Here is a 53,237-nt window from a genome sequence, read left to right on the forward strand (position 1 = left end):
GAGCCGGCGGCGGCCGAGGGCGGCGAATCCGTGCCCGGAGGAGGTGTGCCGGTCGCCGCGGTGCACGATGTCGATGTCCTCCCAGCGGACGAACTCCTCGCGCAGTGCCTCGTGGACGACGGGGTCGGCGTGCTCGATGCCGCCGAGGGTCTCGTCGGAGAGGACGACGCCGAAGCCGAAGGTGTCGTCGGGGGCGTTGCGCTCCCAGAGGGTCACGTGGCGGGTGGGGTCGAGGCGTTTGAGCAGGGCGGCGGCGTAGAGGCCGCCGGGGCCGCCGCCGGCGATCGCGATGTGCTGGGTGGAGGGCATCGCTACCTCCCCTGCCACTTCGGGGGCCGCTTCTCGGTGAAGGCTGCGTGGAACTCGGCGTAGTCCTCACCGTTCATCAGCAGGGCCTGGGTGGAGGCGTCGAGTTCGACGGAGGCCGCCAGGGGCATGTCCAGCTCCGCGGTGAGCAGCGCCTTGGTCTGGGCGTGGGCCAGGGCGGGGCCGTCGGCCAGGCGGCGGGCCAGTGCCCGGGCGGCCGGGTCGGCGCCGCCGTCCTCCGCCATCTCGCTGATCAGGCCGATGCGTTCGGCCTCGGGGGCGCGGACCGGTTCGCCGAGCATCAGCAGGCGGGTGGCGTGGCCGAGGCCGACCACGCGGGGCAGCAGATAGGCCGCTCCCATGTCGCCGCCGGACAGGCCGACGCGGGTGAAGAGGAAGGCGAACCGGGCGGTCGGGTCGGCCACCCGGAAGTCGCTGGCCAGGGCGAGGACCGCGCCGGCGCCGGCCGCCACCCCGTGGACGGCGGCGATCACCGGGAAGGGGCATTCCCGGATGGCGCGGACCACCTGGCCGGTCATCCGGTTGAAGTCGAGCAGCTGAGCGGTGTCCATGGCGAGGGTGGCGCCGATGATCTCGTCGACGTCGCCGCCGGAGCAGAAGCCCCGCCCCTCGCCGGCCAGCACCAGGGCGCGTACGGCGCGCTCCCGGGACAGTTCGGCGAGCAGGTCGCGCAGGTCGGCGTAGGCGCCGAAGGTGAGCGCGTTGAGCTTGTCGGGGCGGGCGAGGGTGACGGTGGCGACGCCGTCGTCGATGCCGACACGCACATGCTCCCAGCGGGCGGTGCGGGCAGCGGAGCCGGTGAAGGGACTCATCAGGGCGGCCTCCTCGAAGCGGGCGCGGCACGGCTCGCTGAGCTCTACCACCCGAAGCTATCACTCATTCGTGACTGTCGTCAGGTAGGCGCAATACGACATGCGAGACGACCGCCGCGTTCGTCACGGCTCGCCCACAGGGAGGTAACGGAGCCGGCCGGGAGGGGAGGCCGCGGAGCGCGCTGGGTAGGCCGTCCGGTGCCGGGATCACCCGGCCGTACCATTGAGTAATTGAAAGCAGGACGGCCTGCTGCCATGAACGGACCCGCCTTGTACGAACGCTCCTCCGCCCCCGCCTCCTGGCGCGTGGCGCTGCCGCACAGCACCGCCGCGGTGCCCGTGGCCCGTGCGCTGGTCCGTACGGCCCTGACCGAGCAGGACCACTCCGCCGACCGCGACACGGCGGAGCTGCTGACCGCCGAACTGGTGGCCAACGCCGTCGAGCACACCTGCGCGGGCACGCCGATAGAGCTGGTGGTGCGGCTGCTGCCCAGCGGCTGCCGGGTCGAGGTGCACGACGGCGACCCGGAGCCGCCCGGCAATCTGACCCGGCCGTCCTCCGGCGAGCCCGACCCCTGGCAGGAGCACGGGCGCGGTCTGCTGCTGCTGCGCGCCCTGAGCTCGTCCTGCGGGCACCGCCCGACCGAGTCCGGCAAGGCGGTGTGGTTCCACCTCTCCCCGGTCCCCCGGCAGCGCCGGGGGACCGCGTAGCGCCTCGCGGGTCAGCCCAGGGTCGCGACCAGCAGCGCCTTGATGGTGTGCATCCGGTTCTCCGCCTCGTCGAAGACCACCGAGTGGGCCGACTCGAAGACCTCGTCGGTCACCTCCAGCGAGTCCAGGCCGTGAGCCTCGTGCACCTCACGGGCGACCGCGGTGCCGAGGTCGTGGAAGGCGGGCAGGCAGTGCAGGAACTTCACCTCGGGGTTCCCGGTGGCGCGCAGCACGTCCATGGTCACCGCGTAGGGGGCGAGGGCCGCGATCCGCTCGGCCCAGACCTCCTTGGGCTCGCCCATGGACACCCAGACGTCGGTGGCCACGAAGTCCACGCCGGCCACGCCCTCGGCGACCTCCTCGGTGAGCGTGATCCGGGCCCCGCTGGCGGCGGCCAGCTCGCGGGCGCGGTCCACGATCTCCTCGGCCGGCCAGTACGCCTTCGGCGCGACGATCCGCACGTCCATGCCCAGCAGGGCCGCGGTGACCAGGTAGGAGTTGCCCATGTTGAAGCGGGCGTCGCCCAGGTAGGCGAAGGCGATACCGGTGAGCGGCTTGGCGCAGTGCTCGGTCATGGTGAGCACGTCGGCGAGCATCTGGGTGGGGTGCCAGTCGTCGGTGAGCCCGTTGTAGACGGGCACCCCGGCGTACCGGGCCAGCTCCTCCACCTTGGCCTGGCTGTCCCCGCGGTACTCGATGGCGTCGTACATCCGGCCCAGCACCCGGGCGGTGTCCCTCACCGACTCCTTGTGCCCGATCTGTGAGCCGGTCGGGTCCAGGTAGGTGGTGTGGGCGCCCTGGTCGGCGGCGGCGACCTCGAAGGCGCAGCGGGTGCGGGTCGAGGTCTTCTCGAAGATCAGCGCGATGTTGCGGCCGCGCAGCCGCTGGGTCTCGGTGCCCGCCTTCTTGGCGGCCTTGAGCTCCGCGGCGAGGGCGAGGAGATGCCGGAGCTCCTCGCCGGTGAAGTCGAGCTCCTTCAGGAAGTGGCGGCCGCCGAGGTCTGTCGCCATGCGAGCTCCCGGATCCTTGATGACTATACGAACGAATGCATCACTATACAGACTCGCCTCTCAGTCCAGTGCCCGGGTCAGCAGCTCCTGCAGCCGCAGGCCGCGGGCCGCGTCCAGCCCGCCGGACCTGCCGGCGCGCACGGCCGCCGCGAACTCCCGGCGCAGCACCGGCCAGCACTCCTCATGGTCGATCCCCGCGGTGTCGTACACCAGCTCGTTCCCGGTCCCGAACAGCTCGACGCGGGTGCGCACCCCCGGCAGCCGCACCGCGCCCGACAGAGAGGCCTGGCTGACCGCCCCGTCGGCATGCTCGCAGGTCAGCTCGATCCAGCGGCGCGGGTCGCCGGTGCCGCGGATCGAGACGACCGGGCCCACGGCCTCGTCCAGCAGGTCGATCAGATGCGGGCCGAGGTCCAGCAGCGCCCCGTGCTCCAGGCGCCAGGCGGTGGCCGGCTCACCGCCGAGGAACCCGCCGTGCAGATAGCAGGAGCGGGCGCCGCGCACCTCGCCCAGGGCGGCGGCGCGGCGCAGGAAGTCACGGGTGGCCGGGTGATAGCGCTTGGTCAGCACCAGCTGGGAGACCACTCCGCACTCGGCGACCGCCTCGGCCACCGCGCGTGCGCCGGCCAGGTCCGGGCCGAGCGGCTTCTCGAGGAGCAGCGCCTTGCCCGCCCTGGCCGCGCGCACGGCGAGATCCGCCTGCACGGCGGGGGGCACGGCGAAGTCCACCGCCTCACAGGTGTCGAGGAGTTCCTCGAAGGACGCGGCGACCGGGGCACCGTAGGGGGCGGCCACCTCGGCGGCGGCCTCCGGGCGGCGGGCCCAGACACCGGCGAGGCTGGTCTCGGGACCGGCCGCGAGCATCCGGGCGTGCATGGTGCGGGCCCAGGGCCCGGCACCGACCAGACCGACGCGGACGGGGGTGACTGTCATCGAGGGGCTCCGGTTCGTGATCTGCTCTGGTCCGTCGGCGTCGTTCGCTCGCCGCGACGTGGATCCCGGCTCGGCCCTACGCCGCGATGTCCGCGAGCCGGGCGGTGGCCACATCGGGGGCGTAGAGGTGCTCCACCACCATCGCCGCGGCGCCCGCGAGGCCCGCCTGCTCGCCGAGGCGTGAGGTGACCACCTCGAGGTGGGCGGTGGTGCGCGGCATGGCCCGCTGGTACAGCACCTCCCGCACCCCGGTGACGAACGGCGTCCCGGCGAGATCGCCGGCGATCATCAGCACCCCGGGGTTGAGCAGGGTGACGACGGTGGCCAGCACCTCGCCGACCCGCATGCCCGCCTGCCGGGCGAGCCGCACCGCGTCGGGCTGCCCGGCGGCCAGCAGGGCCCGCACGTCGGAGCCGGAGGCGGCGGGCACGCCCAGTTCGGTGAGCCGGCGGGCCATGGCGCCGCCGCTGGCCACCGCCGCCAGGCAGCCGTAGGAGCCGCAGGCGCACAGCGCCTCGGCGCTGTCGTGCAGCCGGACGTGGCCGATGTCGCCCGCGCCGCCGTCGATGCCCCGGTAGATCCGCCCGCCGACCACCACGCCCGCGCCGATGCCGGTGGAGGCCTTGACCAGGACGAAGGCCCCGCAGTCGGGGTGGCCGGCCCGCTGCTCGGCGTAGGCCATCAGGTTGGCGTCGTTGTCGACCAGCACGGGGATGTCGCCGGCGGCGCCCGGCTCGCGGGAGCGGAACGCCTCGCGCAGCCGTTCGCGGACCGGGAAGCGGTCCCAGCCGGGCATGATCGGCGGCTGCACGATCCGCCCGGACTCCCATTCCACGGGGCCGGGGACGGACAGGCCGATGCCGCACACCTCCGCGGCGTCCCGGCCCGACTCCGCGACCAGGCCGGCGAACCAGCCGCCCAGCTCGTCCAGCACCGGTTCGGGCCCGTCGGTGATGCGCAGCGGTCCGGTCCGTTCGGCCAGCACCTGCCCGGCGAGGTCGAGCACGGCCGCGCGGGCGTGCCGGGTGCCGAGGTCGGCGGCCAGCACCACGGCGTGACCGGCGTCGAACTCGAGGTGCACCGAGGGACGGCCGCCGGTGGACGGTCCGGTGCTGGTCTCGCGGATCCACCCGGCGGCGAACAGCTGGTCGAGGCGGTGCCCGACCGTGGACCGGGACAGGCCGGTCGCCTGCTGCAGCTCGCCGCGGGTGACCGCGGCCCCGGTCCTGATGAGCGCGAGCAGATGACCCGCGCTCGACTGTGCTCCCGACACCACCACGGTTCCCCTCCCCTGGGCTCAGCCCTTGTCCGCGCCGCTGGTCAGCCCCTCGGTCAGGAGCTTCTCGGCGGCGAAGAACAGGAGTACCACGGGGACGGTGAGGATGACCGAGCCCGCCATCAGCACGGTCTTGGACACCTCGACGCCGTCCGCCAGCTGGGCCAGGCCCAGCGACACCGTCCACGTGTCCGGGTCGGCGGCCAGGAACAGCAGCGCGAACAGGAACTCGTTCCAGGCGATCATGAAGACGTACAGGCCGGTCGCCATCAGCGAGGGCAGGGCCAGCGGCAGCACCACCTTGCGCACGGTCTGCAGCCGCGAGCAGCCGTCGAGCGCCGCCGCCTCCTCCACCGAGGCGGGGATGGTGACCAGGTAGTTCTTCAGCATATAGATGGAGACGGGCACGGTCTGCGCCACATAGACGATGGCCAGGCCCGGGAGATTCCCGGCCAGTCCCATCTTGGCGAACATCACGAACAGCGGCACCGCCAGCAGCGTCGCCGGGAACAGGTACACGGCGAGGAACAGCGCGCTGACCTGCCGGCCGCCGAAGAACCTCAGCCGGCTGATGGCGTAGGCACCGGGGACGGCCGCCGCGAGGGTCAGGGCCACGGTGCCGAGGGAGACCAGCGCCGAGTTCAGCATCAGCCGCAGGAAGCCCTGACCGCCGTCGTCGGTGGACTTCAGCACGTCCCGGTAGGTGGTGAGGGTGAACTCCTCGGCGGACACCCACAGCGAGCCGGGGTCGACGAGCAGCGCGTCGATCGGCTTCAGGGACAGCATCACCATGTAGGAGAAGGGCACCAGGGTGATCGCCGCGAGGAAGGCGATGACCACCCAGCGCGCGATCCGGAAGAACCGGTCCTCGAACTGTGCGCGGGTCATCAGGCCTCCTCCTGCACCTTCCGGGCGAAGAACTTGAAGTAGATGCCGAGCAGCACCATCAGGACGACGGCGAGCACCAGGGCCTGCGCCGCCGCGGCACCGACGTCGTAGCGGGAGGTGAGGAAGTCGTACACGCGCACCGCCGCGACATCCGTGCCGGAGCCGCCGCCGGTGAGCAGGTAGACGTCGTCGAACTTGTTGAACGTCATGATGAAGCGCAGCACGCACAGCAGCGCGATCACCGGCATCAGCTGCGGCAGCAGGATGTGCCGGAAGCGCTGGGTGACGGTCGCACCGTCCACCGTCGCGGCCTCCTCGAGACCGTCGGGCACTGCCTGGAGGCGGGCGAGCAGGAAGAGGAAGGCGAAGGGGAAGTAGCGCCAGATCTCGAAGGCGATCACCGTCAGCAGGGCCAGCGGGATGTCGAACTCCAGGCCCAGCAGGCTCACTCGGTACTCGCGGGTGGAGAGGAAGGCGATGGGGTCGTCCCAGCCGAGCAGCGCGGCGCCCCAGTCGTTGACGATGCCGTACTGCGGGCTGAGCGCCACCTCCCAGACGAAGGCGACGGCGACGACGGGGGCGACGTACGGCAGCAGCATCGAGCCGCGCAGCAGGCCCCGGCCGCGGAAGGGTTTGCGCAGGGCGAGCGCGGCGATCAGGCCGAGCACGATGGACCCGGCGGTGGCGCCGACGGTGTAGATCAGCGTGGTGGCGAGGCTGGACCAGAAGCCGGCCGAGCCGAGGACGTCGCGGAAGTTGTCCAGGGTCCAGTTGCCGAAGACGCCCATGCCCTGGATGTCCACCAGGCCCGCGTGCTGGAAGGCCAGCAGCACCGTCCACAGGATCGGGATGAGCACGACGACCAGCACCACCAGGAAGGTGGGGGTGACGAAGGCCAGGCCGGCCCGGTTCTCCCGGCGGCTCGCGGTCAGCGGCGGACGGCCGCGGGTCTTCCGCCCGCCGCCTGCGGGGGCGGAGCCGGGTGACGCGGTCCGGCTGTGGGTTGTGGTCATGGGTTGCGTACCTCGGTGAGGGGGACGGGCCGGGGATCGGTGGCGGTCACTCGAGCGACTGCCGCAGCGCCTCGACCTCTTCCTGGGCTTGCCGGGCGGCCTCGGCGGGCCCGGTCTGTCCGCTGGTCATGGCCCCGATGGACTTGGCCACCGGGAGCTCTCCGTTGGTGGCGCCGACCAGGGGGCCCGCGCCCTGCTCGATGCCCCAGCGCTTCATGTGGCCGATGCCGTCGGCCAGCTGGTCGAGCAGCTCGGGCGGGAAGATCTCGTCCATCGGCTTGCGGGTGTCGACGCCCATCTCGCTGGAGCGCCAGGCGTCCAGGTAGCGCCGGGGCTCCTGGGCGGTGCCGGCGCGGACCGGGATCTTGCCCTCGGGGGCCATGCCGAACCAGTCCTCGTAGCCGGCGCCCATCATGTACTCGATGAACTTGCGGGAGGCCTCGGTCTCGGCGGTCCTGGTGGTGAGCCAGGAGGTGATCTCGCCGTACTGGGCAGGCTCGGCGCCGTCGGGGCCCTTGAGCGAGGTGACGATGCCGCTGCTCCTGGCCAGGTGCTCCGGGTCGCCCGTGCACTGCGCGCAGCTGGGCAGGGCGTCCTTGCGCAGTCCGGCCAGCTCGTCCAGCAGGAACGAGGACCAGATGATCATGGAGGAGCGGCCGGCGAAGTAGGTGGCGCGGGTGGAGTCCACGGTCTGGGTGCCCGGGGCGCCGTGCTCGCGGGCCAGCCGGTCGTAGGCGGCGAAGGCCCGCTCGCAGGCCGGTGAGTCGAGGTCGGCCCCGCCGTCGGCGCCGACCAGTTCGCAGCCGTTGGCCAGGGCCAGGTTCTCGAAGCTCTGCTGGGTGAAGACGTCGCCCGGGTCGGTGGCCGCCGAGATGCCGTAGCGGCCCCTGGTGTCCAGCGTGTCCGCGGCCTCGAGCACCTTCTCGTAGGTGTCGGGGGCGGGCAGTCCCGCCCGGTCGAAGAGGTCCTTGCGGTAGACGAGCAACTGGAGCCAGGCGTCGGAGGGCACGCCGAGCCGGGTGCCGCCGTCCCGGGTGAGCTTCAGCGCGTTGGCGTCGAAGGTGTCCTCGCCGAGCCCGTCGACCACCTGTTCGGGGATCTCGGTGTTGAGCAGCCCGTTGCTGTACATCTGCCAGGCCTGGCCCAGGGGGACGGCGCCGATCACGTCGGGGAGGTTGCCGGAGGCGGCGGCGGACATGATCAGCTGCGGGAGCTGGTTCTCGGCCACGCCGACCAGCTCGACCTCGATGCCGGTCTCCTTCTCGAACCGGGCGATCACCTTCTCGGTCGCCGCGATCCGGGGCGTGAGGTTCTCCTCGGACCACACCGTGATCTTGTTGTCGGGCTTGTCCGGGCCGCTGGCGGACGAGCACCCGGCCAGCACGCCCGCGGCGAGGGACGCCGCGAGAAGGGCCACGGTCGTCCTCGACCGCCGGAACCGCTTGAGCATGTGGTGATCCTTACCGCGCTTCGACGGGGGCGGGACCGCCCGGAGAGGGCCGGCCGTCACGCACCTTAAGCCTTGCCGCGATGCATCACACCATCACTTTTGCTGGTTGACAAGACATAAGTCTGACGTATCTTCGACACAAGCCGTTAACGCCCGCGGACACCAGCCCGCCCCAGCCGCCCCTCCCCCGGAGCATCACGTGGAACGCGTCGTCCAGTTCACCGGCCCCCGCCAGGTCGAGGTCGCCGAGCACCGGAGCCAGCCGCTGCCCGACGGGCACCTGCGGGTGCGCACCCGCTTCTCGGGCATCTCCGCCGGCACCGAGCTCACCGCCTACCGCGGCACCAACCCGTACCTGACCCGCACCTGGGACCCCGGGGCACGGCTGTTCCGCGAGGGTGCGGCGGGCATGGAGTACCCGGTCGCGGGCTGGGGCTACTCCGAGGTCGGCGAGGTCACCGAGGTCGCCCCCGACGTCGACGGCAGCCCCGGCGTGCCGTCCGCGGGCGATCTGGTGTGGGGCATCTGGGGCCACCGCAGCGAGGGCGTCGTCCCGGCCGAGCGGCTGACCGGTCACACCCTCCCCGACGGCCTGGAGGCCCTGGCCGGGTCCTTCGCCCGGGTCGGCGCCATCGCATACAACGCGGTCCTCGCCGCCGGCATCCACCTCGGCGAGGAGGTCGCCGTCTTCGGGCAGGGCGTCATCGGGCTGCTCACCACCCGCCTCGCCCAGCTCAGCGGCGCCACCGTCACCGCCGTCGACGCGCTCGACGGCCGCCTCGAGTGGGCCCGCAAGTACGGCGCCGACCGCACCCTCAACGCCCGCACCGACGCGGTCGCCGAGACCATCCGCGCGGCCACCGGCGGGCGCGGCGCCGACACCGCCATCGAGATCAGCGGCGTCCACCCGGCCCTGCACACCGCGCTGCGGTCCGTGACCGTGGACGGCACGGTGGTCGCCTCCGGCTTCTACCAGGGCGACGGCATCGGGCTCAGGCTCGGCGACGAGTTCCACCACAACCGGGTGCGGCTGATCTGCTCGCAGATCGGGGGAGTGCCGCCGCACCTCGCCGGGCGCTGGACCGTGGAGCGGCTGCAGCAGACCTTCCTCTCCCTGGTCGCGGCCGGCCGTGTCGACGTCACCTCGCTGGTCAGCCATGTCGTACCGGTCGAGAACGCCGCCGAGGCGTACGCGCTGCTCGACGAGCGGCCGGGCGACGCGCTCCAGGTCGTGCTCTCGTTCTGAGCCCGCCCCGCAGTCCCGGCCCCCGCGGCCCCCGGGAAGAGTCGCGGTCTGCCCGCCGTGTCGCCGTTCCCCCCACCAGCTAGGCGCCCCGGACCTGACACCGGGGCGCCGGTCAGGCCCTCTGAAGCACATGAAGCCCGTGCGGAAGCACCCGGCGCCCACCCCAGGAAGGCACCCCGAGACACCATGAAGCCCCTGAAGACCGCGGCCCAGGAGCAGTTGCTCCCCGGCGAGACCCTCCAGGAGAAGTGGGAGTTCGCGCAGGCCGCCGGCTACGACGGCATCGAGCTGCGCGCCCAGGGCGACTTCCGCTTCCGCGAGCGGCTGCCCGAGCTGAAGCAGGCGCTCGCCGACGGCGTGGTGATGCCGACCGTCTGCGTGGACATGCTGCACTTCTTCGGCGCCTTCGACGCCGGGCTGCGCCGCGACGCCGTCGAGCAGATGAAGTCGCAGCTGTCGGTGATCGCCGAGATCGGCGGCCTCGGCGCGCAGACCCCCGCCTCGTACGGGATGTTCTCGCGCCGGCTGCCGCCCTTCGAGCCGCCGCGCAGCGAGGAGGAGGACCGCGAGGTGCTGCTCGCCGGGCTCACCGAACTGGGCGAGCACGCCCGCCGGGAGGGCGTGACCCTCTTCCTCGAGCCGCTCAACCGCTACGAGGACCACATGGTCAACCGTCTCGAGCAGGCCGCCGGGCTGATCCGCGAGACCGGACTGGACTCGGTGCGGATCGGCATCGACAGCTACCACATGAACATCGAGGAGGCCGACCCGGCCGCCGCGATCCTGGCCCACGCGGAGTGGATCGGACACGCGCAGGTCTCCGACTCCAACCGCTTCCAGCCCGGCGCGGGGCACCTCGACTGGCAGTCGTGGATCGGAGCGCTGCGGGCCGCCGGATACGACGGCTGGCTGGCAGCCGAGTGCCGGCTGACCGGCGACCCGGTCGAGGCGGTCCGGTCCGTTCCGGCGACGCTGCGGAGGTACGGGGCGTGACCGTGCTCCTGGACACCGCTCCCCCGTCCGTGTACGCCTCCGCGGCGGCGGTGCTGGTGCGCAACTGGACCGGCTCCTCCACCGTGCCCTCCCGCACCCTGTATCCGCACCAGTGGAGCTGGGACTCGGCGTTCATCGCGATCGGCCTGCGCCATCTGTCGGTGCGCCGGGCGCAGCGCGAACTGGAGTCGCTGCTCGGCGCCCAGTGGGGCGACGGGCGCGTCCCGCACATCGTGTTCAACCCCTCGGTGCCGCACACCGCGTACTTCCCGAGCCCCGACTTCTGGCGCAGCAGCGCCGCGGGCGCCGCGAGCGGGGCGCCGGCCGGCACCGAGACCTCCGGTCTGGTGCAGCCGCCGGTGCACGCGCTCGCCGCATGGCTGGTGCACCGGGCCGACCCGGCCGCCTCCGAGCGGCGCGGCTTCCTGCAGCGGGTGTATCCGCGGCTGGTGGCCTGGCACTCCTACCTCACCGGCCGCCGCGACCTCGGCGGCGCCGGCCTGACGGCGAACGTGCACCCGTGGGAGCCGGGCATGGACAACAGCCCGGTGTGGGACGGCCCGCTGTCCCGGATCGAGCCGGTGCCGGCCGGCTCGTACCGGCGCGCCGACCTCGACCACGGCGACCCGGCGGACCGGCCCACCGACCTGGACTACGGCCGCTATGTGCGGCTCGCCGCCGACTACCGAGACCGGGGCTACGCCGACGACGCCCACGCCTTCGCCGTGGAGGACCCGGGCGCCAACGCGCTGCTGATCGCCTCCGAGCACGCCCTCGCCGGGATCGCCGCCGAGGTGGGCGCGGACCCCGCGCCGCACCGGGAGCGGGCGGCTCGCCTGACCGGCGCGCTGCTGGAGCGGCTGTGGGACGCCAGGGACGGGATCTTCCGCTGCCGGGACGTGATCTCCGGCGAACCGATCGACGAGCGCGGAGTCGCGGGGCTGATGCCGCTGCTGGTGCCCGGTCTGCCCGCCGAGGTCGTCGGGGCCCTGCACGCCACCCTCACCGGCCCGCACTTCCGGCTCGGCGAGCTGCCGTTGGTGCCCTCGTACGACCTGAAGGGACCGGCGTTCGACCCCTCGCGGTACTGGCGCGGGCCGGCCTGGTTCAACACCGCGTGGGTGATCGAGCGCGGGCTGCGGCAGTACGGGCTGCTCGGCGACGCGGACGCGCTGCGCTCCGCGGTGGTCTCGGGCGCGGTGGAGTCCCGGTTCGCCGAGTACGTCGACCCGTTCACCGGTGAGGGGCACGGCACGCGCGGCTTCGCGTGGACGGCGGCGCTGGCGCTGGACCTGGCGATGACGACGGTGACGGCGGTGACGACATGAGGAGAGACCAGGTGCTTCTGGTGAGGGACGGCACGTTCGCGGCGCTGAGCCCGTCCGGCGGGATCACCGGGCGCCGGGGCACGGCCCCCGACGGCCTGTTCCGCTGCGACGCGCGGCATCTGAGCCGCTGGCGGCTCACCGTGGACGGCGCGGAGCCGTCGGTGCTGTCGCCGGCGGCGGACGGCGCGGTGCCCGCGGTGTCGGTGCTGATGCCGCGGGGCGTGCGGGACGAGCCCGCCGCGTACACCGTCTTCCGTGAGCAGGCGGTCGCCTCCGGAGTGCTGCTGGAGCGGCTGCGCCTGGTCGGCAACCGGCCGGTGGGGACGACGGTCCGTCTGGAGCTGGTGGCCGACGCCGACTTCGCGGACCAGTTCGAGCTGCGGTCGGACGGGCGGGAGTACGACAAGGGCGACGGCCGGCGGTCGGTCGAGGTGCTGCCCGACGGCGCCGAGTTCGGCTACCGCCGGGGCGAGGACTGGTCGGCGTCCACCACGGTGCGCGGCACCCCGGCCCCGGACTCGGTCCGGGACACCGGGGAGGGTGTGCTGCTCGGCTGGACACTGACGCTGCCGCCGCACGGCGAGGCGGAGCTGACGGTGCGGGCCGAGGCCCGCACGCCCGGCGGGCGGGCGGTGTCCGAGGTGGCGTCCCCAGCCCGGGCGGCGGCCGAACTGGCGGCGGACATCGAGGAGTTCGCCCTGCCCTGGGTGGTGGAGGGCACGGACCGGCTGGCCCGCGCCTGCGCCCAGGGGCTCGCCGACCTCGCCCTGCTGCGGGTGCCGGCCACCGGACCCGACGGCGAGGAGCTGCGCGTGCCCGGCGCCGGAATCCCCTGGTTCCTCACCCTGTTCGGGCGGGACTCGCTGCTCACCTCGCTGTTCGCGCTGCCCTACCGTCCCGCGCTGGCCGAGCACACCCTGCTGGCGCTCGCCGCGACCCAGGGCACCGGGTACGACGTTCTCCGCAACGAGCAGCCGGGGCGCATCGTGCACGAGGTGCGCAGCGGGGAGCTGGCGCACTTCCGGCAGGTCCCGTTCGGGCGCTACTACGGGGCGGTCGACTCCACACCGCTGTTCCTGGTGCTGCTGCACGCCCACCGGGAGCTGGCCGCCCGGCTGGAGCGCCACGCGCGGGCCGCCGTCGACTGGATGCTCGGCGACGGCGGGCTGACCGAGCACGGCTGGCTGGTCTACACGCCCGACCCGAACGGTCTGGTCACCCAGAACTGGAAGGACTCCGCGGGCGCGATCTGCTTCGCCGACGGCACCGAGGCGACCGGCCCGGTCGCGGTCGCCGAGGTCCAGGGCTACGCCTACGACGCGCTGGTGCGGACCGCCGAGCTGGCCCGCGAGGTGTGGGACGACCCGGACTACGCCCACCGTCTCGAGTCGGTGGCGGCGGATCTGCGGGCCCGCTTCCACCGCGACTTCTGGCTGCCGGAGCAGGACTTCCCGGCCCTCGCCCTGGACGGCGAGGGGCGCCGGGCGGACGCGCTCGCCTCCGACGCCGGGCATCTGCTGTGGTCGGGCATCCTGGACGCGGAGCGGGCGGCGCGGGTCGGACGGCGGCTGCTGGAGCCGGACTTCTTCTCCGGCTGGGCGGTGCGCACCCTCGCCTCCGGGCAGGCCCCGTACCACCCGCTCTCCTACCACCGGGGCAGCTGCTGGCCGCACGACAACGCGGTGATCGCCCTCGGCCTGGCCCGTCACGGCCTGACCGAGGAGCTGCGCACCCTGGCCGACGGGCTCCTGGCAGCGGCGGAGCAGCACGGCTGGCGCCTCCCCGAGGTGATGGCCGGCTACTCCACCACCGACCACCCGGCCCCGGTCCCCTACCCGCACTCCTGCTCCCCGCAGGCCTGGGCGGCGGCGACTCCGCTGGCCCTGCTCACGGCCCTGCGGGGCGGCCACTGAGACGGAGGGCGTCGGCGGCCGTTCGGCGTGGCCTCCCGGCGGGCCGTGGGTGCGGCTCCGGGACGCCCGCCGGGCGGTCCGGCTCACGCCGCGCCGGGACTCAGCCGACCGGGTCGCGCTCCACCGGGCAGCTCATGCAGCGGGGGCCGCCGCGGCCGCGGCCCAGTTCGCTGCCGGGGATCTCGATGACCTCGATGCCCTGCTTGCGCAGATGCGTGTTGGTGGTGGAGTTCCGTTCGTAGGCGACGACCACGCCCGGCTCCACCGCCAGGACGTTGCAGCCGTCGTCCCACTGCTCGCGCTCCGCCGAGTGCACGTCCTGGGTGGCGGTCAGCACCCGGATCTCACTGAGCCCCAGGGCGGCGGCGATGGCGCGGTGCATGTGCTCCGGCGGATGGTCGGTGACCTTCAGCTCCTTCTCGCCGGCGCCCGGTTCGATGGTGTACGAGCGCAGCATGCCCAGACCCGCGTACTGGGTGAAGGTGTCACCGTCGATCATCGTCATCACGGTGTCGAGGTGCATGAAGGCGCGTCTCTTCGGCATGTCCAGGGCCACGATGGTCTGCGCCGAACCGGCCGCGAACAGCTTGTGCGCCAGCATCTCCACCGCCTGCGGGGTGGTCCGCTCGCTCATCCCGATCAGCACCGCGCCGTTGCCGATGACCAGCACGTCGCCGCCCTCGATGGTGGACGGGTAGTCGGCCTGCCCCTCGGACCAGACGTTGAAGCGCTCCCGGGTGAACAGCGGATGGTGCCGGTAGATCGCCTCGAAGTGCACCGTCTCGCGCTGCCGCGCCGGCCAGCGCATGGCGTTGATGGCGACCCCGTCGTAGATCCAGGCGGAGGTGTCCCGGGTGAAGAGGTGGTTGGGCAGCGGGTCGAGCAGGAAGTCGTCCAGCTCCATGGCGTGGAAGCGCACCGAGACCGGCTCGGCGTGGGCGTCCAGGAACTCCCGCTTGGTCATGCCGCCGACCAGCGCCGAGGCCAGTTCCGCCGCGGGAAGGGTCTCGAAGGCGGCCCGCAGATGGTCGGTGGCCAGCGGTCCGTACTCCTTCTCGTCGAAGACCCGGTCCAGGACGAGTGCCCGCGCGGCCGGGATCTCCAGCGTCTCGGTGAGCAGATCGCCGAAGAGGTGCACGGTGACGCCCCGGTCCCGCAGCACGTCCGCGAAGCCGTCGTGCTCGGCACGTGCCCGGCGCACCCAGAGCACGTCGTCGAAGAGCAGCGCGTCCTTGTTGCTCGGCGTCAGCCGTTTCAGCTCGAGGTCGGGCCGGTGCAGGATGACGCGGCGCAGTCGCCCGGCCTCGGAGTCGACGTGGTAGGTCATGCCTCCATCCTGACCACTCGAGCGCCTGTTCACCCCCCTGTTGCGCAGACTCGTCGGTGCCCCGGCAGCCGCGGGCCCGTCAGCCGCCCGGGCCTCCCCGCGGACCCACTGCCTGGCGTGTCGTGTCCTCAACCGGCTCAGGGGCCGTCGTGCCGCCGGGGCGGTGTGGGTGTCCCTCCCGGGCGGAGCCGAGCGTGGGGAGGTGGGCGACGCCGACGGCCCGGATGGCCGACCTGGTGCGGCGGGACTCCCTGTCCGCCGGCCTCCGGCGTTCCCGGCCGGCGGCGCCCGGCGGGGGCGGTGAGGTGGGCGCAGCGGCACCCTGCCGGGCGCGGGCCGGCGGGTCACCCCGCGAGCCGGGCCGGCAGCAGTTCGGGGCGGGCCAGCATGCGCCGGGCGGCGGAGCCCGGCTCCAGCGCGGCCCGGGCGACGATCCAGCCGGCGAGCAGATGCGGGTCGCCGGGCTCGCGGGCCAGTTCCTTGGCGTAGCCCTCGAGGGCGGCGGCCGGGTCGCCGGCGGCGAGGTGTTCGTCGGGGGTGCGCGGCTGCTCGGGCGCGGTGGCGAAGGCGTGCGTGCGGTGGTCGGGCCAGGGAGCGCGGTCGGGGCGCAGCGGCGGGGTGCCGGGCGGTGCGTCACCGGCGAGCGGGGCGCCCTGCGTCCCGGCCGGGCGGGCCACGTTGCGCAGGCGCCACTCGGTGCGGTGCAGGGCGGCGGCGGTGCGGGCCCGGGTGAGGGCGGCCGGGTCGACGGGCTCGCGCAGCCAGCCGTCGAGGGTGCGGGCGAGGGCCGTGACGAGGGCGTGCCCGGCGGGGGTGAGCCGGCCGCTGGTGAGCAGGGTGCGCACCACGAGCCGGCTCTGGGTGCGGCGCAGCGCGAAGTGGTAGGCGGCGGTCCCGGCGTGCTCGGGCTCGGCCAGACGGTCGCGCCAGAATCCGGCGACGCCGGTGAAGGCGTAGGCGCCGTGCAGCAGGCCGGTGAGGTGGCGCGGGTCGTGGCGCCAGGGGGCGTAGTAGTGCTCGGCCCGGTCGTCGTCGAGCAGTGGGAAGAGGTGGATGAGGGCGGCGAGCTTGCTGTGCTGGAACTCGTGGACCAGCGCCTCGGCGAGCGCGGTCGCCGAGGCGGGCCGGGCGATGACCATGGCGCCGTAGGAGTCGCCGCTGGAGGCGGACACCCGGACGTCGGGCGGCGGCTCGGGCAGCAGGCTGGTCCGCTCCCAGGGCACGATGGTCCGGATCACGGCGGGGTCGAGCCGTCCGGGCGGGCCCGCGTCGCCCGCCGCGGCGAGGATGCCGGCGGCCTCGTCGAACAGCCGCTGCCAGGCCCGGGCCTCGTCGGCGTCCAGGCGGGCGGGCGGCACGGGGCCGTCGAGGTCGCGGTAGGGGTCCAGGTCCTCCAGCTGGACGGCGGCGTCGCCGGCGGGCGTGGTGAGCGTGCGCAGCGGCAGCCAGTGCAGCGTCTCGGTGCGGGCGGCGTCGCCGACGGGCACCGGTCGCGGACGGCATCTCAGGGAGGCGGGACGCCCGGCCCGGTCGGGCCCGGTGAGCGTGAGTTCTCCCGCGCGGGTCCTGGCCCGGCCGGCCGTCAGCCCTCCGGCGCCCTCCGGAAGGCACGCGGTGCCAAGCCCCGGCAGGGACAGGGCTCCGTCGACCAGCGGCACCAGCAGGTCGGTGTCGGTGCCGGCGTGCAGGGCCGCGGCGACGGTGAGCGCGTTGAGCCGCCCCGCTTCGGCCCACAGCGGCGGTCCGGTCGCGGTGCCGTGCACCCGGCGCAGCAGGTGGGCGATCCAGCCGCCCGTGGTCGGTGCGAGCAGCAGCCGGTCCACCGGCTCGGGCGCGCGCTCGGCCGCCTCCTTCAGCAGCCGCCAGGCCTCGGCGGCCGGGGTGAGCGGTGTGGGCAGGTCCTGAAGGTGGTCCAGGACGGTGCGCAGCAGCAGCAACCGGCGGGCGCGCTCGGCCCGTTCGAGGAAGGCCAGGGCCTCGGCGGAGCCTCCGCCGGCGGCCAGTTCCGCGAACAGGTGCTCGGGCATGCGGAACGGGGTGGGGCGCTGCTCGGCGGTCGTCACCGGTGACCTCCGGTCGGTGGGCGGGCATGCGAAAGCGCTGCGGGGCGCTTTCCCGCAGCGGCGAGGTGTTACTCGGCGCGGCCCGTCTCGCCCCCGCCCTTCATGCCGCCCCGGGATCGCAGGACTTCGGTGAGAAGGCGGGTGCCGGGCCGGAGCGGAGCGAGCCGGTCCACGGCGGTGAGGGGCAGAGCCGCGAGGTCCGCCAGGTCCGACTCCACGACGGCAGCCCCGGCCGCGATGCCGGGCTCTCGGGCGGCGGCAACGGCGTTGCGCTGAGCGGGCGGCTGATGCAAGGTGCGTCCCCCTTCTCGCACGGTGGCACGCGATGCCCCGTGTCCCTATCCATCATGGCCACTGATGCCCGCATCGAAAACCATACGATCACGCCACCCGATCATCATGCATCGTGCGTAGGTACGGATGAGGCGCCCAACTCCCTTGACAGGGCACCTGTTTCGCGTCTCGCGCGGCAACTGGGCCGCGGCGGCGGCCGGTTCCGCGTACACCTCCGCGCATCGCGCGCTGTCCGCCGGACGTTGCCGGTGGGCCCGCAGTGACCCACGGGCCGGGCACGCCGTGACAGGGCGGGCCAGTGGTGCCGCGGGGACGGGGTGCGGGACGGCCCGGCGCGGCCCGGCACGCGGCGCCATCAGCGGCGATGCAGCGGGTACGGCGGGCATCCGGGCGGGCGGCGGGCGGGTGCGGCCCGGACGGCCGGGCCCGGCGGAGGCCGGTCTTCCGGCGCCCCGGCGCCGGACCGGCCCGAGACCGGGGTACGGCAGAGCACGACCCGCTCCTGTGAGGGGCGCGAGGCGTGCCCATACGGCCGGAAACCATCCCTCCGCATCGGGAGGCCCGCCCCGCGCCGGATGCGTACGCAAACCGGCGGGGCGTCCGGAGCCCGTGCCCAACGGGCGCATGAGGAGCGCATGACGGCACGCGCGGTCGCCCGGACCGCCGGACGAGGCACGAGGGGCGCACACCCCGCCCGTCCGTGTCGCCACCGCGTCCGCCCCCGGCGGCCGGACGGCGGACGCCCGCCCCGCGAACGGCGCAGCGCTCCCGCGCGCCGTCGGCGATCACCGGCGCCTGCTTCCGGTGATCCACCACTGGGCGTGTACGACCGCCGATGCGCCGTCAGCAGGCCGGTACGGTGCGACGGCTGTGGATCACACACCCCGGCCTGCGGCGACCGGCCGAGGGACCGGACCTGCTGGAAGAGAGAGGGGGACACATGAGCGGACCCATGAGCCCCGACGCGCTGATCACCCACCTCGTGGGGGCCTCGGCGCTGATCCTGGTGGCCGCGCACGCCGGGGGCTGGGCCGCCCGGCGCCTGGGCCAGCCGTACATCACAGGCCAGCTGGTGGCGGGCATGGCGCTCGGTCCCTCGCTGCTCGGCGGCGTGGCCCCCGGCGTGTACGCGCGGCTGTTCCCCAAGGAGATCGACCCTGCGCTGACCGGGTTCGCCCAGTTCGCCCTGGTGGTCTTCCTGTTCGCGGTGGGCTACGAGCTGGATCTGAAGGTGCTGGGCGACAGGGCGCGGACGACGGTGACGGTGGCGCTCGCCTCGTTCGCGGTGCCCATGGCGGCGGGCACCGGCGGGGCGCTGCTCTTCCGTGAGCAGCTCAGCGGGCTCGGCATGCCGCGTGACCCGTCCCCCGCCGTGCTGGTGTTCGCGGGGCTCGCGCTGTCGATAACGGCGGTGCCGGTGCTGACCGCGATCGTGCGGGAGAACGGCCTCGCACCGACGGTGCCCGGCGTGGTCGCCGTCTCGGCGGCCGGACTGCTCGACGTGGTGTGCTGGGCGGTCCTGGCCGTGACCCTGCTGGACAGCGGCGACGGCCACGCGCTCACCTGGCCCTGGCGCCTGCTGCTCGCCGCCGGATTCGTGGTCCTGATGCTGCTCGCGGCGAGGCCGGTGCTGCGCCGGCTGCTGTGGCGCCCGGGGACCTCCCCGGCGCTGCGGTCGGCGCTGCTCATCGGCTTCGCCCTCGCCTCGGCCGGGGTGTCGCACGCCGTGGGCCTGCATGTGATCTTCGGTGCGCTGCTGGCGGGAGTGGTCACCCCACGCGAGCCGGACGGCACCCTGGACCCGGATCTGCTGCGTCCGCTGAACGACGTCGGCTCGCTGCTGCTGCCGTTCTTCTTCGTGCTCTCCGGCCGGGCCGTCACGCTGAACACCATGGGCACCGCGGGCTGGATCGCCCTGCTCGCGGTGACGGTCCTGGCGGTGCTCACCAAGGTGGGCAGCGGGGCGGCGGCCGCCCGGCTCGGCGGTCTCGGCCGTCAGGACGCCCGCACCGTGGGCGTCCTGCTGAGCGCCCGTGGCCTGACCGAGCTGATCGCCCTCGACGCGGGGCTGCGCGCCGGCCTGCTCGGCCCCGGCCTGTACACCGTCCTGGTCTTCATGGCCCTGGCCACCACGCTGCTGACCCAGCCGCTGCTGCGCCTGACCCGCCTCCCGGCCGGACGGGAGCGCAGCAGACCGCCGTACGACGCCGGCCCGCCCCGGCACCTGACGCCCGGGCAGGACGGCACCCGCACGGCCCCGGTCGCCGACCTGAGCTGACAGGGACACCCCGAGCACCTGTCCACACTCGAAGAACCCGCCGAGGATCGCCGGAGCCTCCCGGAGACACCCAAAGATCCCCGGAGTCCCCCGAGGCTCCCGGGAGAGACCCCCGGGGGGGCACCCGGCGGCATCGGGCACGACGACGGGCGGGGCGGCACAGAGGTGCCGCCCCGCCCGTCGCTGCTCGTCGCCCCTACAGCGGCATCGGCGCCAGGTCGACGTCGATCCGGCGGCGGTGACGGGCCGCCACCAGCCACGGGTGGTCCGGCCGCACCATCCGGGTGAAGCCCTCCACCGCCGTGCGCTGCTCCTCGTCCGCCTCGTCGCCGCGGCCGAGCCCGCGCAGATCCATCGAGAGGTTCGCCCGGCAGGCGAAGGTCAGCGGGTGCTCCTCCCCTGCGACCTCCTCGAGCCTCGGCAGGTTCGCCTTGTCGAGCGCGTGCGCCCGGTCGAAGTCCAGCTGGGCGTACGCCGTGCTGGCCTGGCCGAGAGCCACCGTGAGCGTGGTCACATGCTCGGCGCCCAGGGTGTCGCTGAGCCGGCCGGCCGCCGCCTCCTCCATCTCGTGGGCCTGGTCGAGGCGGCCCAGCGCCCGCAGCGTGGCCGCCACGTTCGCCTGCGCCATCAGCGTGTACGCGTGGTCGTCGCCGAAGAGGGTGGCGTAGCGCCGGGCCGTGTCCTCGCCCTGTTCCAGCGACCGCTCCAGATCACCGGCGAGCCGGCGGTCCACGGAGAGGTTCAGCGCCGAGGCCAGCGAGTCGGCGTGCAGCGGGCCGTAGCGGGACAGGAAACGCCGCAGGGTCTCCTCGGAGAGCTTCACCGCCTCGTCCAGCGCCCCGTCGCGGCGCAGGCAGACGGCGAGGTTGCGGGCCACCCGCAGGGTGAGCGGGTGTTCCTCGCCCATGGCGCTGCGGGCGCGCCGGTGGACGTCCTCCTGGAACTCGCGGGCTCCCGGGAAGTCACCGCTCTCCCGCATGTCGATGGAGAGGCCGTTGAGCGTGTTGAGGGTGAAGAAGCTGGCCGGGCCGTACATCAGCTCCCGCAGCCGGGCGTTCTCCTGGTCCAGCTCCAGTGCCTCCCGGAACTGCCCGCACAGGCGCAGGTCGACGGCCCAGCTGTGGGTGGCGCGCAGCGTCATCGGGTCGTCCGGGCCCATCAGTGAGCGGGCCAGCTCCGTGGCCTCCTTGCCCAGGTCCCGCGCCTCGGCGAATCGGCCCTGGTAGCGGCGGGCGTCGGCCATCTCGCACAGCGAGTCGATGAGGTCCTCGGCGTCGACGTCGTCGCTGCGCCGGGAGACCTCGAGGGCCTTCTCGGTGAGCGGGATCGCCTCGGCGATCTGCCCGACCTGGCGCAGGGTGAAGGCCAGGCTCTTGGCGATGCGGATGACGTGGATGTCCTCCTCGCCGGAGGCGGCGAGCCAGGCGTTGTACGCCTGCCGGGCGAGGTCCACCGCGCCCTCGTGGTCGCCCCAGTAGTACAGGAACAGCGCGGTGTCGTAGACCAGCTCGCGCACATAGGTGTCGGTGCTGGTCACCGCCTGGGAGGCCAGGATGTGCGGCAGCAGCAGCTGGTAGGAGCGCCATTCCAGCGACGAGGCGTAGTTGCCGGGCTTGGCCGCCGACAGCAGCTGGTGGGCGGCGTCGCGCATGCGCTCGTGCTGCTCGCGGTCGAGTTTGGCGAGGAGCACCGTCTGCAGCAGACGGTGCATCTGCAGCGTGTCGGACCTGGGGTCGACCTTCACCAGGGAGAACTGGCTCAGGTCGCGCACCGCGCGGTTCAGCTTGATGGACTCGCGCAGCAGGGGGTCGACCTCGGGCGTGATGTTGACGCCCCGGCTGCCGCGCAGCATGGACCGCGGGATGGGCTCGGGCGCCATGGCGGCGCAGATGTCCAGCAGCTGCCGGGCACCGGGGTTGCGCTCCTTGATGCGCTCCAGGGAGATGTCCCAGGCGGCGGCGACCGAGACCGGGTAGTCGGGGGCGGGATCGAGCTCCAGGATCTCCGGGCTGCGCTGGGCGAGCAGATCGAGGTACTCGTCGACCAGCATGCCGGTGACGGCGCGCCAGGCGCCCGCCTGCTCGATGGCCAGCGGCAGGTCGCCGAGGGCCTCGGCCAGCCGGTCGGCGTCCTCGGTGCTCAGGTCGGGCGAGCGCTTCTGCAGCAGCTCGATCGACTCCTCGCGGTCGAAGACGTTCACCGGAAGCGGGGTGGCGACACGCTCCCAGGCGCGGTTCCGGGAGGTCACGATGACCTTGCCGGGCCCGTTGGCCGGGAAGTAGCGGCGCACCGTGTCGATCTCCTCGGCGTTGTCGAAGACCAGCAGCCAGTTGCGGTACGGGCTGCCGGAGCGCAGCGCCTCCAGGACGGCCGGCACGGCGGCGTTGGCGGCGGGGGCGCCGCCCGCGGAGTCGTGGCCGGCGGGGGCGACACCGAGCGCGTCGGCGAGGTGGGCCAGAGCGGCCAGGATGAGGCTCTCCCGCTCGGCGGGGATCCAGCAGATGACGCTGTACTCGTGCTGGTGGGTGTAGATGTACTCGAGGGCGAGCTGGGACTTGCCGACGCCGCCGAGCCCGTGCAGGGCGTGCGGCAGGACGGCCGCCGTGTCCTGGGCGCCGAGCTGCTCCTCCACGGCCCGCAGCAGTGCCTGCCGGCCGACGAACGAGGTGTTCCGCAGCGGAACGTTCACCAGAAGGGCCGGCGTTGCGGTCGTGGTGCTCTGCATGAGCTGCTCAGCCTCCGGGGCTTCGGGGTGGGTCTCGGTCACCGGGGTCGGCAAGGGATCTCCAGAGGAGTCGGGGTGGTCGGATGCTGGATGACTCCCTGCCTGATCATCTCGGGAGTCGACACCTTCTGGATTATTCATCCCTTGGGGGGTACTTGCGGGCAAATCGGGCGACCGTTCAGTCCCGCCTCCGGGCGTGCGCCTCAGGGGGTCGGGGTGGATGCGGTTCGCTCGATCGGAGTAGGGCCCGGACAGGGCGCGCATCACGGCGAGTTCACTGCGCACCCAGCCGGCCTCGGCGGGGTCGGGCAGCGTGGTGCCGACCGGGTCGCGCAGGGCGGCGCGCAGCGCCATGCCCCGTTCGCCGGCGGCCGGCAGGTCGCCCACCACGCTGACGGTGCGGGCGAGCTGGGTGCGGGTGGTGGCGGCGAGCAGCGCCTCGCGCACTCCGTCCGCGAACTCGGGGCGCCCTTCGCCCGCGCCGTTCCAGTCGATGAGCCCGCCCATGAGGATCTCGGCGACGTGGTCCGGCCCGGTGTCGGGCATGAGCTTGCGCCGCAGCTGCTCGACCAGTTCGAACTCGAAGGGAACGGCGGCCAGTTGGGTGGCCAGCCGACGGGCCTTCGGGGTGGCGAGGGTGAAGAAGCGGCGCACGGCAGCGGCGGCGGCGCGCGGGAAGCGGGGGGCGCGCAGTCCGGGGGCGGGTGCGCCCTTGGTGAGGTTGCCGGCGAGGACGACGGGAAGCGATCGGCGCACTCCGCGGTCGCCGGTGACGAGGTCGGCCCAGGCGGCGATCGAGGCGGGCTTCAGGGAGAGCACCGGGACGGGCAGCGAGTCGTCGCCGGCCTCGGGCAGGGGGCGCATGGGGTCGGGGCCGCCGGGCGGAGCCCAGTGCCCCAAGGCGTCGTTGGCCGCGCCGAATCCGCCCGCCTCCAGGACCGCCGGGTGGGGGTAGAGGGAGCTGCGGTGGCGCAGATGGGGCGGGAGCAGATGGACCAGGGCGGTGGGTCCCGCGTGGGCGAGGCGGCCGAGCAGGGTGTCGGCGGCGGGGGCGGCCCAGCCGTGGCCGAGCCCGTCGGTGACGACGAGGAAGACCCGTCCGCCGCGGCCGTCGATCAGCTCGGCCGGGTCGGCGACGGCGCCGCCGCTGGTCCAGTGCAGCGTGGGCGATCCGGTGCGCGGGACGACGACCCGGACGGTGCGCACGCTGCGGAAGGCGCCGCTGTGCTCGGCGGCCTCGGCGAGCCGGGCCACCGTCTCCTCCCAGATGCGCATGGTGGGCGCGTCGTCGGCGAGCAGCACCAGGTCGAAGGCGGTGGTGCGGGCGGGCCGCAGGAACGGCAGCCACAGCCCGTCGGCGATGCCCTGTTCGGCGGTGGCCTCCTCGTCGAGCTCGTGGGCGTCGCGGGAGGACACGCGGCGCTGCAGCTGGTGCAGGGCGCGGGCCAGCTGGGCGGTGCGTCGTCCCGGACCGTGCTGCGGCTCGTTGGCGTCCTCGGCGAGCAGCGGTGGGGCGAGATGCAGGGTGACGGAACCCTCGGGGTCCGGTAACAGGCCTCCGCCGGGGGGCTCGGGGGCGTGGTCCGGCAGCACGTCCAGGGGATCGGGCACGTACGGGCCGTCGGCCAGGTCGCCGGACGGCCGCCCGTCTCGCTCACCGGCCGGGACGGGAGCCCTCGGGCCGGCGGAGGAAGGAGCGCCGTCCGCCTCCTGGTCCGTCGACGCGGCGTCCCGCGGTTCGCGTGTGCACTCGGCTTCCCCGGTGTCCGTCCGCCCGGCCTCCCCGGTGTCCGTGGGCCCGGACTCCCCGGTGGCGGCACTCTCGGCTTCCGCGGTGCTCCTGGTCCCGGCCTTCCCTGCGCTTCCGGGGCGCCCGGCGGCGGAGCCCCCGTCATCGCGCTGCCCGGCTCCCTGGACGCCGACGGCGGGGCCGCCGTGGCGGTCCCAGTAGGCGGCGAGCCACACCGCGTCCGCGACCTCCTGCCAGCGCGGCACCTCGTCCTGGGCGGCGGCCGTGTGCGGGGCAGGGAGAAGGAGGCTCTGGGAGTCGCTCGCGTACCCGTCGGATTCGGGGAACGCCGAAGGAGGCGACGACCCCGACACTGGTCCGCCACCGGATCCGGATGCGCGCTCCCTGGGAAAGCCGTTGTCCATTCAGCGGCCCTTCGCGAGGTCGCGGAGGAGCATTTCCACGAGCTTACGCCCGTTTCCGCCGACCTGGAAACCACCCAGGGTAGTGATCTGGACAGCGTTGAGTAGCTGATCCAGGGAGTGCGTACCGCCGGCCTGGACCCGCTGCAGGAACAGGTCCACCAGCTCCTCGGTGCCCTCGGGGTGCTCACCCAGATGCCGCTTCACCATGGCGAGCAGCCGCTCGCGGGTGGGCGTGCGCAGTTCGAGCGGCAGACAACGCCTGCGGAAGGCGGCCGGAAACTCCCGTTCGCCGTTGCTGGTGATCACCACGACCGGGAACTCCCGGCACTCGACCCGCCCTTGGCGCACCTCGGCGCGGACCCCGGGGTCGCTGGTGTGGACGCTCGCGGTCTCGGCGGCGTCGCGGACCAGCTCCGGGACGTCATAGCTTCCGTTCTCCAGCACGTGCAACAGGTCGTTCGGCAGGTCGATGTCGCTCTTGTCGAGCTCGTCGACAAGAAGCACCCGCGGACGATCGTAGGGCAGAAGCGCGGTGCCGAGTGGCCCGAGGGTGATGAAATCCCCGAGGAGTGGCGGAAGTTGACGTTCATTCAATACGACGCCGGGCTCGGGCTGCTCGGACAGGTCTGCGAAGGCGGCACCTCCCGGGCCGCCGCGCAGCCCCGCCTGCCAGGCGGCGATGGCCTGGGCGCGCCCCATGGCATCGTGGTTGTAGAGGCCGTCCTTCAGCGTCGTACGGCTGACGATGTTCCACTCCAGAACCCGGCCGAGCCCCAGTTCCCGGGCGATCACATGGGCCAGGGTGGACTTGCCGACGCCTGGCGGTCCGGTGATCAGCAGCGGGCGGCGCAGCAGCAGTGCGGCGTTGACGACGTCGATCTCGTCGGAGCCGAGCTGCGGGGTGAGCTCGTCGGGGCCGATGCGGCGCAGCGCGGCCTCGGGGTCGTCGGGCGGCGGGGGCAGGGCCGGGCCGCCCCGGAAGCGGCGCCAGGGCGGGGCCGGCGGCAGGACCGGCGGGGTCCGCGGGGCCATGCCGGTGGCGTGGAAGACCCGCCAGCCGTCGGGGGCCGGGGCGGGGGACACGGTCGCCTGCTCCTCCTGCGCGGTCATGCCGGTGTCTCCTCGCTGGCGAGATCGCCGTCGTCGGTGTGGATGTCGACCAGTCGTGTGGGATCGTCCCAGAAGAAGGCGATATGACGGCCGAGCAGCTCCGGGCTCTGCTCCTCGCCGACCGCCTTCCGGCGCAGCCGGTGGATGGCCATGGGGATCTGCGCGGCGAACGGGACGGAGGCGAACACCGCGGTGACCACCTCGCGCCGCTCCTCCTTGAAGACTCCCCGGCGGTCCCAGACGGCGAGCGCTATGCCCTCGGCGATCGCGGCCTTCAGCGCCTCGAGCGCGGGCGTGTCGTCGGGCGCGTCGAGCACCACGGCGGTGTGCCCGGTGTCCTCCGCGAGGGCGGTCTGCCAGGCGTCCAGCCGGTGGGCGTCGGCGGCGGTCCAGCGGTGCACCGCCACCCCGTGCCGGCGCAGCCGCTGCCACCGTTCCTGCCACTGGCGGCGGACCAGCACGTCGTCGGTGCGCATCCGTTCCAGGCTGCGCAGATGGACCGCGTAGCGCAGGCCGAGCGGCAGCGCGCGTCCGTGGCCTACCTGGAAGGTCAGGCTCGCCACGTCGTGGTTGAGCAGGTCGTAGGGGAGCACGAACTCCACGAAGGTGGGCTGGTCGCCGCCGGGCTGACGGGGACCTGCCGGGGCGGTCCACAGGCGGGAGCCCTGCCGCAGCGCGCGTTCCACCGCCTGGCCGAGGCCGGGCAGGGTGGTGACGGTGGGCTCACCCGGCTGCGGGTCCCAGTAGCCGGGGACGGTGTTGAGCCAGGTGCGCACCACGTACTCGCCGGAGCCGTCGCGGGCGGGCTCCACGGCGACGATCAGGCAGCAGGGGATGTCCGGGTCGGCGGTGGTTCTCGCCCGCTCGGTGCGCCGCTCGGCCACGGCGGCCGTCAGCCCGGCGCGCTGGGCCCAGCCGTCGACCCATTTGACCAGCGGGGCGCCCTGTCCGGGCGTGGACATCAGCTGGGCGGTGACGTCGAGCAGGATCACCGCGGGCGGCAGTCCGTCCGGCTGGGCGTTCCACTCCAGAACGTGCGCGAACAGCTGCTCGGGGGTGAGGCCGCCGGGCAGCTGAAGGCCGCCGAGCTCCGCGGCGAGCCGCTCCCGTAACCGGGCCGGGCGCACCTCCCGTTCGGCGTCGACGAGCAGGGCGCGGGCCGAGCGGACGTCGTGACCGTTGAGAGGCCCGGGCAGAGTGGCCGCCGGGGGCGGCGCGGCGGGGGCGATCAGCCGGCCCAGCTCCTCGGCCGGCGCGGTCCCCTCGTAGAGCTCGACCACTCTCACCAGTACGCGTTCGCCGCCCGGGACGTTCAGCGCGGCGCGCACCATGGCCACCGCATCCTCACGGAGTCTCAGGCCCCGCACGTCGATGGTGCGACCCAGCTGTTCGCCGAGCACGGCGGCGAACTGGGCGCGGCTCTGCGCGTCAGCCATGCAGACGAGCTCGCACAGGGCGTTGGTGAGATGTAACGCCAGTTCCAGACCTCGCCCGCGCGACGCCCCGCCCCCGGGTCCGCCGAGCCCCTCGCCGTTCTCCACCGACTGTCCCCCATGAGTCGGTTCGCCTGCCTGACCGACCTGCGAAGTTAGCACGGCAACTGACGGTTAACCAGGGACGGGTGAGGCCCCGGGGCGGATGTCCGGCCGAAGTCCCCCGCCCGGGCGACTCGGCCGGAATCATGCGCCCGTTGTGCTACAGGCGCGGGTCGACGGGCTCGGACTCCAGTGCGAGCACACCGAACACCGCTTCGTGCACGCGCCACAGCGGCTCGCCCTCGGCGAGGCGGTCCAGCGCCTCCAGGCCGAGCGCGTACTCGCGGACGGCAAGGGACCGCTTGTGGTTCAGGAAGCGGCCGCGCAGCCGGGCGAGGTTCTCCGGGCGGGTGTACTCGGGGCCGTAGATGATCCGCAGGTACTCGCGGCCCCGGCACTTGATGCCGGGCTGCACCAGCCGGCCCTCGGCGCTGCGCACCAGCGCGCCGACCGGCTTGACGACCATGCCCTCGCCGCCGCGCCCGGTGATCTCCAGCCACCAGTCGGTGCCGGCCCGCACCGACTCCGGGTCACCGGTGTCCACATACAGCCGCCGGGTGGTCTGCAGCAGCCCGGAGTTGTCGTGCTCGACCAGCCGGTCGAGCAGCGCCAGCTGCTCGTCGTGCGGCAGCGCGGCCAGACTGCGGCCCTGGACGGCGAGCAGCTGGAACGGGGCGAGCCGCACCCCGTCCAGACCGTCGGTGGTCCAGCAGTAGCGGCGGTAGGTCTCGGTGAACGCGGAGGCGGCCGAGGCCCGCTCCCGCTGGCGGGTGAGCAGCTCCCCGACGTCCACGCCCCGCGCCGCTGCCGCCTCCAGGGCGGCCAGCGCGGGCGGGAGGGCGGCGCCGGACGCGGCGCCCACCGCCGCGTACTGGGAGCGCAGCAGACCGCTCGCCTTCAGCGACCACGGCATCAGCTCGGCGTCCAGCAGCAGCCACCCGGTGCCGAGTTCCTCCCACAGGCCCGCCTCGGTGACGGCGGTGCGCAGCCGGCCGAGGATCTCCTCGGTGACGGCCGGGGTGTCGAAGAACGGGCGGCCGGTGCGCGTGTACAGCGAACCGGTCACGCCGTCCGCCCCGAACCGCTCCCTGGCGGTCTCCGCGTCCCGGCACACCAGGGCCACCGCGCGCGAGCCCATGTGCTTCTCCTCGCACACCACCCGTGCCACGCCGTCCGCCGCGTACTGGGCGAACGCCTCGGCCGGGTGCTCCAGGTAGCCCTCCAGCTGCGAGGTGGCCACGGGCGCCATGGTGGGCGGCAGGTACGGCAGCAGACGCGGGTCGACGGCGAAGCGGCTCATCACCTCGAGCGCGGCGGCCGCGTTCTCCTCGCGGATCGTGATGCGGCCCTGGTGCCGGGTCTCGACGACCCGGCGACCGTGCACGTCGGCGAGGTCCAGCGGGCGTCCCTCGCGGCCGCCGGGCGCCTCGGTGCGCAGCGGCTTCGCCGGCTCGTACCAGACGCGCTCGGCCGGCACGTCGACGAGCTCCCGCTCCGGCCAGCGCAGCGCGGTGAGCTTGCCGCCGAAGACGGCGCCGGTGTCCAGGCAGATGGTGTTGTTCAGCCAGGTCGCCTCCGGCACCGGGGTGTGCCCGTAGACGACGGCGGCACGGCCGCGGTAGTCCTCCGCCCACGGGTAGCGCACCGGCAGGCCGAACTCGTCGGTCTCGCCGGTGGTGTCGCCGTACAGGGCGTGGCTGCGCACCCGGCCCGAGGTGCGCCCGTGGTACTTCTCCGGCAGACCGGCGTGGCAGACCACGAGGCGCCCGCCGTCGAGGACGTAGTGGCTGACCAGGCCGTCGATGAACTCCCGTACCTCCTGCTTGAACTCCTCGCTCTCGCCCTCCATCTGCTCGACGGTCTCGGCGAGGCCATGGGTCAGCTGGACGTTGCGGCCCCGCAGATAGCGGCCGAACTTGTTCTCGTGGTTGCCCGGCACGCACAGCGCGTTGCCGGACTTGACCATGCCCATCACCCGGCGCAGCACACCGGGGCTGTCCGGGCCGCGGTCGACCAGGTCGCCCACGAAGACCGCGGTGCGGCCCTCGGGGTGCACTCCGTCGGCATAGCCCAGCTTGCCGAGCAGCGCCTCCAGTTCGCCGGAGCAGCCGTGGATGTCGCCGATGATGTCGAACGGCCCGGTGAGGTGGGTGAGGTCGTTGTACCGCTTCTCGGTGACGACGGTGGCGTTCTCGATCTCCTCCACGCCGCGCAGCACATGCACCTTGCGGAAGCCCTCCCGCTCCAGGTGCCGCAGCGAGCGCCGCAGTTCGCGGGTGTGGCGGCGGATCACCCGGCGGGGCATGTCGGCCCGGTCGGTGCGGGCGGCGTTGCGCTCGGCGCACACCTCCTCGGGCACGTCGAGCACGATGGCTATCGGCAGTACGTCGTGCTCCCGCGCCAGCTCGATCAGCTTGCCGCGCGCCTCGGACTGGACGCTGGTGGCGTCGACGACGGTGCGGCGTCCTGCGGCCAGGCGCTTGCCCGCGATGTAGTGCAGGACGTCGAAGGCGTCCCGGGAGGCGCTCTGATCGTTCTCGTCGTCGGCGACCAGGCCCCGGCAGAAGTCGGAGGAGATGACCTCGGTGGGCTTGAAGTGGCGCCGGGCGAACGTGGACTTGCCGGAGCCGGAGGCGCCGACCAGCACCACCAGCGACAGATCGGTGACGGACAGGGTGCGGCCCTGCGCCCGGGTCCCGGTGGTCATGCGGCCTTCGCCTCCTTCTCGTTCGTCCCGGAGTTCTTCTCGGTGTCCGTGCCGGAGTCGTTCTCGGTGGTCGTGCCCGAGTTGTTCCCGGTGGTCTTGCCGGAGCCGTTCTCGGTGGTCCTGCCGTCCGGCACGGTCCCGGCGGTGAACACGGCCATCTGGGTGGGCGGCCCGACCTCCGGGTCGTCCGGCCCCACGGGCCGGAACTCCACGCCGTAGCCGTGCCGTTCCGCCACCTCCCCCGCCCAGGCGCGGAACTGCGCACGGTCCCACTCGAAGCGGTGGTCGCGGTGCCGGACGTGTCCGGCCGGCAGGCTCTCCCAGCGCACGTTGTACTCGACGTTCGGCGTGGTCACGACGACGGTGCGGGGACGCGCCGCGCCGAACACGGCGTACTCGAGCGCGGGCAGCCGGGGCGGGTCGACGTGCTCGATCACCTCGCTGAGCACGGCCGCGTCATAGCCCGCGAGCCGGCGGTCGGTGTAGGCCAGGGAGCCCTGCAGCAGCCTGACCCGGGAGGCCTGCCGCTCGCCCATGCGGTCCAGCTTCAGCCGCCGGGAGGCGATGGCGAGCGCACGGGTCGACACATCGACACCGACGATCTCGGTGAACGCCGGGTCGCGCAGCAGCTCGCGCACCAACTGGCCCTCGCCGCAGCCCAGATCGAGCACCCGGGAGGCGCCGGCGGCCCGCAGCGCGGCCGTGATGGCGTCCCGGCGCTGCACCGCCAGCGGTGTCGGCTTCTCCTCCGACTCGCTCTCCGCCTTCACCGCGTTGTCGATCTCGTCGACCTCGCTGTCGTCCGCCTCGGCGAGCCGCACCAGCTCGAGCCGCTGACGCGCCTGCCGGGTCAGCGACCAGCGCCGGGAGAGGTAGCGGCTGGTGATCAGCTGCTGCTCCGGGTGGGCGGGCAGCCAGCCCTCACCGGCCCGCAGCAGCTTGTCCACCTCGTCGGCGGAGACCCAGTAGTGCTTGGCGTCGTCCAGGACCGGAAGCAGCACATACAGGTGGCGCAGCGCCTCGGCGACGGTGAGGCTGTCCGCCTGAAGCACCAGCCGCACATACCGCGAGTCGCCCCACTCGGGGAACCGTTCGTCCAGCGGGACGGGTTCGGCGTCCACCGCCCAGCCGAGCGGCTCGAACAGCCGGCGCACCAGGTCCGGGCCGCCGCGGGCGGGCAGCGCGGGAACCTCGATGCGCAGCGGGCGCGGCTGCCCGGGCAGCTCCGGGCGGGCGGCGCACACCCCGCGCATCGCGCTGGAGAACACCGTGCTCAGGGCGACCGCCAGCAGCGAGGAGGCCGCGTACGGGCGGTCGTTGACGTACTGCGCGAGCGCGGCGTCGGGTGCGCCGCCGCGGCCCTTGCCCTTGCCGCGCCGGATCAGTGCCACCGGGTCCACCTCGAGCAGCAGCGCCGCTGTGCAGCGCTCGGCGTCCGCCTCCGGGTAGAGGATGTGCGCTCTGCCGTAGGAGGTCGAGCGCGACTGCGCCTTCTCGGGGTGCTTGTGCAGCAGGAAGCCGAGATCGGTCGCGGGGCGCTCGGGGACGCCGGTGGTACTGATCGAAAGGAACACGGTGGTTACACCTCGAAACACCTTCTGAACTGCTGAGACACGCGGGGATCCAACGCGTCCGATCACCGTACCGGCCCGGCGGCCGGGTCTCTTCGGGATTTTCTGGGTGCTTCGCCGGTGCTTCTCCGCCGGTGCTTCCGGGCGCCCGGGGCGGCGGACCCGCCCCGGGCAGGCCGGGGCGGGGGCCGCTACGACAGCTGGGACTGGACCTCGGAGGCGATCAGTTCCAGGTGATCGAGGTCGCTGAGGTCCAGCACCTGGAGGTAGATCCGGCGGGAGCCGGCCTCCTGGTAGCGGCCGATCTTGTCGACGACCTCGGCCGGGGTGCCCGCCAGGCCGTTGGCCCGCAGCTCACCGACCTCGCGGCCGATGGCGTCGGCCCGCCGGGCGAGTTCGTGCTCGTCCTTGCCTACGCAGACCACCAGGAGGTTGGAGCAGAGGATCTCGTCCGGGTCCCGGCCCTCCTGCTGGGCGGCCTCCCGCACCCGGCCGAACTGCGCGGCGCTCTCCTCGGGCGAGAAGAAGGAGGCGTTGTACTCGTCGGCGTACCGGGCGGCGATCCGCGGGGTGCGGCGGGGGCCCCTGCCGCCGACGAGGATGGGCAGCCTGGCCTGGGCGGGCTTGGGGAGCGCGGGGCAGCCGGTGAGCTCGTAGTAGGTGCCGTGGAAGTCGTAGGTGCTGCCGGTCTCGGTGGCCCACAACCCGGTGATGATCTCCAGCTGCTCCTCGAGCCGGGCGAGCCTCTCCTTGGGGAAGGGAATGCCGTACGCCCTGTGCTCCTCCTCGAACCATCCCGCGCCCAGGCCGAGTTCGATCCGCCCGCCGGACATCTGGTCGACCTGCGCGACCTGCACGGCGAGGACGCCGGGAAGGCGGAACGTGGCGGCGGTCATTAGGGTGCCGAGCCGGATGCGGCGGGTCTCCCTGGCGAGCCCGGCGAGTGTGATCCAGGCGTCGGTGGGGCCGGGCAGGCCGTCGACGGAGCCCATCTTCAGGTAGTGGTCGGAGCGGAAGAAGCCGTCGAATCCGAGGGTTTCGGTGGCCTTGGCGACAGTCAGGAGCGTGTCGTACGTGGCGCCCTGCTGAGGCTCGGTGAAGATGCGCAGATCCATGCCTCCATCCTGCACGGTCGGTCGGGTGAGCCGATCACGGCCGGTCGGGTGAGCCGATTGGTATGACCGCGGCAGTGACCGAGGCGGGAGGAAGATCGTTGCCCGCACGGAGCCGGAACGCCCGGCACCCGCGCCGGCGGACGACGCCGGGGCGTCACTGTGCCGGCCCGACGGGGCCGGGGCCGAGGAGGCCGATATGCCGGAGGAGACCGGACCGCTGGCGGACGGAGGCCCGCTGCGGGACGAGAGGTCGCTGCGGGGCAAAGGCCCGCTGCAGGACGGGGGGCCGCTGCCGGCCGCTGGTGGTTTGTCGCAGCCGAAGGGCCTGCTGCAGCAGATGGAGGAGTTGATGGCCGCGCTGAACGCGGACCTGTCGGCGCTGAACGCTGATCTGCGGACGGCGGCCGTGGGCCGCCGCGGCGGCGCCGAGGAGGGCGGCGCGGGGCCGACGGGCGGCACCGGGCCATCGCGCTGAAGAGACGCAGGGGCGGGCCTGGGAGCCCGGGGGCCTGGTGGCCTGGGCCCGGGAGACCTGAAGGTTGTGAGCCGAGCAAGTGGAGGACCGGGCCCGGGAGCCTGCCCCGGAGCTTCCGGATCTCAGGGCCTTCTCTCAGGGCCTTCTCTCAGGGTCTTCTGCCTCGACTGGCCGATGTGCGGCGGCCGTCGCCGTGCGGGGGGGCGGCCGGTGGATCCGGTGAGCGGTGGTCGGCGGGCCTCCCGGCCAGGGATAGGGAGTCACCCCGCCTCCCGCTCCGGTAAGGACTCGTCGCGGTCGGAGAGTTTGCGCAGCATCTCCAGGACGCGGTCGCGGGACTCGTCCGCCGCGTCGATGGCCTCCATGCACTGCCAGTAGGTCGCCTCGTCGTCCGCCGCGCAGGCGAGGCCGACCAGGGCCATGCCGACCTCGCCGAGCAGTCCGCCCAGGTCGGTCAGGGACTGGCGGGCGTCGCCCAGCTCGGTGAGCTGCGCCGCCCTCAGCTCCCCGGGGGCTATCACGGGGGTGTTCAGGACCCCGCAGCCGCGGCCCGCAAGCTCGGTCAGCCCCAGCGCCTCGCCGCGCAGTTCGGGTGGTCCGGCGACGGCGAGGCGGCTGCCCACCGCCTGCGCGAGCGCCTGCGCCTGCCACACCTCGGTCAGCAACTCCGGAGCGCCGCCGCTCGCGGCCAGCGCTCTCCTGCTCCTCACGATGAGCCGCACAGCATCCATGCGCTGCCCCCGACTGTCCGACGCGCTGCCCACGCGTCCACCCGAACTCCCTTGTCCACTACCCAGAGTGAGGTCACCTGAGACAAAAAGCCAGAGGAAGACGGAAATGAGCGGACAACAATTCGAACTCAGCGCTTGATTCCACTACGGAGTGTACAAGCGGAGTGCTCAACTCCCCACGCTCGAGGGGTGGCTACGGCGCCGGACGGGCGACTGGCGACGACTACGGCGCAGGAAACCGGTGCTCGTTCCGCTCGATCTTCGCCGCCAGCGCGGCCAGCGGATCGATGCCGAGGACCTCGCACAGCTGGAGGAGGTACGCCAGCACATCGGCGACCTCGTCGGTGACCCGGTGCGCGGTGTCCGGGTCGTCCATCACCCGGGCCGACTCCTCGGGCGTCGACCACTGGAAGATCTCCAGGAGTTCGGCGGCCTCCACACTGAGGGCGGAGACCAGGTTCTTCGGCGTGTGGTAGGGCTCCCAGCGCCGCGCGGCGGCGAACTCGGCGAGGCGCTGCTGGAGTTCGGCGAGGCCGGGCACCGGGCCGCCCCCGGACGCGCGGTCCGCGGGTGCCGTAGGTGCAGTGGATGGTTCCGCTGGTGCCGTGGATTCCGTGGGGCCCGTAGGAGTGCCCGAGGGGGCCCCGGAGTTCGCGGGGTCCTCGGAGTTCGTGGGGTCGCGGTGATCAGTCACGGTCCAGGTGTACCACCGTCACGCCCTCCGCCCCCGCCGCCCAGGAGGCATCGCTGACCGCGCCGACGAGCCGGATGTGCCCGCGGACGCACATCCGCACCGCAAGGCCCAGCAGGGCGGCGCGCTGGGCGCGGTCCAGGCCGCGGTCGAAGTCGTCCGCCAGCACGGTCAGGGTCTGCAGCGCGTCCGGGACCTCACCGGCCGCGTCCACCTCCAGCACACCGGGGCCGGTCAGCAGCACCAGGGCGAGGGCGAGATGCCGCAGCTCGCCGTCACCGAGCCGCTCGATGCCGGTGCGGATGCCGTTGCCGCGGTCGAGCAGGGCGCGGACCCGTCCGTCTCCGCAGGGCTCGGCGAGCAGATCGGCGACCGGCCCCGCGCACCCCTCCCGGAGGGCCTCGACGAGCAGCCCGTGCCGCCGCCCGCACTCCACACGGGTACGGGCCAGCACGGCGGCGAGGTTCTCACAGCCGCCCAGGAGACGGCCGGTGCCGAGGGGCACGGGCCCGCCCATGCGGTCGGGGCGGGGATCGCAGGCGAAGACGGAGCGCAGCGCCACCAGCATCTGCTCGGCGGCGGCCAGCACCCTGCGCTGCCCCGGCGTCGTCCCGGCGACCCGCAGCGGCAGCAGCGCGGTGCCCAGCCGGTCGTCGGGCAGCAGGCCCCGGGTGACCTCCGCACCCGCCGTGTGCCAGGCCGCCTGCACGACCCGGCGACGCGGGTCGCGCAGCGCGGAACCCAGCAGGACGAGCCCTCCGGCGGTGAGCCGCTCCCCCACGATGCGCAGCTCGGGCTCGGCCTGCACGGCCACCTCCAGCCGCACCGGCCCCTCGGGCCCGTCGGCCGCACACCCGATCCTGAACCCCCGCCGCCCCTGGGCATCCGGCCGCGCCCCCTCGGGCACCAAGGCCTCCGGCTCGCGGAACACCTCCCCCAGCTCGGCGCCTCCCGCGAGCCGCGCCAGCGCCTCGTACGCCCGCAGCGCGCTGCTCTTCCCGCTCCCGCTGCGTCCGGCGAGCAGTGTCAGCGCCCCGAGCCGCAGCCCGGTCCTCCGGTGCCGGGTGAACGCGGTCAGCACCAGCTCGCTCACATACGGCCGCAGCGGCCGCGTCACGGGCGTCGCTCGAGCGGGGACGGAGGTGGCGGGCGCGTCAGGAGCGGGAACGGAGTCTGCGGCAGCACCCGGGGCCGCCGGGTCCGCGACCGGCCCGCCGGACGTGGCGGACGGACGGCAGGGACCAGGAACGGAAGGGGACGAAGACACGGTCATGGCGGGACGCTAGACCGCCGCCCGCCGGGCGAACCGTTCCGCTCACGCACGCTTCCTACGAACGGGCGGGCGGCCCGCTCACCCGCTCGCGCCCCCCGCTCCCGCGCACGCCCGCTCCGGGCTCCCGGGGCGGCCCGGATCCGCTACGCCCCCGGGACCTCGACCCCCTCCATCAGCCCGGTGACCTCCGTGCCCGCCGGGGTCAGCAGGAAGACGTTCCGGTCGACCCGGTGCATCCCGCTCGCCAGGCCGAAGACGACCCCCGTGCTGAAGTCCAGGACGCGCTTGGCGACCTCGGTCTCCGCGCCGGTCAGATCGAGCAGGACGGGGACGCCGGCCATCAGCGTCTCGGCGACGTCGCGGGCGTCCGCGAACACATTCACACGCAGAACGACGAAGCGGCGCCGCGCCTCCGTCTCGGCCTCCGGAACGGACCGGTGGTCGACCGCGGACGGCCAGGCGTCCCGGCCCCGCAGCGGAACGACCTGGGCGAGCCCCTCCCACTGTTCGTCGGTGACATCGTGCCTGTTCACCGGCATGCTCCGTCCTCGGTCGTCCTGAGTGTCTGCATCGGGCAATTCTTACGCATGGTCACCCGTTCGGCCCAACACCGACACGCTCCGCCAACGGGGCGGGACACCGTGCCAGGAAGGATCGGCGAAGCGTTGACCCGGCCCCGTCGATCGGCTTCGCTGACGGGCATGACGGGTGGAACGAACGACGCGAGTGACCCGGGTGCACCGGGTGAAGCGGGTGAACCGGTCCTGGCCTTCGCCACGCGGGAGGACTGGGAGAAGTGGCTGGAGGAGCACCACGCCGGGGCCCGCGGGGTGTGGGTGAAGATCCCGCGCAAGGGCGCGGGAGGCACCGGCATCGACTACGCCACGGCGCTGGAATCGGCCCTGTGCTTCGGATGGATCGACGGCCGGAAGAAGAAGCTGGACGAGACGCACTGGGTGCAGCGGTTCACTCCGCGCCGGCCGCGCAGCAAGTGGTCGCAGATCAATGTGAAGAAGGCGACCGCGTTGATCGAGGCGGGCCGGATGCGGGAGGCCGGACTCCGTGAGGTGGAGCGCGCCAAGGCGGACGGGCGCTGGGAGGCGGCGTACGCGAGCCCGAGCAGGGCGACGGTTCCCGACGACCTGCGCGCCGCCCTGGACGCGGCACCGCAGTCCGCCCGGGACTTCTTCGACTCCCTGGACAGCCGCAACCGCTACGCCATCCTCCACCGCGTCCAGGACGCCAAGCGCCCGGCCACCCGGGCGGCCCGCATCGAGAAGTTCGTGGCGATGCTGACGGCGGGAGAGAAGCTCCACCCCTGATCGTGACAGGGATCGGGGCCGGGCGGAACGGTCGCCGATCGGCGAAGCCGGTCCGGACGGCCGAGCCTCCGTCCGGACCGGCTTCGCCGGTCAGCCCCCGGTGAGCCTGTCTGCCGGCAGGTCAACCGGCGACGATCGCATCCGCCGCGGCGACACCGCAGACGCGGGCCGCGCCGTGGGTGGTGATGTGCAGGGCGCCGCGCGGGGCGGACTGGGGGATGCCCATCTCGACGACAACGGTGTCCGGGGCGGCGCCCAGTAGCGTGTCGAGGGCCCTGCCCATCCAGCCGTGGCGGTGTTCGTCGCGGACCACGGCGACGATCCGGCGGCCCGCGGCGGCCTTGAGGGCCTCGGCGCCGGCGTCGGGGCCGGAGAAGCGGCCGACCTCGGTGCCGGGGAGGCGCCGTTGGAGTTCCGCGCCGACCCCCCAGGGGGTCTCGTCGCCGACGGCGATGTTCGCGGCCGGGGTGAAGGTGGCCACGAAGACGGGCGCGGTCAGCGGGGCCGTGGGCCTGGTGCGGGTCACGGTGACGGCGCGGCGGGCCGCGGTGAGGCCGATGTCCGGGCGGGGCTCGAGGGGCGGGGCGGCCGGGGACCGGCGGGCGTCGGCCGTCCAGGCGGCCAGGGCGCGGACCCGGGCGGCGGCGTCGGCCAGCCGTTCCTCGGCCAGTTCGCCGGAGCGTACGGCGCCGACCAGGGCGTCCCGCAGGCTGAGCACCGTGTTCTCGTCGCACAGCCCGCCGCCCACGCAGATGGCGTCGGCACCCGCGGCGATGGCGAGGACGACGCCGTGCTCGAGCCCGTAGGTGCCGGAGATGGCCTGCATCTCCATGCCGTCGGTGACGATGAGCCCGTCGTAGCCGAGTTCACCGCGCAGCAGGCCGGTGAGGATGCGGCGGGAGAGCGTGGCCGGGCGGTCGGGGTCGAGGACGGGCACCCGGATGTGGGCGCTCATCACGGCCCGGGTGCCGGCCTCGATCGCCGCCCGGAACGGCCTGAGTTCGCGCTCGTGCAGCGTGGTGGTGTCGAGGTCGATCTGCGGGAGCGCGTGGTGGGAGTCGACGCTGGTGTCGCCGTGCCCGGGGAAGTGCTTGGTGCAGGCGGCGACCCCGGCCGCCTGCATGCCCTCGACGTAGGCGGCGGTGTGCCGGGCGACCAGGTCGGTGTCGGCGCCGAAGGAGCGTACGCCGATGACCGGGTTGTCGGGGTTGGCGTTGACGTCGGCGGAGGGCGCCCAGTTGAGGCTGACCCCGCAGGCGGCGAGCCGGCGGCCCAGCTCGGCGGCCACGTCCCGGGTCAGCGTCACGTCGTCGACCGCGCCGAGGGCGTGGGCGCCGGGGAACGAGGAGCCGGTGCGCACCTCCAGACGGGTGACGTCGCCGCCCTCCTCGTCGATGGCGACCAGCAGTTCGTCCCGCTCGGCCCGCAGCGCGGCGGTCAGCGCGGCGACCTGCTCCGCGTCGACGATGTTGCGGCCGAACAGGGCGACGGAGACGAGTCCCTCGCCGAGCCTGCGGCGCACCCAGTCGGGCGGTGTGGTGCCGGTGAAGCCCGGCTGCAGTACGGCCAGGGCGTCCCGCGTGAGAGTGTCGGTGCCGGTGGTGGTGGCTGTCATCGGGTGGCGTTATCCCTTCACGGCGCCCGCGGTCAGGCCGCTGACGGCCCTGCGCTGCAGGAAGACGAAGAGGATCAGGATCGGGACGGCGAACAGCGACGAGGCTGCCATGGTCGCTCCCCAGTCGTCACCGAACTGGGTCTGGAAGCTGGACAGCCACAGCGGGAGCGTCTTGGCCTCGGCCTCCTTGTTGAGCACCAGCACGAGCGCGAACTCGTTCCAGGCGGTGATGAATCCGAACAGCGAGGTGGACATCAGGCCGGGGGCGAGCAGCGGCAGGATGATCCGGCGGAACGCCTGGACCCGGGTGCAGCCGTCGACCATCGCCGACTCCTCCAGCTCCTTGGGCACGGCGGCGACGAAGCCGCGCAGCGTCAGGATGGTGAAGGGCAGGATCATCATCGTGTAGAAGAGCGTGAGCGGCACCAGGCTGTTCAGCATCGAGGCGTCCCGCACGATCATGTACATAGCGATGATCATGACTTCCCAGGGCGCCATCTGGGCCAGCATGAAGCCGATGATGAATCCGCGTCGCCCCTTGAACCGCATCCGGGCCAGGGCGAAGGAGCCGGCCAGCGCGATGATCAGGGAGAAGGCGACGGCCAGGACGGTGACGGTCAGCGAGTTGGTCACGTACGTCCAGAAGTGTTCGACCTCGGTGGCCGTGCGGAAGTGCTCGAAGGTGACGTCCACCGGGATCCAGACCGGGTTCTCCGCGATGATGTCGCCGGTCGGTTTGAAGGCCGTGGCGAACATCCAGTAGACGGGGAAGACGCAGCCGATGAACAGGACGACGGCCGTGACATTGGGCCACAGGCGGCCGAAGAGCGAGCGCTTCACAGCTCGTCCTCCTCTTGCTTGAGCACGATCCGCAGGTAGTAGGCCGTCAGGCCGAGCAGGATCAGGATGGTGAGCACGGCGATGGCCGCGCCCATGCCGTAGTGCTGGTTGCCGACGCCCTCGATGTAGGCGTAGACGGGCAGGATCTCGGTGAGCCGGTCGGGGCCGCCCTGGTTGAAGGTGTACACCTGCACGAACGCCTTGAAGATCCAGATGATCTCCAGGAACGTCGTGGCGTAGAGGAACGGCCGCAGGAACGGCAGGGTGACGGTGGTGAAGCTGCGCCAGCTCCCGGCCCCGTCGAGGGCGGCGGCCTCGTACAGCTCGCTGGGGATGGTGGTGGTCGCCGCGTAGAGGTTGATCGCGACGAACGGGACGGACATCCACACGATCAGCACGGTGACCACGAAGAAGGTCGACATCTGGCTGCTGGTCCAGCTGTAGTCGGCCATGGAGTGCCAGCCGAGCTTGTCCAGGGTCCAGTTGACGACGCCGAAGCGCTGCGCGAACAGCCACTGGTAGACGGTGGTGGCGGCGACCACCGGCATGGCCCAGGCCAGGACCAGGCCCATCATCAGGGTGAAGCGCATCCGCCTGCCGAGCCGGGCGAGCAGCAGACCGACCAGGGCGCCCAGGACCATCGTCAGGGCGACGTTGACGGCGGTGAACAGGATCGAGCGGAGGGTGACCCGCCAGAAGTCCTCCCCGGTGAGGACCTCCTTGTAGTTGTCGATGCCGTTCCACTCGGTGACGTGCTGGATCAGCTGCGCCATGTTGAGGTTCTGGAACGACAGCAGCACGTCCTTCAGCAGCGGCCAGCCGAGCAGCAGCACGGTGGCCACGCAGGCGGGCAGCAGCAACAGGTACGGGACGAGCGCGCCGGCGCGCGACGCGGCTCGCGGGGTGGGCCTGCCGGGCCCCTCGTCGTCCGTCTTGCGGACGTCCACCGGGCCGGAGGGCGGCCGTTCGGTCTGCACGGTCATGCTCGCGATCTCTCTTCTCGACGTACTCGGCGGCGCACGCGGCACGCCGCGCGGCGGCGTACGCGGCCCACGCGGCAGCGCACCCGGCACGGACGGCTGCGGCGGCGTCCGGCCGCCCGGCGACCCCGCACCGGGACCGGCGGCGCCGCTCGCCTCCGCGACCGCCGATCCCCTGTCCGGGGTCGCCGGGCGGGCCGTGTCACGCGACGCGGGCGGGGGCCGTCCGGTGGCGGCCCCCGCCCGGCCGGAGCTGCTGCGCTGCTACTGCTGCTGCGCCAGCCGCTTGTTGAACTCGTCCTCGACCTGCTTGGCGGCCTCGGCCGGGGACTTGCCGTTCAGCACGGCGGTCATGTACGTCTTGACCGGGTTGGGCTCGTTCTCGACCGCGGCCCACTCCGGGATCAGCGGCGTGGTGCCGCCCACGGCGGCGGCCGGCGCGGCGGCCTCGGCGGGGGCGTTGCCCTCGAGGTTGCTCTGCAGCGACTCCTTGTTGGGAATGACGCCGTTGAGCTTGGCGAGCCGGCCCTCGAACTTGTCGGACAGGGCGAGCTTCAGGAACTCCTTGGCCAGCTCCTGCTTCTTGCTGCCCGCGGCGACCGCGAGGTTGGAGCCGCCGAGGAAGACACCCTCGGGCTTGTCGGCCGTGGCGCCCGGGATCGTGAAGTAGCCGATCTCCTTCTCGATCTTCGGGTTGGCCTTGGTGGCGATGCCGGCCTCCCAGCCCATGCCGATGAACGCGCCGGTCTTGCCCTTGGCGAAGACCTCACCCTGCTGCGGGGTGGCCTCGTCCTTGTCCTTGGGCGCCTTGGACAGCGCCTGGAACTTCTTGTACGTCTCCATGGCGGCGGCGACCTTCGGGTCGTCGAGGTTGGAGACGTACTTGTCGCCCTCCTTCTTGACCAGTTCGCCGCCCTCGCCGATCACCAGGCCGACGAAGTGGTACCAGTTCTGGCCGGGCAGGTAGATGGGCTCGGCGTCGGTCTTCTCACCGATGGTCTTCAGGGCCTTGTAGAACTCGTCGCGGGTCTTGGGGGTCTCCTTGATGCCCGCGTCGGCCCAGATCTTCTTGTTGTAGAGGACCACGCGGTTGGCGAAGTACCAGGGAGCCGCGTACTGCTTGCCCTCGTAGACGGACGACTCGTTGAGCGACTCGGTCCAGTCTGCGCCGATCTCCTTCTTGAGGTCGCCGAGGTCGGCGAGGCCACCGGTCTTGGCGTAGGCCGGGGTCTGGGTGTTGCCGATCTCGAAGACGTCCGGCGGGTTCTCCTCGGACAGCGCGGTGGTCAGCTTCTGCTGGATGCCGTTCCACTGCTGGACCTCGAACTTGACCTTCGCCTTGGTCTTCTTCTCGAACTCGGCGGCCAGGTCCTTCTGCCACTGGTCCGGCGAGGAGCCGTCCATCACCCAGACCGTGAGCGTCTCGCCGGCCCAGCCGTCCGCCCCGGCCTTCTTGTCGTCGCCGCTGTCGCCGCCGCACGCCGCGATGGAGACCATCATGCCCGCGATACCGATCGCGGCTATCAGCTTGCGCTTCACGCGCCACCCCTCCCTGAAGGAATGCCTAGAACACCCACGCGCTCGGCGGGCTGGGACCCGGCTTCCTCGAAATGGTTTAGACCAGCAAGGGGAGCTTGGCCTAGACCTATGGCTCTGTCAAGGGTCGCCACATCACCAGTGAGTGACGGCTGGAACACGCGATCCGGAGGGTCGAACTCCGCCCAGACACGGGCATAATGACCTGCCCAGCGAGGGTTGGACTAGACCAACTGGCGAGGCACGGTTATAACGGGACCGCCGAGCGTGCGGCGCCGAACCCGGTCGTCCGCCGACGTGCACCGCGGCTGGCCCCTGCCGTCCGCGCGCCGGACACACCAGCCGGAAGGCAGGTCATGACCACGGACGTCAGCACCGGGAGAACCGAGGCCGTCAGCAGCGGTGAACCCGAACGGGAGGCGCCCGGCGACACCGGCCGCGTCCCGAAGTACTACCGCATCAAACAGCGGTTGCTGCGGATGACCGAGGCCCGCCTACCGGGCACGGCGATGCCCGCCGAACGGCTCCTCGCGGCGGAGTTCCGCACCTCCCGCACCACCCTCCGCAAGGCCCTGCAGGAACTGGTCAGCGAGGGCCGCCTGGACCGCATCCAGGGCAAGGGCACCTTCATCGCCCGCCCCAAGGTCTACCGGACGCTGCAACTCACCTCGTACACCGAGGACATGCGCGCCCAGGGGCTGAGCCCTTCCTCCCAGGTGCTGGACATCGGCCACGTCCCGGCCGACGACCAGCTGGCCGCACTCCTCGAGGTGGAACCGGGCGCCAAGGTGCTGCGCATCGAACGTCTCCGCATGGCCGGCGGCGAGCCCATGGCCATCGAGACCACCCACCTCTCCGACGCCCGCTTCCCCGGCCTGCGCCGCAACCTCAGCCGCCACACCTCCCTCTACACCACCCTCGCGGAGGTGTACGGGGTCCGCCTGGCCGAGGCCGACGAGACCATCGAGACGTGCCCGGCGACCCCCAGGGAGGCCGCCCTCCTCTCCACCGACGTGGGCCTGCCGATGCTCCTGCTGTCCCGCCACTCCCGGGACTGCGCGGGCACGCCGGTGGAGTGGGTCCACTCGGTGTACCGGGGGTCGAGGTACCGGTTCACCGCGGTGCTCCGGCGGCCGGGGTCCTGAGCATCCGGGGGCGGGCAGACCATGCGGCCCGCGCGCTCGGCGGACTCTCAGCCGGAGAGTGCGGCGCGGTTTCAGGCAGAGGGTGCGGGGGGTCAGGCGGGGAGTGCCGCGGGGTTTCAGGCGGAGAACCTGGCGACATACGCGTCGAAGGGCTCGATGCCGGCCTCCGCGCGGCGTTCGTCCATCTTCTCGGGCTCCACACAGGGCCACGGAACGGGCACCCCGTCCTCCCCCACCCCGGCGATCTGGGTGCCGCAGATCTGCTCACGGCCCTCGTTGACCAGCGTGCGGTCGCGCAGGAAGGCCAGCTCACGCGGGCCGGCCGCGCCCCGGGCCACCGCCTGCTCCAGCAGCCGCAGGGCGCGGCGCTGCACATCGAGCTGCCGGTCGGCGTGCTGGGCGATCAGCCAGGCCGCGCGTGCGGCCTCCTCGCCGACGCGTTCCGCCGTGGGCCAGCCGTACTCGTCCATGATCTCGTTCAGCCGGTCGCCGTGCCGTGCGGTGAGCCTGCGCCAGGCCAGCTGCTCGGCGGGGTCGTCGCTGTTCGCCCCGGCCGCCGCACGGTGGTCGGCCGCGGCCATCTCGGCCAGTTCCACGGCGAGCGCGTCGAGGTCATGTGCCATTGCGGCTTCAACTCCCTTGCTCTGTCCGGCAGTTTTCCGGTTCGCCAGTCCGCTGTCCGTCAGCGCGGCGGCGATCAGCCTAGGGGGCAAAACCGGCGTAAAGATCATTCCGGAGAAGGGTGACAGGCGCCCCTGCGTGCGGGGAGAATGGATCTACCCCCTCCGCACCGGGCCGTCCCCCTCGTCCGGGTGCCACCGGGCGACGGTTTCCACCGATGAGTTCCACCGGGACCGGCGGTCCGTACTGAAAACGGACGCCATCCGAACACCCCGGAGGACACCATGGCCGCCACCTACACCTTCGACGTCTTCTCCAGTCTCGACGGCTTCGGGGCCGCCGGTGGCGACTGGACCGGGTACTGGGGGAAGCAGGGCCCCGAGCTGCTGGAACACCGGCTCGGTCTGTACGAGCAGCAGCAGCGGATGATCTTCGGCGCCAAGACCTACCGGATGTTCGCGCAGATGGTGGCCACCGCCGGCGAGGACTCCGAGTTGTTCGACCCCTGGGTGACCCGGATGCGGAACATGCCGGCCACGGTGATCTCGAACACCCTGGACGGCCCCCTTGACTGGCCGGACGCGACCGTGGTGAAGGGTGACGCCGTCGATGTCGTGGCGAGGCTGAAGAAGGAATCGGATGTGCCGCTGCGCTCGCACGGCAGTCTGTCGGTGAACCGGGCGCTGATGGCCGCCGGCCTGGTCGACCGGGTCCAGGTGACGCTCTTCCCGGCGATCACCGGCCGGACCGGCTTCGAACCGATCTTCCAGGGCGCCGAGGACTTCGACCTGGAGCTGATCGAGCACCGAACGCTCGACGGCCGCACCCAGGAGCTGGTCTACCGGCCGACGCTGCACGGCTGAGCCGGGAGCCCGTGCACCGGATCACTCTCCAGGGCTGGATCCGCGCAGGTCAGCTGCCGGCCGCGGCCTCCTTGCGGCGCACCGTCTCCTCGATCCAGACCGGGGCGTACGGGGAGGTGCAGCCGGGGGACGTCGGGTAGTCCTTGAGCACCTCCAGGCGCTCACCGATGGCGACAGCACGGGCCCGATGATCCGGGTGCTCGATGCCGATCCGTGCCAGGCAGTGGTTCATCGCCCACTGGAGGCGGTCCGGGGCGTCCTTCATCCCGGCCTCGATGACGTCGAGCAGCCCGTCCAGGCCGAGCCCCTCGGGCTTCTTCGCCACGCGTTCCGTGGTCAGCGCCCAGCCGGCGCTCGCCACCACCGGGTCCGGGTCGGCGAGCCAGGCCACGCGCAGGTCCTCGGCGTGCGGGCTCTTCTTCACCACGTAGTTCACGAGCCAGTCGTGCACCTTGGGGGTGCGCGCCGCGCGCAGCATGACGTCCAGCTCGTTCCGTTCGAACGCCCTCGGCCGGCAGATGAGCAGCGCGAGCAGCCTTGCCGCGGTGTCGCCCGTGGCCCACAGCTCACGGGCGAGCTCCTGCTGGGTCTTGAGCCGCTTGGCCAGGGCGCGCAGGGCGGTCAGGTTCACCCCGTGGTCGTCGCCGTGCCGCTCGTTCACCGCCCGCGCCCTCGGATCCTCCAGCGCGGCCAGCTCGGCCATCACCTCGGCCACCGTCGTCCCGGCCATGGCTCGCCTCCGTCCACCTCTGTGCGGGGCTCAGCCTACGCAGGGGAGCGGCCGGGCCCGGCAGGGATACGGATCGCCCCGACCCGGCAGGGGTGCGGATCGGCCTGACCCGGTAGGCGTGCGGATCGGCCCGCGTGTCATCCGTCGTGCCGGGTACTCCCCCGGCGTCCGGGACCGGTCCGCCGGGTGACCTTCCTGTGGGGGGTGGGGCGCCCGGCGGACCTTCGACCTGCGACTATCTTGTACATGTGCGCCGCCGCCGGGCTGCCGCGAGTGGAGATCCACCGGGCGGCCGGCACCCCGCCGGAGACGCACATTCCGATCGGGACGGGCGCCCCGGGGCGGCCGGCCATGACGGTCGAACGGCACGCCTGTCCCGCTGCGCCGCGCCAAGTGCTTCCTCACCCGCCGCTCCTACCGCGTGGACACCGGCCCCGACGAGCGGGGCGTGCGGCACCGCTCGATCCCTTCCGGCGACGAGACCGGCCGACTGCTGCGCGACGGCCGGCGGCTCGCCGGGTTCACCTCCACCGGCGACGGCAACGTCACCGTGGAGTGGCGGCCCGACGCCGTACCCGAGCCCCCCGACGCCACCCCGGGGTACGCCCTCGCGGCGCGTTCGGCACGGGGGCCGAGCCGACGTGGCGCATGGCGCTGGACGCGGTGCCGGAGCCGTGGCCGTGGCGTTCGGGGGACTTCGGCGGGCCCGTATCGTCCGGCCCTCACCCGTCCGGGTGCCGGTTCCCTCGGATGCCCGCGAGGCCATGCGGCCCGTCGGGCCCGGCCAGAGGCTGGGCCCATGCGAACCAGACCTGCGATATCCACTGCTGCCCTGCTCACCTCGTGCGTCCTGCTCTCCGCCTCCCTGGCCGCCTGCGGCGGCCGGGCCGGTGACGGCGCCACGCCCCGGGGTGGCGGAAGCGACGACGGCAGCGGACGGGTGTGGGGGCAGTCCCTGGACTGGAGGAACTGCTCCGCCCCGTCCGCCCTCCAGGGCGGCGGGGACGCCCCCCAGCCGCTGCCCGACGGCACCCGCTGGCAGTGCGCCACCATGAAAGCCCCGCTGGACTGGGACAAGCCCGAGGGCGAGACGATCGACATCGCCCTGATCCGCGCCCGCACCACCGCGTCCGCCGAGAACCGGATCGGCTCCCTGCTGTTCAACTTCGGTGGCCCGGGCGAGTCCGGAGTCGCCACCCTGCCCGCGCTCGCCGACAGTTACGAGAGCCTCCGCAGCCGCTACGACCTGGTCAGCTTCGACCCGCGCGGCGTCGGCAACAGCAACGGCGTCACGTGCCTGGACGCCGAGGCGATGCAGGAGCTGATGCAGCAGGACGACACCCCGGACGACGGCGACGACGAGATCGCCGCGCTGCTGAAGAGCAAGCGGGAGTACGCGGCGGCCTGCCAACGCGAGTCGGGCCGGATCCTGCCGCACGTGGGCACCGAGGACGCCGCCCGCGACATGGACCTGCTGCGGCACCTGCTCGGCGACCGGAAGCTGCACTACTTCGGCATCTCCTACGGCACCGAACTCGGCGGCGTCTACGCCCACTTGTTCCCCCGGCACGTCGGCCGGGCCGTCCTCGACGGCGTCGTCGACCCCACACAGAACCAGCTCGAGGAGGCTTTGGCGCAGGCCGAGGGCTTCCAGCTCGCCTTCGAGCACTTCGCCCAGTGGTGCGCCGGCAAGGGCTGCCCGCTGGGCGACAGCGTCGAGGAGATCGAGGCGCTGGTCATGGAATTCGAGGAGGAACTCGACGACGAGCCCCTGCCCCTCGGTGACGACCTGGCCCTCACCGGGTCGATGCTGCTCGACGCCGTCGTCCAGAGTCTCTACCTGGAGACCGCCTGGCCCGCCCTGGAGGTCGGCCTGCAGCAGCTCGCCGAGGGCAACGGCGACACCCTGTTCAACCTCGCCGAGGCCCTGGGCGCCGGCAACGGCGACGGCACCTGGAGCGACCAGCAGGACGCGCAGACCGCCATCACCTGCGCCGACCGCAGCGACCGCTACACCCCCGACCAGCTTCTGGAGCACGCAGCCGAGTTCGAGGAGGCTTCGCCGGTCTTCGGCGCCTCGATGCTGTGGGGTGCCATGGAGTGCACCGACTGGCCGGTCCCCGGCAAGGCCGAGCACCCCGACGTCCGCGCCCCGGGCGCGCCGCCCATCCTGCTCGTCGGCAACACCGGCGACCCGGCCACTCCCTACGAGGGCGCCGCACGCATGGCCGAGCAGCTCGGCAAGGGCGTCGGCGTCGAACTCACCTACAAGGGTGAGGGTCACGGCGCCTACAACTCCGGCAACTCCTGCGTCCAGCGCAACGTCGACGCCTACCTCCTGAAGGGCGAACTCCCCGCCCCGGGAACCGTGTGCGAACACGAGTCCCCGCTGGGCAAGTAGCCCTGCCCCAACCCGCCCTCGGCCCACGGCCGGTGGACGAACACCGCTGCGGAAACTGCCGCCCCTGACGCTCACCCCCCTCGGCTGTGCCGGGGAGCGTCAGGGGCGGGGCACGATCTGGAGGCCGAAGACGAGCGTTCCGGGGCCGGCCACGGCCGACGGCCGACGGCCGACCGCATCGCCGCCGAGCGCACCGAAAAGATCGGGTAAACCCGACCATCAGGTCTCGACCTGGCTGTCATGACCTGCGAGAACGCTCCGGATGCAAGGGACGCGTGCTGACTCTTCGGGCTCGATCCCCCTTCGGGGAACGGTGGTTGTGGTGTGCCGGATGCCTGGTCGCGGCCGTGTGGGCCGCTGTCTTCTCGTTGATCCCGGCGCCGCAGCCGCACCGGGTGTGGGGAGAGAGTGCCTGTGCGGGGTATCTCGGCGCGGCGGTGGCCGCGGCCTGGCGGTCGTCGAGGCGGCGTGGGCCGGCTGTCCCGGTCTGGTTCGCCGTCATCGGCTCCGTGGTCGCACCGCTCGTCCTGTCGCTGCTCACCGGCTCCGCACAGAGCGAGGTCGGCGTGATGGAGCGGGCCGGACTGCTGACTGTGCGTCAGGCGACGCCGTATCTTCCGGATCCCGGCTCGGTGGCCGAGGTGACTCCGCGCAGCTCCAGCGCCGCCCTGAGCCCTTCGTCGCGGAAGCCGGGCGGCATCCGGACGTCGGTGACTACCACGTCCGGGCGGTCGGCGTCCACGGCGCGCACCAGTTCGCCGGCGGTTCCGTCGGCGGCCGTCACCTGGTGTCCGGCGCGGGACAGCAACTCCGCGAGTCCGGCGCGCAGCAGGACCGCGTCCTCGGCGAGCACTACCCGGAGCACGGCACCTCCAGACGCAGTTGCGCGGGTCCGCCGGCGGGACTTGTCACGACGAGTCTTCCTTCCAGAAGGGCCACGCGGTCGGCGAGTCCCTGCAGTCCGGCCCCGGCGGCCGGGTCCGCACCGCCGCGCCCGTTGTCGGTGATGAGCAGGGTCAGGGTGTCGTCGTGCAGGCGGCCGACGACGGTGATCCGGTCCGCACCGCTGTGCTTGGTGGCGTTCGTCAGAGCTTCGGTGACGGTGAAGCATGCGGTGGCCTCGACGGCCGCCGGCAGCCTGCGCGGCAGGTCGATGTCAACGGTGACCGGGACCGGGTTGCGCAGGGCGAGTCCGGCGACGGCGGCGGGCAGACCGTGGTCGGTGAGGACCTGAGGGTGGAAGCCGCGCACCAGGGAGCGCAGCTGATCGAGGGCCTGGCGGGCTTCGTCACGGGCACGGGAGACGAGGGGTGCGGCCGGGGAGTCCTGGCCCCGCAGCTCCGTCTCGGCCAGGCCCAGGGTCATGGTGAGCGCCAGGAGCTGCTGCTGGGCGCCGTCGTGCAGATCGCGTTCGATGCGCCGCCGCTCCGCCTCGAAGACGTCGATCAACCGGGCCCGGGAGCGGGTCGGTTCGATGACGCGCGAGCGCAGGTCCTCGTCGCGCGCCGGCAGCGGGGCCCGGGCGACCCGCACCTGCGCGCCGGTGAGCGCTCCGCCCAGGTAGGCGGAGAGGAGCAGCCCGAACAGGCCCGCGGCGGTGCCCGGCAGGGCGGCCACGGGCTCCGCCATGGGACTGCCGGGCACCGGCATGACCGTGTCGGGCGCGATCGCCCACACGATCACCGGTGTCGCCGTGAGGATCGCCGGCAGGGCGAGCAGGGCGGCCGAACCGGTCCCCGTGGCGGTGAAGACGACGCCGAGGGTGAGGGCGTAGCCGGGTTCCCGCCAGGTGGCCCGCTCGCGCAGCCGGGTGCGCAGCCGGGGCCAGGCCCCGGTGCCGGGCAGGGAGCCGTGGGGATCGAGCAGGGGTTCCGGCTGGACCAGCCGGAACCGGCGCCGCTCCAGGGCGGCCACGGGAATACCGGAGACCGCGAATGTCATCAATACGAACAGGCCGACTCCGAGCACGGACAGGCCGACGCCCAGCAGGAGCAGCGCCGCGAGCACCAGAAGGACGGCGAAGCCCAGGACGGTGCCGCTCAGCAGGAAGGCCCAGCAGCGCAGGGGCCAGAGCGAGAAGGCGAAACGGAGAGGATGCCGCCGCATGGCTTCCCAGAAGGCGACGGTCATAGGTGTGCGTCCTCCGGATCGTGCGCCCGCGGGTGGTCGTGGTCCACCGATCACCCTGTCCGGGCGCCGACCGGCGGTCGGGCCGGACAACGGGCAGAGACGGCACGCCGGGTGAGCGCTCGAACACTCTCGGTTCAGATCATGGGCTTCGAGAGCCGGCCGGCGGCCGGTGCCCGACCGCGGTCCTGCCTGCTCCTGCATCATGGGCAGTGCGGAGGACACTGCGACGACGACTGTGACTTCGGAGAGGTTGGCATGTCCGACAAAGGCAGTGTGGCCGCTGCGCGTAGCGCCTACGGCCCGCCGGGCTCGTGTGTGCTGCTCAAGCACGGCGAGATCTTCCTCAAGGGCCGTAACCGCCACCGGTTCACCGAGCAGCTGCACGACAATCTGCGGTACGCGCTGCGCGGGATCGGCGGCTCGACATGGATCAAGAAGGCGGGGAACGTGACCGTCATCGGCGGGCAGGTGCCCCAGGAGGCTCTGGTGGAGCGGGCCCGCAGGGTGATCGGCTTCAGTTCGGTGGAGCCGGCCGTGCGGGTGCCCAGTGATCTGGACGCCATCACGGCGGCGGCTGTCGACGTGCTGCGCGGGTCCCGCGAGGGCACCACCTTCGCCGTGCGGACCAAGCGGCGGAACAAGCGGTTCCCGCTGAGCTCGTTCGAGGTCGACGCCCGCCTCGGGGCCGCACTGCTCGAGCAGGTTCCGGGGCTCCGGGTGGACCTCGACCGGCCGGACGTCACGCTGGCCGTGGAGATCGACCGCAAGGAGACCTACCTGTCCTGGCGGCGGATCCCGGGCCTGCGCGGCCTGCCCGTCGGCTCCAGCGGCCGCGCGCTGGTGCTGCTGTCCGGGGGCTACGACTCCCCCGTGGCCGCGCACCGGGCCATGCGGCGGGGCCTGGCCTGCGACTTCGTGCACTTCACGGGCGCGCCGTACACCAACCCCTCCTCCATGTACAAGGCATACGCCCTGGCCCGTGAGCTGAACCGCTACCAGCAGCCCGGGAACCTGTACGTGATCGCTCTCGGCAAGGCGCAGAAGCAGCTCGCCGTGGCCGGGGCCGGACGGCTGCAGGTGGTGGCCCAGCGGCGGCTGATGGTGCGCACCGCCTCCGCGCTGGCCGCCCGTACCGGTGCCGAGGCACTGGTGACGGGCGACAGCCTGGGGCAGGTGGCGAGCCAGACGCTGGCCAACATGGTGGCCGTGGAGGAGGCGTCGGACCTGCCGGTGCTGCGGCCGCTGATCAGCTGGGACAAGCAGGAGATCATCGACGAGGCGACCACCATCGGCACCGCGGGGATCTCGGTCCTGCCGGACGAGGACTGCTGCAGCCTGCTGACCCCGCCCCGGGTCAGCACCCGTGCCCGCCTCTCCCAGCTGCACTCCGTGGAGAAGCGGCTCGACCTGGAGGAAGCCGTCGAGGCGATGGTGGAATCCGCCCAGGTGTTCACGCCGGTGGCCGAGGAGGCGGCCGCGGAGACGGAGGAGCGGAGCCCGGCTCCGGTGTGATCCGGGAGCTTCTCCTCTGCGGTGCCGCACCGTCCGGCCCTGCGGCGGCCCCGCGGGGCGGCACGGTCTGCCCCGCGGAGGCGGCACGCCTGCCCCGCGGAGGCGGCACGGGCCGCCCCGCGGGTGCTCAACCGCTCGCGCACGGTATCCGGACGGATCGCGGTCTCGGCTCCCCGTACCGCCTGACCCGGGCAGGTCGCGGCCCTCAGCTGCCCGTGCTGCGGCGCGGCGGCGTGAAGGCGTACGGGTCGAGGATCTCGGGGCAGGGCGCCACGCCGGGACCGCCCGCCCGTACCCAGGCGGCGATGTCCTCCGTGGCGTCCGCGTCGTTGACCAGCCCCAGCCACACCGGCCGGGCGCCGGCCGCCCGCCCCGCGGAGGACGGCTGCACGACCACGACATTGGCCTGATCGCACACGTCCAGGCAGGCCGAGACGCGCACCGGCGCCTCGCCGCGCAGGCGTGCGGTCTGGGCCGCGTGGTCGACACCGGTCACCTTGGCGGTGCCGCAGCAGCAGTCCCGGCACACCACGATCCGGCACGGCACACCGAAGTCCCCTGGCCCGTCCGCCCCTGCCCCTGCTCCTGCCCCTGCTGTCGAGGCCTCGTCCGCTCCGGACGCCTGGTCGCCCCTGGTCCCGGGCACGCCGGACCACCACCCTCTCCCCGGGGAGATCCGCCCCGGTGTCCACGGAGGTGGCGACGACGTGAGTCTCCTGGCTCTCGGGTCACGGCTCACCCCGGCCTTCCCGCCCTCGGTGGGAGCGGTGGCGCGAAGACCGCGCGAGGTGCACACGTCTCGGACGGCCCCATCAGTCGCCCCCCGGTGCCGGGCCGCCGGCAGGCGGAGGGTGAAGACCGAGCCGGCGCCGGGTCGGCCGCTCGCCTCGGCGGTGCCGCCGTGCGCGGCCGGCAGGTGGCGGACGACGGGCAGGCCGAGGCCACTGCCGCCGCCGGGAGGGATCATCCGGCCGGCCCGGCGGTGCTCGCGGGCCGGCCTGCGTGTGCGCAGGTGACGAGGTGTTTCCCGTTTCCCGGCCGCAGAGGCGACAGACACGGCTTGACCGGCCTGCCACGGGCGGCGAAGCCTGTCGGTGAACGCGCTGCGCAACTGATCGGCAGCATTGAGTGATCGGCGGAGCCGGCAGCCGTCGGCGTCCGGGCAGGAGGAAGCGCACCATGGGTCCTTGTCACGTTCCGCCCACCCACGACCCGGAGGTCATCAAGACCGTCTACGCGGTCGGCCGCCGGCTCGGCGTGTCCGACAAGGTGATGCTGGCCGGGTTCGAGGCCGGCTGGGTCGAGTCACACATGAACAACCTTCCGTGCGGCGACCGCGACTCGCTCGGCGTCTTCCAGCAGCGGCCCAGCCAGGGGTGGGGCACGCCCGAGCAGATCATGAACGTCTCGTACGCCGCGGAGCAGTTCTTCGTCCGGGCGGTGCGCGTGGAGCAGCAGTTCCCCGGGCTCACCGCCGGGCAGACGGCGCAGAAGGTCCAGCGGTCGGCGTTCCCCGAGCGCTACGACCGGGCGGAGGCCAAGGCCAGAGCCCTGCTGGAGGAGGCGGCGCGGGCCGTGGGTCCCGGCCGGTCT

General features: G+C 73.1%; 41 protein-coding genes and 3 pseudogenes. 13 read left to right on the plus strand and 31 right to left on the minus strand.

Translation table 11 applies throughout. The features are described 5' to 3' along the window. Both HCJ93_RS26985 and HCJ93_RS26990 read right to left on the minus strand, forming a co-directional pair. The coding region (locus HCJ93_RS26985; RefSeq protein ID WP_167998445.1) for an NAD(P)-binding protein at positions 1-309 on the minus strand (309 nt) is incomplete at its 3' end. A 2-nt stretch (positions 310-311) separates the two neighbouring features. Then, the gene (locus HCJ93_RS26990) at positions 312-1,139 is read right to left on the minus strand and encodes an enoyl-CoA hydratase family protein (RefSeq protein WP_167998446.1); all 828 of its coding nucleotides are present in this window, start codon (positions 1,137-1,139) and stop codon (positions 312-314) included. 255 nt (positions 1,140-1,394) lie between these two features. On the opposite strand from HCJ93_RS26990, the gene HCJ93_RS26995 reads away from it, so the two are divergent. Then, positions 1,395-1,850, plus strand: a complete 456-nt coding sequence (locus tag HCJ93_RS26995; protein WP_167998447.1) for an ATP-binding protein — start codon at positions 1,395-1,397, stop codon at positions 1,848-1,850. An 11-nt stretch (positions 1,851-1,861) separates the two neighbouring features. Here HCJ93_RS26995 and argF read toward each other — a convergent pair whose 3' ends face one another. The 6 genes from argF to HCJ93_RS27025 all read right to left on the minus strand — a co-directional run bounded on the left by argF (position 1,862) and on the right by HCJ93_RS27025 (position 8,420). Then, positions 1,862-2,860, minus strand: coding sequence for an ornithine carbamoyltransferase (argF, locus tag HCJ93_RS27000; protein WP_167998448.1), 999 nt, complete (start codon positions 2,858-2,860; stop codon positions 1,862-1,864). Positions 2,861-2,920: 60 nt separating this feature from the next. Beyond that, positions 2,921-3,793: a Gfo/Idh/MocA family protein gene (locus tag HCJ93_RS27005; RefSeq protein ID WP_167998449.1), complete on the minus strand. Its 873-nt coding sequence runs from the start codon at positions 3,791-3,793 to the stop codon at positions 2,921-2,923. Between the two features lie 76 nt (positions 3,794-3,869). Continuing rightward, on the minus strand, positions 3,870-5,072 hold the full coding sequence (locus HCJ93_RS27010; protein WP_373563618.1) for an ROK family transcriptional regulator: 1,203 nt from the start codon (positions 5,070-5,072) through the stop codon (positions 3,870-3,872). Between the two features lie 18 nt (positions 5,073-5,090). Further along, a complete protein-coding gene (locus HCJ93_RS27015) occupies positions 5,091-5,957 on the minus strand; it encodes a carbohydrate ABC transporter permease (protein WP_167998450.1) in 867 nt (288 codons plus the stop codon). Next, positions 5,957-6,970 carry a carbohydrate ABC transporter permease gene (locus HCJ93_RS27020; protein ID WP_167998451.1) on the minus strand — a complete coding sequence of 338 codons (1,014 nt, stop codon included), beginning with the start codon at positions 6,968-6,970 and terminating at the stop codon, positions 5,957-5,959. Before HCJ93_RS27020 ends, HCJ93_RS27015 begins: the two co-directional genes overlap by 1 nt. 46 nt (positions 6,971-7,016) lie before the next feature. After that, a complete protein-coding gene (locus HCJ93_RS27025; protein ID WP_167998452.1) occupies positions 7,017-8,420 on the minus strand; it encodes an ABC transporter substrate-binding protein in 1,404 nt (467 codons plus the stop codon). 199 nt (positions 8,421-8,619) lie between these two features. Between HCJ93_RS27025 and HCJ93_RS27030 the strand changes: the two genes are divergently transcribed. The 4 genes from HCJ93_RS27030 to HCJ93_RS27045 all read left to right on the plus strand — a co-directional run bounded on the left by HCJ93_RS27030 (position 8,620) and on the right by HCJ93_RS27045 (position 13,900). Further along, positions 8,620-9,666, plus strand: a complete 1,047-nt coding sequence (locus HCJ93_RS27030; RefSeq protein WP_167998453.1) for a zinc-dependent alcohol dehydrogenase — start codon at positions 8,620-8,622, stop codon at positions 9,664-9,666. Between the two features lie 186 nt (positions 9,667-9,852). Further along, complete coding sequence (locus HCJ93_RS27035; RefSeq protein ID WP_167998454.1) at positions 9,853-10,659, plus strand: sugar phosphate isomerase/epimerase family protein; 807 nt, start codon at positions 9,853-9,855, stop codon at positions 10,657-10,659. Beyond that, positions 10,656-11,987 carry an MGH1-like glycoside hydrolase domain-containing protein gene (locus HCJ93_RS27040; protein WP_167998455.1) on the plus strand — a complete coding sequence of 444 codons (1,332 nt, stop codon included), beginning with the start codon at positions 10,656-10,658 and terminating at the stop codon, positions 11,985-11,987. Before HCJ93_RS27035 ends, HCJ93_RS27040 begins: the two co-directional genes overlap by 4 nt. Then, positions 11,984-13,900: an amylo-alpha-1,6-glucosidase gene (locus tag HCJ93_RS27045; RefSeq protein WP_167998456.1), complete on the plus strand. Its 1,917-nt coding sequence runs from the start codon at positions 11,984-11,986 to the stop codon at positions 13,898-13,900. The genes HCJ93_RS27040 and HCJ93_RS27045 overlap by 4 nt, the downstream gene beginning before the upstream one ends. A gap of 100 nt (positions 13,901-14,000) precedes the next feature. Here the strand turns inward: HCJ93_RS27045 and HCJ93_RS27050 are convergent, their stop codons facing one another. The 3 genes from HCJ93_RS27050 to HCJ93_RS27060 all read right to left on the minus strand — a co-directional run bounded on the left by HCJ93_RS27050 (position 14,001) and on the right by HCJ93_RS27060 (position 17,583). Further along, positions 14,001-15,227, minus strand: a complete 1,227-nt coding sequence (locus HCJ93_RS27050; protein WP_167998457.1) for an arginine deiminase — start codon at positions 15,225-15,227, stop codon at positions 14,001-14,003. A gap of 344 nt (positions 15,228-15,571) precedes the next feature. After that, positions 15,572-17,290: an HEXXH motif domain-containing protein gene (locus tag HCJ93_RS27055; RefSeq protein WP_309141514.1), complete on the minus strand. Its 1,719-nt coding sequence runs from the start codon at positions 17,288-17,290 to the stop codon at positions 15,572-15,574. 68 nt (positions 17,291-17,358) lie between these two features. After that, a complete protein-coding gene (locus tag HCJ93_RS27060) occupies positions 17,359-17,583 on the minus strand; it encodes a hypothetical protein (RefSeq protein ID WP_167998458.1) in 225 nt (74 codons plus the stop codon). Between the two features lie 941 nt (positions 17,584-18,524). Between HCJ93_RS27060 and HCJ93_RS27065 the strand changes: the two genes are divergently transcribed. Then, the gene (locus HCJ93_RS27065) at positions 18,525-19,862 is read left to right on the plus strand and encodes a cation:proton antiporter (protein ID WP_240967906.1); all 1,338 of its coding nucleotides are present in this window, start codon (positions 18,525-18,527) and stop codon (positions 19,860-19,862) included. A 196-nt stretch (positions 19,863-20,058) separates the two neighbouring features. Here HCJ93_RS27065 and fxsT read toward each other — a convergent pair whose 3' ends face one another. The 6 genes from fxsT to HCJ93_RS27095 all read right to left on the minus strand — a co-directional run bounded on the left by fxsT (position 20,059) and on the right by HCJ93_RS27095 (position 32,779). Continuing rightward, positions 20,059-24,741 (minus strand): FxSxx-COOH system tetratricopeptide repeat protein, encoded by a 4,683-nt coding sequence (fxsT, locus tag HCJ93_RS27070; protein ID WP_167998459.1) that lies wholly within the window; start codon positions 24,739-24,741, stop codon positions 20,059-20,061. After that, on the minus strand, positions 24,742-25,851 hold the full coding sequence (locus tag HCJ93_RS27075; RefSeq protein WP_167998460.1) for an AAA family ATPase: 1,110 nt from the start codon (positions 25,849-25,851) through the stop codon (positions 24,742-24,744). Beyond that, entirely contained in the window at positions 25,848-27,446 is a 1,599-nt protein-coding gene (locus HCJ93_RS27080; protein ID WP_309141516.1) for a VMAP-C domain-containing protein, read from the minus strand. The genes HCJ93_RS27075 and HCJ93_RS27080 overlap by 4 nt, the downstream gene beginning before the upstream one ends. 100 nt (positions 27,447-27,546) lie before the next feature. Further along, complete coding sequence (locus tag HCJ93_RS27085) at positions 27,547-30,093, minus strand: polynucleotide kinase-phosphatase (protein ID WP_167998462.1); 2,547 nt, start codon at positions 30,091-30,093, stop codon at positions 27,547-27,549. After that, positions 30,090-31,667, minus strand: coding sequence for a 3' terminal RNA ribose 2'-O-methyltransferase Hen1 (locus HCJ93_RS27090; RefSeq protein ID WP_167998463.1), 1,578 nt, complete (start codon positions 31,665-31,667; stop codon positions 30,090-30,092). The genes HCJ93_RS27085 and HCJ93_RS27090 overlap by 4 nt, the downstream gene beginning before the upstream one ends. A 188-nt stretch (positions 31,668-31,855) precedes the next feature. Next, on the minus strand, positions 31,856-32,779 hold the full coding sequence (locus HCJ93_RS27095; protein ID WP_167998464.1) for an LLM class F420-dependent oxidoreductase: 924 nt from the start codon (positions 32,777-32,779) through the stop codon (positions 31,856-31,858). A 271-nt stretch (positions 32,780-33,050) separates the two neighbouring features. Here HCJ93_RS27095 and HCJ93_RS27100 point away from each other — a divergent pair, with 271 nt between their 5' ends. Next, complete coding sequence (locus HCJ93_RS27100; protein ID WP_167998483.1) at positions 33,051-33,254, plus strand: hypothetical protein; 204 nt, start codon at positions 33,051-33,053, stop codon at positions 33,252-33,254. Positions 33,255-33,514: 260 nt separating this feature from the next. Here the strand turns inward: HCJ93_RS27100 and HCJ93_RS27105 are convergent, their stop codons facing one another. The 4 genes from HCJ93_RS27105 to HCJ93_RS27120 form a co-directional block, all read right to left on the minus strand. Then, positions 33,515-33,985, minus strand: a complete 471-nt coding sequence (locus tag HCJ93_RS27105; RefSeq protein WP_167998465.1) for a DUF6099 family protein — start codon at positions 33,983-33,985, stop codon at positions 33,515-33,517. A gap of 223 nt (positions 33,986-34,208) precedes the next feature. Then, complete coding sequence (locus HCJ93_RS27110) at positions 34,209-34,526, minus strand: nucleotide pyrophosphohydrolase (protein WP_167998466.1); 318 nt, start codon at positions 34,524-34,526, stop codon at positions 34,209-34,211. Positions 34,527-34,671: 145 nt separating this feature from the next. After that, on the minus strand, positions 34,672-35,793 hold the full coding sequence (locus HCJ93_RS27115; RefSeq protein ID WP_309141517.1) for an AAA family ATPase: 1,122 nt from the start codon (positions 35,791-35,793) through the stop codon (positions 34,672-34,674). A gap of 299 nt (positions 35,794-36,092) precedes the next feature. Continuing rightward, on the minus strand, positions 36,093-36,488 hold the full coding sequence (locus HCJ93_RS27120; RefSeq protein ID WP_167998467.1) for a cell division protein SepF: 396 nt from the start codon (positions 36,486-36,488) through the stop codon (positions 36,093-36,095). A 162-nt stretch (positions 36,489-36,650) separates the two neighbouring features. Here HCJ93_RS27120 and HCJ93_RS27125 point away from each other — a divergent pair, with 162 nt between their 5' ends. After that, positions 36,651-37,271: a YdeI/OmpD-associated family protein gene (locus HCJ93_RS27125; RefSeq protein WP_167998468.1), complete on the plus strand. Its 621-nt coding sequence runs from the start codon at positions 36,651-36,653 to the stop codon at positions 37,269-37,271. A 121-nt stretch (positions 37,272-37,392) separates the two neighbouring features. Here the strand turns inward: HCJ93_RS27125 and HCJ93_RS27130 are convergent, their stop codons facing one another. The 4 genes from HCJ93_RS27130 to HCJ93_RS27145 form a co-directional block, all read right to left on the minus strand. Next, complete coding sequence (locus HCJ93_RS27130; protein WP_167998469.1) at positions 37,393-38,886, minus strand: glycoside hydrolase family 3 protein; 1,494 nt, start codon at positions 38,884-38,886, stop codon at positions 37,393-37,395. Positions 38,887-38,895: 9 nt separating this feature from the next. Beyond that, the gene (locus HCJ93_RS27135) at positions 38,896-39,726 is read right to left on the minus strand and encodes a carbohydrate ABC transporter permease (RefSeq protein WP_167998470.1); all 831 of its coding nucleotides are present in this window, start codon (positions 39,724-39,726) and stop codon (positions 38,896-38,898) included. Next, positions 39,723-40,709, minus strand: a complete 987-nt coding sequence (locus HCJ93_RS27140; RefSeq protein ID WP_167998471.1) for a carbohydrate ABC transporter permease — start codon at positions 40,707-40,709, stop codon at positions 39,723-39,725. The genes HCJ93_RS27135 and HCJ93_RS27140 overlap by 4 nt, the downstream gene beginning before the upstream one ends. Positions 40,710-40,970: 261 nt before the next feature. Then, positions 40,971-42,245: an extracellular solute-binding protein gene (locus HCJ93_RS27145; protein WP_167998472.1), complete on the minus strand. Its 1,275-nt coding sequence runs from the start codon at positions 42,243-42,245 to the stop codon at positions 40,971-40,973. 353 nt (positions 42,246-42,598) lie between these two features. Here HCJ93_RS27145 and HCJ93_RS27150 point away from each other — a divergent pair, with 353 nt between their 5' ends. Then, positions 42,599-43,387, plus strand: coding sequence for a GntR family transcriptional regulator (locus HCJ93_RS27150; protein WP_167998473.1), 789 nt, complete (start codon positions 42,599-42,601; stop codon positions 43,385-43,387). 116 nt (positions 43,388-43,503) lie between these two features. On the opposite strand, the gene HCJ93_RS27155 is transcribed toward HCJ93_RS27150, so the two are convergent. Then, a complete protein-coding gene (locus HCJ93_RS27155) occupies positions 43,504-44,010 on the minus strand; it encodes a DUF6624 domain-containing protein (protein ID WP_167998474.1) in 507 nt (168 codons plus the stop codon). 282 nt (positions 44,011-44,292) lie between these two features. Here HCJ93_RS27155 and HCJ93_RS27160 point away from each other — a divergent pair, with 282 nt between their 5' ends. Beyond that, entirely contained in the window at positions 44,293-44,871 is a 579-nt protein-coding gene (locus tag HCJ93_RS27160; protein ID WP_167998475.1) for a dihydrofolate reductase family protein, read from the plus strand. A gap of 49 nt (positions 44,872-44,920) precedes the next feature. On the opposite strand, the gene HCJ93_RS27165 is transcribed toward HCJ93_RS27160, so the two are convergent. Then, the gene (locus HCJ93_RS27165) at positions 44,921-45,601 is read right to left on the minus strand and encodes a DNA alkylation repair protein (protein ID WP_167998476.1); all 681 of its coding nucleotides are present in this window, start codon (positions 45,599-45,601) and stop codon (positions 44,921-44,923) included. Positions 45,602-46,400: 799 nt separating this feature from the next. On the opposite strand from HCJ93_RS27165, the gene HCJ93_RS27170 reads away from it, so the two are divergent. Beyond that, positions 46,401-48,002, plus strand: coding sequence for an alpha/beta hydrolase (locus tag HCJ93_RS27170; RefSeq protein WP_167998477.1), 1,602 nt, complete (start codon positions 46,401-46,403; stop codon positions 48,000-48,002). Between the two features lie 649 nt (positions 48,003-48,651). On the opposite strand, the pseudogene HCJ93_RS27175 reads toward HCJ93_RS27170, so the two are convergent. After that, positions 48,652-48,867 (minus strand): annotated as a pseudogene (locus tag HCJ93_RS27175) (response regulator transcription factor); the annotation flags it as partial. Next, the gene (locus HCJ93_RS27180) at positions 48,855-50,132 is read right to left on the minus strand and encodes a sensor histidine kinase (RefSeq protein ID WP_167998478.1); all 1,278 of its coding nucleotides are present in this window, start codon (positions 50,130-50,132) and stop codon (positions 48,855-48,857) included. The gene HCJ93_RS27180 and the pseudogene HCJ93_RS27175, both read right to left, overlap by 13 nt. A gap of 255 nt (positions 50,133-50,387) precedes the next feature. On the opposite strand from HCJ93_RS27180, the gene thiI reads away from it, so the two are divergent. Continuing rightward, positions 50,388-51,644 carry a tRNA uracil 4-sulfurtransferase ThiI gene (gene thiI, locus HCJ93_RS27185; protein WP_167998479.1) on the plus strand — a complete coding sequence of 419 codons (1,257 nt, stop codon included), beginning with the start codon at positions 50,388-50,390 and terminating at the stop codon, positions 51,642-51,644. A gap of 205 nt (positions 51,645-51,849) precedes the next feature. On the opposite strand, the gene HCJ93_RS27190 is transcribed toward thiI, so the two are convergent. Further along, positions 51,850-52,191 (minus strand): (2Fe-2S) ferredoxin domain-containing protein, encoded by a 342-nt coding sequence (locus tag HCJ93_RS27190; RefSeq protein WP_309141519.1) that lies wholly within the window; start codon positions 52,189-52,191, stop codon positions 51,850-51,852. A gap of 297 nt (positions 52,192-52,488) precedes the next feature. Then, positions 52,489-52,611 (minus strand): annotated as a pseudogene (locus HCJ93_RS30275) (ATP-binding protein); the annotation flags it as partial. Positions 52,612-52,823: 212 nt separating this feature from the next. On the opposite strand from HCJ93_RS30275, the pseudogene HCJ93_RS27195 reads away from it, so the two are divergent. Next, positions 52,824-53,237: pseudogene (locus HCJ93_RS27195) on the plus strand (hypothetical protein); the annotation flags it as partial.

Source organism: Streptomyces composti (assembly GCF_012034205.1).
GTDB lineage: Bacteria > Actinomycetota > Actinomycetes > Streptomycetales > Streptomycetaceae > Streptomyces > Streptomyces composti.

What these genes read in the sequence shown, in the direction of transcription:
- thiI (WP_167998479.1), top strand. Translation starts at nt 50,388, where the DNA reads ATGTCCGACAAAGGCAGTGTGGCCGCTGCGCGTAGCGCCTACGGCCCG.
- HCJ93_RS27085 (WP_167998462.1), bottom strand. Translation starts at nt 30,093, where the DNA reads ATGACCACCGGGACCCGGGCGCAGGGCCGCACCCTGTCCGTCACCGAT.
- HCJ93_RS26990 (WP_167998446.1), bottom strand. Translation starts at nt 1,139, where the DNA reads ATGAGTCCCTTCACCGGCTCCGCTGCCCGCACCGCCCGCTGGGAGCAT.
- HCJ93_RS27020 (WP_167998451.1), bottom strand. Translation starts at nt 6,970, where the DNA reads ATGACCACAACCCACAGCCGGACCGCGTCACCCGGCTCCGCCCCCGCA.
- HCJ93_RS27125 (WP_167998468.1), top strand. Translation starts at nt 36,651, where the DNA reads ATGACGGGTGGAACGAACGACGCGAGTGACCCGGGTGCACCGGGTGAA.
- fxsT (WP_167998459.1), bottom strand. Translation starts at nt 24,741, where the DNA reads ATGGACAACGGCTTTCCCAGGGAGCGCGCATCCGGATCCGGTGGCGGA.
- HCJ93_RS27015 (WP_167998450.1), bottom strand. Translation starts at nt 5,957, where the DNA reads ATGACCCGCGCACAGTTCGAGGACCGGTTCTTCCGGATCGCGCGCTGG.
- HCJ93_RS27050 (WP_167998457.1), bottom strand. Translation starts at nt 15,227, where the DNA reads ATGACCTACCACGTCGACTCCGAGGCCGGGCGACTGCGCCGCGTCATC.
- argF (WP_167998448.1), bottom strand. Translation starts at nt 2,860, where the DNA reads ATGGCGACAGACCTCGGCGGCCGCCACTTCCTGAAGGAGCTCGACTTC.
- HCJ93_RS27095 (WP_167998464.1), bottom strand. Translation starts at nt 32,779, where the DNA reads ATGGATCTGCGCATCTTCACCGAGCCTCAGCAGGGCGCCACGTACGAC.
- HCJ93_RS27160 (WP_167998475.1), top strand. Translation starts at nt 44,293, where the DNA reads ATGGCCGCCACCTACACCTTCGACGTCTTCTCCAGTCTCGACGGCTTC.
- HCJ93_RS27005 (WP_167998449.1), bottom strand. Translation starts at nt 3,793, where the DNA reads ATGACAGTCACCCCCGTCCGCGTCGGTCTGGTCGGTGCCGGGCCCTGG.
- HCJ93_RS27025 (WP_167998452.1), bottom strand. Translation starts at nt 8,420, where the DNA reads ATGCTCAAGCGGTTCCGGCGGTCGAGGACGACCGTGGCCCTTCTCGCG.
- HCJ93_RS27150 (WP_167998473.1), top strand. Translation starts at nt 42,599, where the DNA reads ATGACCACGGACGTCAGCACCGGGAGAACCGAGGCCGTCAGCAGCGGT.
- HCJ93_RS27035 (WP_167998454.1), top strand. Translation starts at nt 9,853, where the DNA reads ATGAAGCCCCTGAAGACCGCGGCCCAGGAGCAGTTGCTCCCCGGCGAG.
- HCJ93_RS27165 (WP_167998476.1), bottom strand. Translation starts at nt 45,601, where the DNA reads ATGGCCGGGACGACGGTGGCCGAGGTGATGGCCGAGCTGGCCGCGCTG.
- HCJ93_RS27155 (WP_167998474.1), bottom strand. Translation starts at nt 44,010, where the DNA reads ATGGCACATGACCTCGACGCGCTCGCCGTGGAACTGGCCGAGATGGCC.
- HCJ93_RS27170 (WP_167998477.1), top strand. Translation starts at nt 46,401, where the DNA reads ATGCGAACCAGACCTGCGATATCCACTGCTGCCCTGCTCACCTCGTGC.
- HCJ93_RS27065 (WP_240967906.1), top strand. Translation starts at nt 18,525, where the DNA reads ATGAGCGGACCCATGAGCCCCGACGCGCTGATCACCCACCTCGTGGGG.
- HCJ93_RS27105 (WP_167998465.1), bottom strand. Translation starts at nt 33,985, where the DNA reads ATGGATGCTGTGCGGCTCATCGTGAGGAGCAGGAGAGCGCTGGCCGCG.
- HCJ93_RS27045 (WP_167998456.1), top strand. Translation starts at nt 11,984, where the DNA reads ATGAGGAGAGACCAGGTGCTTCTGGTGAGGGACGGCACGTTCGCGGCG.
- HCJ93_RS26995 (WP_167998447.1), top strand. Translation starts at nt 1,395, where the DNA reads ATGAACGGACCCGCCTTGTACGAACGCTCCTCCGCCCCCGCCTCCTGG.
- HCJ93_RS27130 (WP_167998469.1), bottom strand. Translation starts at nt 38,886, where the DNA reads ATGACAGCCACCACCACCGGCACCGACACTCTCACGCGGGACGCCCTG.
- HCJ93_RS27140 (WP_167998471.1), bottom strand. Translation starts at nt 40,709, where the DNA reads ATGACCGTGCAGACCGAACGGCCGCCCTCCGGCCCGGTGGACGTCCGC.
- HCJ93_RS27120 (WP_167998467.1), bottom strand. Translation starts at nt 36,488, where the DNA reads ATGCCGGTGAACAGGCACGATGTCACCGACGAACAGTGGGAGGGGCTC.
- HCJ93_RS27075 (WP_167998460.1), bottom strand. Translation starts at nt 25,851, where the DNA reads ATGACCGCGCAGGAGGAGCAGGCGACCGTGTCCCCCGCCCCGGCCCCC.
- HCJ93_RS27180 (WP_167998478.1), bottom strand. Translation starts at nt 50,132, where the DNA reads ATGACCGTCGCCTTCTGGGAAGCCATGCGGCGGCATCCTCTCCGTTTC.